General features: G+C 60.3%; 52 protein-coding genes and 1 tRNA gene (1 of these 53 cut by a window edge). 26 read left to right on the top strand and 27 right to left on the bottom strand.

Annotated features, from left to right (window positions below; genetic code table 11):
- Together HWE04_RS20420 and HWE04_RS20415 are read right to left on the bottom strand one after the other, a co-directional pair.
- Window positions 1-670, bottom strand: partial view of a DUF2461 domain-containing protein gene (locus tag HWE04_RS20420; protein WP_241813553.1) — the 5' portion only. It extends 20 nt beyond the left edge of the window; the window shows 670 of its 690 coding nt (coding positions 1-670); the start codon lies at window positions 668-670; the stop codon falls past the left edge of the window.
- 17 nt (window positions 671-687) lie between these two features.
- Window positions 688-1,869 carry a Do family serine endopeptidase gene (locus tag HWE04_RS20415; protein WP_006461585.1) on the bottom strand — a complete coding sequence of 394 codons (1,182 nt, stop codon included), beginning with the start codon at window positions 1,867-1,869 and terminating at the stop codon, window positions 688-690.
- 53 nt (window positions 1,870-1,922) lie between these two features.
- Between HWE04_RS20415 and HWE04_RS20410 the strand changes: the two genes are divergently transcribed.
- Window positions 1,923-2,675: a Nif3-like dinuclear metal center hexameric protein gene (locus HWE04_RS20410; protein WP_411910025.1), complete on the top strand. Its 753-nt coding sequence runs from the start codon at window positions 1,923-1,925 to the stop codon at window positions 2,673-2,675.
- A 39-nt stretch (window positions 2,676-2,714) separates the two neighbouring features.
- On the opposite strand, the gene mscL is transcribed toward HWE04_RS20410, so the two are convergent.
- Window positions 2,715-3,152 carry a large conductance mechanosensitive channel protein MscL gene (gene mscL / locus HWE04_RS20405; protein ID WP_077236045.1) on the bottom strand — a complete coding sequence of 146 codons (438 nt, stop codon included), beginning with the start codon at window positions 3,150-3,152 and terminating at the stop codon, window positions 2,715-2,717.
- A 292-nt stretch (window positions 3,153-3,444) separates the two neighbouring features.
- Here mscL and petA point away from each other — a divergent pair, with 292 nt between their 5' ends.
- The 6 genes from petA (at window position 3,445) to HWE04_RS20375 (ending at window position 7,689) form a co-directional block, all read left to right on the top strand.
- Window positions 3,445-4,053: a ubiquinol-cytochrome c reductase iron-sulfur subunit gene (gene petA / locus HWE04_RS20400; protein ID WP_006461588.1), complete on the top strand. Its 609-nt coding sequence runs from the start codon at window positions 3,445-3,447 to the stop codon at window positions 4,051-4,053.
- 2 nt (window positions 4,054-4,055) lie between these two features.
- Window positions 4,056-5,462, top strand: coding sequence for a cytochrome b (locus HWE04_RS20395; RefSeq protein WP_241813552.1), 1,407 nt, complete (start codon window positions 4,056-4,058; stop codon window positions 5,460-5,462).
- Between the two features lie 23 nt (window positions 5,463-5,485).
- On the top strand, window positions 5,486-6,250 hold the full coding sequence (locus tag HWE04_RS20390) for a cytochrome c1 (protein ID WP_241813551.1): 765 nt from the start codon (window positions 5,486-5,488) through the stop codon (window positions 6,248-6,250).
- A gap of 97 nt (window positions 6,251-6,347) precedes the next feature.
- Window positions 6,348-6,959 carry a glutathione S-transferase N-terminal domain-containing protein gene (locus HWE04_RS20385; protein WP_006461591.1) on the top strand — a complete coding sequence of 204 codons (612 nt, stop codon included), beginning with the start codon at window positions 6,348-6,350 and terminating at the stop codon, window positions 6,957-6,959.
- Window positions 6,960-7,094: 135 nt separating this feature from the next.
- Window positions 7,095-7,589: a ClpXP protease specificity-enhancing factor gene (locus HWE04_RS20380; protein WP_006461592.1), complete on the top strand. Its 495-nt coding sequence runs from the start codon at window positions 7,095-7,097 to the stop codon at window positions 7,587-7,589.
- Window positions 7,590-7,613: 24 nt separating this feature from the next.
- Window positions 7,614-7,689, top strand: a tRNA-Thr gene (locus HWE04_RS20375).
- A 100-nt stretch (window positions 7,690-7,789) separates the two neighbouring features.
- Here HWE04_RS20375 and HWE04_RS20370 read toward each other — a convergent pair.
- Both HWE04_RS20370 and HWE04_RS20365 read right to left on the bottom strand, forming a co-directional pair.
- Window positions 7,790-8,509 carry a hypothetical protein gene (locus HWE04_RS20370; protein ID WP_241813550.1) on the bottom strand — a complete coding sequence of 240 codons (720 nt, stop codon included), beginning with the start codon at window positions 8,507-8,509 and terminating at the stop codon, window positions 7,790-7,792.
- Between the two features lie 117 nt (window positions 8,510-8,626).
- On the bottom strand, window positions 8,627-10,150 hold the full coding sequence (locus tag HWE04_RS20365) for a methyl-accepting chemotaxis protein (protein WP_241813549.1): 1,524 nt from the start codon (window positions 10,148-10,150) through the stop codon (window positions 8,627-8,629).
- Between the two features lie 289 nt (window positions 10,151-10,439).
- Between HWE04_RS20365 and HWE04_RS20360 the strand changes: the two genes are divergently transcribed.
- Window positions 10,440-10,715, top strand: coding sequence for a hypothetical protein (locus tag HWE04_RS20360; protein WP_241813548.1), 276 nt, complete (start codon window positions 10,440-10,442; stop codon window positions 10,713-10,715).
- A gap of 132 nt (window positions 10,716-10,847) precedes the next feature.
- Here HWE04_RS20360 and icmH read toward each other — a convergent pair whose 3' ends face one another.
- The 3 genes from icmH to tssJ form a co-directional block, all read right to left on the bottom strand.
- Window positions 10,848-11,627, bottom strand: coding sequence for a type IVB secretion system protein IcmH/DotU (gene icmH / locus HWE04_RS20355; protein ID WP_241813547.1), 780 nt, complete (start codon window positions 11,625-11,627; stop codon window positions 10,848-10,850).
- A complete protein-coding gene (gene tssK / locus HWE04_RS20350) occupies window positions 11,624-12,970 on the bottom strand; it encodes a type VI secretion system baseplate subunit TssK (protein ID WP_241813546.1) in 1,347 nt (448 codons plus the stop codon). The genes icmH and tssK overlap by 4 nt, the downstream gene beginning before the upstream one ends.
- 62 nt (window positions 12,971-13,032) lie before the next feature.
- Window positions 13,033-13,662, bottom strand: a complete 630-nt coding sequence (tssJ, locus tag HWE04_RS20345; RefSeq protein ID WP_241813545.1) for a type VI secretion system lipoprotein TssJ — start codon at window positions 13,660-13,662, stop codon at window positions 13,033-13,035.
- Window positions 13,663-14,033: 371 nt separating this feature from the next.
- Here tssJ and HWE04_RS20340 point away from each other — a divergent pair, with 371 nt between their 5' ends.
- From HWE04_RS20340 to tssA, 9 genes are all read left to right on the top strand, one after another.
- The gene (locus HWE04_RS20340) at window positions 14,034-14,642 is read left to right on the top strand and encodes a tetratricopeptide repeat protein (protein WP_241813544.1); all 609 of its coding nucleotides are present in this window, start codon (window positions 14,034-14,036) and stop codon (window positions 14,640-14,642) included.
- Window positions 14,643-14,731: 89 nt separating this feature from the next.
- Complete coding sequence (gene tssB / locus HWE04_RS20335; protein ID WP_006461623.1) at window positions 14,732-15,232, top strand: type VI secretion system contractile sheath small subunit; 501 nt, start codon at window positions 14,732-14,734, stop codon at window positions 15,230-15,232.
- A gap of 11 nt (window positions 15,233-15,243) precedes the next feature.
- The gene (tssC, locus tag HWE04_RS20330; RefSeq protein WP_241813543.1) at window positions 15,244-16,737 is read left to right on the top strand and encodes a type VI secretion system contractile sheath large subunit; all 1,494 of its coding nucleotides are present in this window, start codon (window positions 15,244-15,246) and stop codon (window positions 16,735-16,737) included.
- A gap of 34 nt (window positions 16,738-16,771) precedes the next feature.
- Window positions 16,772-17,263, top strand: a complete 492-nt coding sequence (locus HWE04_RS20325; protein WP_241813542.1) for an Hcp family type VI secretion system effector — start codon at window positions 16,772-16,774, stop codon at window positions 17,261-17,263.
- Window positions 17,264-17,400: 137 nt separating this feature from the next.
- Window positions 17,401-17,889 carry a type VI secretion system baseplate subunit TssE gene (gene tssE, locus HWE04_RS20320; protein ID WP_241813541.1) on the top strand — a complete coding sequence of 163 codons (489 nt, stop codon included), beginning with the start codon at window positions 17,401-17,403 and terminating at the stop codon, window positions 17,887-17,889.
- The gene (gene tssF, locus HWE04_RS20315) at window positions 17,890-19,734 is read left to right on the top strand and encodes a type VI secretion system baseplate subunit TssF (RefSeq protein ID WP_241813540.1); all 1,845 of its coding nucleotides are present in this window, start codon (window positions 17,890-17,892) and stop codon (window positions 19,732-19,734) included.
- On the top strand, window positions 19,698-20,786 hold the full coding sequence (gene tssG, locus HWE04_RS20310; RefSeq protein WP_241813539.1) for a type VI secretion system baseplate subunit TssG: 1,089 nt from the start codon (window positions 19,698-19,700) through the stop codon (window positions 20,784-20,786). The genes tssF and tssG overlap by 37 nt, the downstream gene beginning before the upstream one ends.
- A gap of 63 nt (window positions 20,787-20,849) precedes the next feature.
- Window positions 20,850-23,525 carry a type VI secretion system ATPase TssH gene (gene tssH / locus HWE04_RS20305; RefSeq protein WP_241813538.1) on the top strand — a complete coding sequence of 892 codons (2,676 nt, stop codon included), beginning with the start codon at window positions 20,850-20,852 and terminating at the stop codon, window positions 23,523-23,525.
- 80 nt (window positions 23,526-23,605) lie between these two features.
- Window positions 23,606-24,733 (top strand): type VI secretion system protein TssA, encoded by a 1,128-nt coding sequence (tssA, locus tag HWE04_RS20300; protein ID WP_241813537.1) that lies wholly within the window; start codon window positions 23,606-23,608, stop codon window positions 24,731-24,733.
- Between the two features lie 81 nt (window positions 24,734-24,814).
- On the opposite strand, the gene HWE04_RS20295 is transcribed toward tssA, so the two are convergent.
- The 4 genes from HWE04_RS20295 to HWE04_RS20280 all read right to left on the bottom strand — a co-directional run bounded on the left by HWE04_RS20295 (window position 24,815) and on the right by HWE04_RS20280 (window position 32,091).
- Window positions 24,815-25,621: an OmpA family protein gene (locus tag HWE04_RS20295; RefSeq protein ID WP_241813536.1), complete on the bottom strand. Its 807-nt coding sequence runs from the start codon at window positions 25,619-25,621 to the stop codon at window positions 24,815-24,817.
- 3 nt (window positions 25,622-25,624) lie between these two features.
- On the bottom strand, window positions 25,625-26,611 hold the full coding sequence (gene tagF, locus HWE04_RS20290; protein ID WP_006461632.1) for a type VI secretion system-associated protein TagF: 987 nt from the start codon (window positions 26,609-26,611) through the stop codon (window positions 25,625-25,627).
- The gene (gene tssM, locus HWE04_RS20285) at window positions 26,611-30,489 is read right to left on the bottom strand and encodes a type VI secretion system membrane subunit TssM (RefSeq protein ID WP_241813535.1); all 3,879 of its coding nucleotides are present in this window, start codon (window positions 30,487-30,489) and stop codon (window positions 26,611-26,613) included. The genes tagF and tssM overlap by 1 nt, the downstream gene beginning before the upstream one ends.
- 762 nt (window positions 30,490-31,251) lie before the next feature.
- Complete coding sequence (locus tag HWE04_RS20280) at window positions 31,252-32,091, bottom strand: M15 family metallopeptidase (RefSeq protein ID WP_241813534.1); 840 nt, start codon at window positions 32,089-32,091, stop codon at window positions 31,252-31,254.
- A 234-nt stretch (window positions 32,092-32,325) separates the two neighbouring features.
- Between HWE04_RS20280 and HWE04_RS20275 the strand changes: the two genes are divergently transcribed.
- A complete protein-coding gene (locus tag HWE04_RS20275; protein WP_241813533.1) occupies window positions 32,326-32,724 on the top strand; it encodes a hypothetical protein in 399 nt (132 codons plus the stop codon).
- A gap of 166 nt (window positions 32,725-32,890) precedes the next feature.
- Here HWE04_RS20275 and HWE04_RS20270 read toward each other — a convergent pair whose 3' ends face one another.
- The 13 genes from HWE04_RS20270 to HWE04_RS20210 form a co-directional block, all read right to left on the bottom strand.
- Window positions 32,891-33,376 (bottom strand): MarR family winged helix-turn-helix transcriptional regulator, encoded by a 486-nt coding sequence (locus tag HWE04_RS20270; protein WP_241813532.1) that lies wholly within the window; start codon window positions 33,374-33,376, stop codon window positions 32,891-32,893.
- Window positions 33,354-35,129 (bottom strand): acyl-CoA dehydrogenase, encoded by a 1,776-nt coding sequence (locus HWE04_RS20265; RefSeq protein WP_241813531.1) that lies wholly within the window; start codon window positions 35,127-35,129, stop codon window positions 33,354-33,356. The genes HWE04_RS20270 and HWE04_RS20265 overlap by 23 nt, the downstream gene beginning before the upstream one ends.
- A gap of 14 nt (window positions 35,130-35,143) precedes the next feature.
- The gene (locus HWE04_RS20260; RefSeq protein ID WP_006461638.1) at window positions 35,144-35,695 is read right to left on the bottom strand and encodes a DUF3237 domain-containing protein; all 552 of its coding nucleotides are present in this window, start codon (window positions 35,693-35,695) and stop codon (window positions 35,144-35,146) included.
- A gap of 57 nt (window positions 35,696-35,752) precedes the next feature.
- On the bottom strand, window positions 35,753-36,508 hold the full coding sequence (locus HWE04_RS20255; RefSeq protein ID WP_241813530.1) for an ABC transporter ATP-binding protein: 756 nt from the start codon (window positions 36,506-36,508) through the stop codon (window positions 35,753-35,755).
- The gene (locus tag HWE04_RS20250) at window positions 36,505-38,301 is read right to left on the bottom strand and encodes a branched-chain amino acid ABC transporter ATP-binding protein/permease (RefSeq protein ID WP_241813529.1); all 1,797 of its coding nucleotides are present in this window, start codon (window positions 38,299-38,301) and stop codon (window positions 36,505-36,507) included. Before HWE04_RS20250 ends, HWE04_RS20255 begins: the two co-directional genes overlap by 4 nt.
- Window positions 38,298-39,338, bottom strand: coding sequence for a branched-chain amino acid ABC transporter permease (locus HWE04_RS20245; protein ID WP_241813528.1), 1,041 nt, complete (start codon window positions 39,336-39,338; stop codon window positions 38,298-38,300). Before HWE04_RS20245 ends, HWE04_RS20250 begins: the two co-directional genes overlap by 4 nt.
- Before the next feature lie 87 nt (window positions 39,339-39,425).
- Window positions 39,426-40,571: an ABC transporter substrate-binding protein gene (locus HWE04_RS20240; protein WP_241813527.1), complete on the bottom strand. Its 1,146-nt coding sequence runs from the start codon at window positions 40,569-40,571 to the stop codon at window positions 39,426-39,428.
- Window positions 40,572-40,666: 95 nt separating this feature from the next.
- Window positions 40,667-41,086 carry an acyl-CoA thioesterase gene (locus HWE04_RS20235; RefSeq protein WP_006461643.1) on the bottom strand — a complete coding sequence of 140 codons (420 nt, stop codon included), beginning with the start codon at window positions 41,084-41,086 and terminating at the stop codon, window positions 40,667-40,669.
- A 10-nt stretch (window positions 41,087-41,096) separates the two neighbouring features.
- Window positions 41,097-41,861, bottom strand: a complete 765-nt coding sequence (locus HWE04_RS20230; protein ID WP_077236005.1) for an SDR family NAD(P)-dependent oxidoreductase — start codon at window positions 41,859-41,861, stop codon at window positions 41,097-41,099.
- Window positions 41,862-41,880: 19 nt separating this feature from the next.
- Complete coding sequence (locus HWE04_RS20225; RefSeq protein WP_241813526.1) at window positions 41,881-43,134, bottom strand: thiolase family protein; 1,254 nt, start codon at window positions 43,132-43,134, stop codon at window positions 41,881-41,883.
- A gap of 13 nt (window positions 43,135-43,147) precedes the next feature.
- Window positions 43,148-45,010: a feruloyl-CoA synthase gene (locus HWE04_RS20220; protein ID WP_241813525.1), complete on the bottom strand. Its 1,863-nt coding sequence runs from the start codon at window positions 45,008-45,010 to the stop codon at window positions 43,148-43,150.
- Between the two features lie 110 nt (window positions 45,011-45,120).
- Window positions 45,121-45,900 (bottom strand): crotonase/enoyl-CoA hydratase family protein, encoded by a 780-nt coding sequence (locus tag HWE04_RS20215; protein ID WP_006461647.1) that lies wholly within the window; start codon window positions 45,898-45,900, stop codon window positions 45,121-45,123.
- Window positions 45,901-46,204: 304 nt separating this feature from the next.
- A complete protein-coding gene (locus HWE04_RS20210) occupies window positions 46,205-47,380 on the bottom strand; it encodes an ABC transporter substrate-binding protein (protein WP_241813524.1) in 1,176 nt (391 codons plus the stop codon).
- 563 nt (window positions 47,381-47,943) lie between these two features.
- Between HWE04_RS20210 and HWE04_RS20205 the strand changes: the two genes are divergently transcribed.
- Window positions 47,944-49,056 carry a porin gene (locus HWE04_RS20205; protein ID WP_241813523.1) on the top strand — a complete coding sequence of 371 codons (1,113 nt, stop codon included), beginning with the start codon at window positions 47,944-47,946 and terminating at the stop codon, window positions 49,054-49,056.
- 140 nt (window positions 49,057-49,196) lie between these two features.
- Here the strand turns inward: HWE04_RS20205 and HWE04_RS20200 are convergent, their stop codons facing one another.
- Window positions 49,197-50,135 carry an IclR family transcriptional regulator domain-containing protein gene (locus HWE04_RS20200; RefSeq protein ID WP_241813522.1) on the bottom strand — a complete coding sequence of 313 codons (939 nt, stop codon included), beginning with the start codon at window positions 50,133-50,135 and terminating at the stop codon, window positions 49,197-49,199.
- A gap of 362 nt (window positions 50,136-50,497) precedes the next feature.
- Between HWE04_RS20200 and HWE04_RS20195 the strand changes: the two genes are divergently transcribed.
- From HWE04_RS20195 to HWE04_RS20165, 7 genes are all read left to right on the top strand, one after another.
- On the top strand, window positions 50,498-51,172 hold the full coding sequence (locus tag HWE04_RS20195) for a 3-oxoacid CoA-transferase subunit A (RefSeq protein WP_006461651.1): 675 nt from the start codon (window positions 50,498-50,500) through the stop codon (window positions 51,170-51,172).
- Window positions 51,169-51,810, top strand: coding sequence for a CoA transferase subunit B (locus HWE04_RS20190; protein ID WP_006461652.1), 642 nt, complete (start codon window positions 51,169-51,171; stop codon window positions 51,808-51,810). Before HWE04_RS20195 ends, HWE04_RS20190 begins: the two co-directional genes overlap by 4 nt.
- 38 nt (window positions 51,811-51,848) lie before the next feature.
- Entirely contained in the window at window positions 51,849-53,051 is a 1,203-nt protein-coding gene (gene pcaF, locus HWE04_RS20185; protein WP_241813521.1) for a 3-oxoadipyl-CoA thiolase, read from the top strand.
- A gap of 266 nt (window positions 53,052-53,317) precedes the next feature.
- A complete protein-coding gene (locus HWE04_RS20180; RefSeq protein ID WP_077235997.1) occupies window positions 53,318-54,184 on the top strand; it encodes a branched-chain amino acid ABC transporter permease in 867 nt (288 codons plus the stop codon).
- Window positions 54,181-55,233 (top strand): branched-chain amino acid ABC transporter permease, encoded by a 1,053-nt coding sequence (locus HWE04_RS20175; RefSeq protein WP_241813520.1) that lies wholly within the window; start codon window positions 54,181-54,183, stop codon window positions 55,231-55,233. The genes HWE04_RS20180 and HWE04_RS20175 overlap by 4 nt, the downstream gene beginning before the upstream one ends.
- Window positions 55,230-56,003 (top strand): ABC transporter ATP-binding protein, encoded by a 774-nt coding sequence (locus HWE04_RS20170; protein ID WP_241813519.1) that lies wholly within the window; start codon window positions 55,230-55,232, stop codon window positions 56,001-56,003. Before HWE04_RS20175 ends, HWE04_RS20170 begins: the two co-directional genes overlap by 4 nt.
- Window positions 55,996-56,697 carry an ABC transporter ATP-binding protein gene (locus HWE04_RS20165; protein ID WP_180671184.1) on the top strand — a complete coding sequence of 234 codons (702 nt, stop codon included), beginning with the start codon at window positions 55,996-55,998 and terminating at the stop codon, window positions 56,695-56,697. Before HWE04_RS20170 ends, HWE04_RS20165 begins: the two co-directional genes overlap by 8 nt.
- 16 nt (window positions 56,698-56,713) lie before the next feature.
- Here HWE04_RS20165 and HWE04_RS20160 read toward each other — a convergent pair whose 3' ends face one another.
- Window positions 56,714-56,875, bottom strand: coding sequence for a hypothetical protein (locus HWE04_RS20160; RefSeq protein WP_174616828.1), 162 nt, complete (start codon window positions 56,873-56,875; stop codon window positions 56,714-56,716).
- Window positions 56,876-56,992: the final 117 nt, after the last annotated feature.

Below are 56,992 nucleotides of genomic sequence, written 5' to 3'. Positions count from 1 at the left end.
GCGGGATATCTCGCAGCCACTGCACGAGCGGATAGGCATTCTTGAAACCCTCCAGCACGTGCTTGCCCAGGTCGGTCGGAATCTTCTTGCGGATATCTTCTTCGGACCAGACGATGAAGCTCTTCAGCTTCACATATTCGATATTGGGACTGTCCGGATCGAAGCCCTTGGGTGGACGTTGCAGTTTCCCTTCCTCCTGCAGGTCACCATAGGCGGTCGTCAGCTTCTTGTTCTTGCGCATCTTCGTAAAGCCGGCCGCATCTTCCACGACGCGGTTGCGGATGGCGCGCAGGCGCGGTGTCGGCGGCATGTACTCGCCCCCGGCGATGAGCAACTGCCCGGCTTCGTTGATGTGGAAGTAGTAGGCCGGGCCGCCGCCCTGGCTGGGCTTCTTCAGCCCGCTGGCCGTGATGGCCGCCGAAAAATGTGTCTTGTAGGGACGCTTGTCGTGCGAGAAGCGCATGTCACGATTGATACGGAACAGCGCTTTCTTCGGATTGCAACCGGCGATGGCCGGATCGAACTTGCTGATCTCGGCGATCAGCTTGATGGTCAGCGCCAGGAATTCCTCACGCAGGATGTCGTAACGCGGCTTGTTCATCACGAACCAGGCGCGGTTGTTGTTCTCGGACAGTTCACCCAGGAACTGGATCAGGTCACGCACATGCATGGATGGCTTCTCCTCGCTTATTCTTCGTCGCTGTCATCGCTCTTGGGCGGCGGCGGCCGCTTGCCCACGGTGATGTTCAGCTTGGTTTCCTGCGACTTGCGCAGGACCGTCATGGCAATCTCCTGGCCCGGCGTCAGCTGGGCGATGACGTTGAGCATCTCGGTGGTATCGGCCACGACCTTGCCGTCGATGCTCACCAGGATGTCGCCCGGACGCATGCCGGCGCGATCAGCAGGACCGCCCTTGAGTACGCCGGCGATGATGGCGCCGGTCTTCTTGCCCAGGCCGAAGCTCTCGGCCAGTTCCGGCGTGATGTCCTGTGGCTCCACGCCGATCCAGCCGCGCACCACCTGGCCATGGCTGATGATGGCTTCCATCACCGTCTTGGCAGTCGACATCGGGATGGCGAAACCGATACCCAGATTGCCGCCGGTGCGCGAGTAGATCGCCGTATTGATGCCCAGCAGGTTGCCATTGGTATCGACCAGTGCACCGCCGGAGTTGCCGGGGTTGATGGCGGCATCGGTCTGGATGAAATTCTCGAAGGTATTGATGCCCAGGTGGTTGCGGCCCAGCGCCGAGACGATGCCCATGGTGACCGTCTGCCCCACGCCGAAGGGATTGCCGATGGCCAGTACCACATCGCCCACCGAGCTGTTCTCCGGATGGCCCAGGGTGATGGCCGGCAGGTTGGGCAGATCGATCTTGATGACGGCCAGGTCGGTCTCGGGATCGATACCGACCACCTTGGCGCTGGCCTTGCGACCGTCGGCCAGGGCCACTTCGATCTTGTCCGCCGCTTCCACCACGTGGTTGTTGGTGAGGATGTAGCCCTGTGGGCTCACGATCACGCCAGAACCGAGGCTGGACTGCTTGTCGTCCTGCTGCTGCTCATCGAACTGGTCACCGAAGAACTTGCGGAAGAACGGATCATTCTGGAACGGACTCTTCTGAGGGCGTGCCTCGGTGGTGGTGAAGATGTTCACCACCGATGGCATGGCCTGGCGCGCGGCGTTGCGATAGGAGTCGAGGGCCGGTGCATTGGGCGTGGCTTCCTGCATCTGGACCGTGGACTGGGCGGGCCTTGCACGCGAACTGAAGGAACCGGACAGCCAGTCCGGCTTCAAGGTCGCTACAATGAACCACACGGCCAGACCCACTGTCACGGTCTGTGCAAACAACAGCCATAAACGTCGCATAAAGAATTCTTGGTATTGATTTGAAATCGGATGAGGAAGAGATGACCCGCCACATTAACAGAGATGAGTTCTCGGCATATCTGGGACAGACGCTTAACGCGGCGCAATACCGCGATTATTGCCCAAACGGCTTACAGGTGGAAGGGCGCACCACGATTGCCCGCGTGGTCAGTGGCGTCACCGCCAGCCTGGCCTTGATCGAAGCAGCCAGGGACTGGCAGGCTGATGCCATCCTGGTCCATCATGGCTATTTCTGGCGCGGTGAAGATATGCGCGTGATCGGTCAGAAACAGCGTCGCCTCAAGCTCTTGCTGGCGCATGACATCAATCTCTTCGGCTATCACCTGCCCCTGGATTCACATCCGGAGCTGGGCAACAACGCGCAACTGGCCAAGCGACTCGACTTTGAAGCCACCGGCCGCTTCGGCGAGAACGATATCGGCTGGATCGGACGTTGCCATGCGTCGTCGGTGAAGACGGCTGCCGATCTGGTGATGTTGATCGAAAAGCGCCTGGGCCGCATGCCACTGCTGATCGGTGATCCGCAGCAGCCGGTGGGCAAGGTGGCGTGGTGCACCGGCGCAGCGCAGGGCATGCTGGGCGAGGCGATCGACGCCGGTGCTTCGGTCTACATCAGCGGGGAAATATCCGAACCGACCGTGCATCTGGCACGCGAGACCGGCACCCTCTATCTCGCCGCCGGCCACCATGCCACCGAGCGTTACGGCATCCAGGCTCTGGGTGAACATGTGGCGGCACACTTTGGCATCGAGCACCGTTTCATCGACATCGACAATCCGGTGTAGGCTGCCTGCCCTGCGCGGCGGCTTGTCCCGGCGCGGCGCTTAGCCCTGCTTCTTCAGCGAATCGCGAATTTCGCGCAGCAGCAGCACATCTTCGGGTGTCGGTGCGGGGGCCGCCGGTGCGGCTTCCTCATGCTTGCTGGCCAGGTCGCGGGCCTTGTTGATGGCGCGGACCATCTGGAAGATGATGAACGCCAGGATCAGGAAGTTGATCAGGATGGTCAGGAAGTTGCCATAGGCAAAGACGGCGCCGGCCTTCTTGGCTTCGGCCAGCGGCATGCCGTAGGCCTGGCCGTTGAGGGGCAGGTAGTAGTTCGCGAAATCCAGGCCGCCGAAGATCTTGCCGACAAGGGGCATGATGATATCCTCCACCAGCGAACTGACGATCTTGCCGAAGGCCCCGCCGATGATGACACCGACGGCCAGGTCGACCACGTTTCCCTTGATCGCGAAGGCGCGAAAATCCTTGAGCATGCTCATCCCTGGTTTCTCCTTTGAAAGTTGCTGTTTAAACATGAGGCGGGCTTACAACGGGTTATATCCTGCCCGCCGTCAAAAGTAAATCGGACAAGCGCTGACGCCGCACTGCAAGAAAACCGATAAAAAGAGCAGATTGACAATGGGTTGCGCTGCGTCAAATGTCGATTTTTGCCAGCCTGTACCATACCGGCCGTTAGCTACAAAACCCTATTCAGCTTATATATAATCGAAAAGTTGCATGAGGGTCACTTAGAAGGTCCACGCTAACTTACATTTGGAGATTGGGGTCTTTATGACTGACGAGAATCAGGTCGACGCAAGTCGACGAGGTTTGCTTGTTGCGACTTGTGCGGCCGGCGGTGTAGCGGGTTTGGCCACCGCTGGAGCGTTTGTCTCCACCCTGCAACCTTCTGAACGTGCCAAGGCTGCGGGTGCACCGGTGGAAGTGGATATTTCTTCACTTGTTCCCGGTGAGATGCGCACCGTCGAGTGGCGCGGCAAGCCAGTCTGGATTCTCAAGCGTACACCCGAAATGATCGAGTCCCTCAAGAAGACCGATGGCGAGGTGGCCGATCCCAATTCCAAGCGCACCGATTTCTCCGAAACTCCCGACTACGCCCTCAACGAGTGGCGTTCCCTGCGCAAGGACATCCTGGTCGTGGTGGGTATCTGCCCGCACCTGGGTTGCTCGCCCAGTTCGCGCTTCCAGAGCGGCCCCCAGCCCTCGCTTCCGGACGACTGGCACGGCGGTTTCCTGTGCCCGTGCCACGGCTCGACCTTCGACCTGGCTGGACGCGTGTACAAGAACAAGCCGGCGCCGGACAACCTGCAGGTCCCGCGCTACATGTTTGAAGGCGAAAACAAGCTCGTCATCGGCAAGGACGAGAAAGGGGAGGCCTGATCATGGGAGCATTTCACGAAAAGAAGCTGCCGGATGACGCGCCGGTCGCAGCCAAGGCCCTGAACTGGGTCGATTCCCGCTTTCCACTGACCGCTACCTGGAAAGCCCATCTGTCCGAATACTACGCACCGAAGAATTTCAACTTCTGGTACATCTTCGGTTCGCTCGCCCTGCTGGTGCTGGTGATCCAGATCGTCACCGGCATTTTCCTGGTGATGCACTACAAGCCGGATGCCACCCTGGCATTCGCCTCGGTCGAGTACATCATGCGCGATGTACCCTGGGGCTGGCTGGTGCGCTACATGCACTCCACCGGCGCCTCCGCCTTCTTCATCGTGGTCTACCTGCACATGGTGCGGGGCCTGTTGTACGGCTCCTACCGCAAGCCGCGTGAACTGGTGTGGCTGTTCGGAGTGGGGATCTTCCTGTGCCTGATGGGTGAAGCATTCTTCGGTTACTTGCTGCCCTGGGGGCAGATGTCCTACTGGGGCGCGCAGGTGATCGTGAACCTGTTTGGTGCAATTCCCTTCATCGGCCCTGACCTGTCGCTGCTGATTCGCGGCGACTACGTCGTTTCCGACGCCACCCTGAACCGCTTCTTCTCCTTCCACGTGATCGCCATTCCGCTGGTGCTGATCGGGTTGGTGGTCGCCCACATCATCGCGCTGCACGAAGTGGGATCGAACAACCCGGACGGCGTGGAAATCAAGGAAAAGACCGATGCCAATGGCGTGCCGCTGGACGGCGTGCCGTTTCATCCCTACTACACGGTGCATGACATCTTCGGCGTGTCGATCTTCCTGATGGTGTTCTCGGCGGTGGTGTTCTTCGCACCTGAAATGGGCGGCTACTTCCTGGAATACAACAACTTCATCCCGGCAGACTCGCTCAAGACCCCGCCGCACATCGCCCCGGTGTGGTACTTCACGCCGTTCTACTCGATCCTGCGCGCGACCACGGCGGACTTCATGGGCTGGCTCATCGCTGGCGTGGCAGCCTACGTGGCACTGCTGGCCATCAAGTCGGGCCTGAGCGCAAAACTGAAGATCGCTGCCATCGTCATCGGTCTGGTAATCATTGCCGGCATGCTGGTGTTCGACGCCAAGTTCTGGGGCGTGGTCCTGATGGGCCTGTCGGTGGTCATCCTGGGCGGCCTGCCGTGGCTGGACAAGTCACAGGTCAAGTCCATCCGCTACCGCCCGAGCTGGCACAAGTACGTCTACCTGGTCTTTGGCATCGCCTTCGTCATCCTTGGCTACCTCGGCGTGCAACCGCCGACGGCCATCGGCACCACCGTCTCGCAGGTGTGCAGCTTCATCTACCTCGGCTTCTTCCTGCTGATGCCCTGGTGGAGTGCTGCCGGTACCTTCAAGACGGTTCCCGAGCGCGTCGTCTACCACCCGCACTAAGCCAGCCGCCAAAGGACAAGAACATGACATTGCTCAAGAAAGTGATTGCCGCGCTGGCCTTGCTGCCAGTGCTGGCCTGCGCCAACGAAGGGGGCTTTCCGCTGGATCACGCCCCGGACCGGACCAAGGACGTGTCGTCGTTGCAAAACGGTGCCAAGTTGTTCGTGAATTATTGTCTGAATTGCCATTCGGCCTCCGCGATGCGCTACAACCGCCTGCGTGATATCGGCCTGACTGAGGACCAGATCAAGAACAACCTGATGTTTACCGGGGAAAAAGTCGGCGACCTGATGAAGATTTCGATGTCGCCGCAGGATGCCAAGGCCTGGTTTGGCGCCGCACCACCGGACCTGTCGGTGATTGCGCGTGCCAAGGCATCGGAGGCAGGCAGCGGTCCGGACTGGATTTATACCTACCTGCGCAGTTATTATACGGACGACAGTCGTCCCACCGGCTGGAACAACATGCTCTTCCCCAACGTCGGGATGCCTCATGTGTTGTGGGAATTGCAAGGAATCCGCAAGGCCAAGTTCGTCGAGGAGAAGGACCCCCACGACGCCAACAAGACCACCCACAAGTTTGCCGGCTTCGAGCAGGTCAAGCCCGGCAAGATGAGCACGGCGGAGTATGACAACAACGTCGCCGATCTCGTTGCCTATTTGCAATGGATGGGTGAGCCGGCGCAGAATACGCGCAAGCGACTCGGGGTCTGGGTTCTGTTGTTCCTGGGCATCTTCTCGGTATTGGCGTGGCGTTTGAACGCGTCCTATTGGAAGAACATCAAGTAAAAACGTACAATCACGTATCCGCGCGGTTTTGCGGAATTGCGTACCGGGGTGAGCGTTATGCGTCTCGCCCCCCTTTTGTTTTTAGGGCTCTGAAAAAATGATGGTTCTCTACTCGGGCACGACCTGCCCATTTTCGCAACGTTGCCGTCTCGTCCTGTTCGAAAAGGGCATGGATTTCGAGATCCGCGACGTGGACCTGTTCAACAAGCCGGAAGACATTTCGGTCATGAACCCCTACGGCCAAGTGCCGATCCTGGTCGAACGTGACCTGGTGCTGTACGAATCGAACATCATCAACGAATACATCGATGAACGTTTCCCGCATCCGCAACTGATGCCGGCCGACCCGCTGATGCGCGCCCGTGCCCGCCTGATGCTGTTCAATTTCGAAAAGGAACTGTTCGTCCACGTGCACACGCTGGAAAACGAAAAGTCCAAAGCGGCCGAAAAGAACCAGGAGAAGGCGCGCAACGAAATTCGCGACCGCCTGACCCAACTGGCACCGCTGTTCCTGAAGAACAAGTACATGCTGGGTGACGAGTTCTCCATGCTGGACGTGGCACTGGCACCGCTGTTGTGGCGCCTGGATCATTACGGTATCGAGCTGTCCAAGACTGCTGCCCCGCTGATGAAGTATGCCGAGCGCATCTTCTCGCGTCCGGCCTACATCGAGGCGCTGACCCCGTCCGAGAAGGTGATGCGTCGTTAAGCCGCATTCCGGAGTATCCGCTGCGCGTCTGCCGTTCATGGGCGCGCAGCGTGTTCCACCTGCAGTCCGATTTGCAGTTTCACCCCGGCTCAGCCGGCAGATGCGGGCATGCCGCGCATCGCACACCACATAGTCATGCAAGAAGTCTCCACCAAGCCCTACCTGCTGCGCGCCATCTACGAGTGGTGCACCGACAACGGTTATACGCCACACATTGCAGTGGTCGTCGACAGCCGCACGCGCGTGCCGATGCAGTTCGTCAAGAATGGCGAGATCGTACTGAACATCAGCTTTGAGGCCACCAGCGGCTTGAAGATGGAGAACGACAGCATCCATTTCAGCGCCCGCTTTGGCGGTGTCTCGCGCGACATCATGATCCCGGTAGAAAACGTCATCGCCATCTATGCCCGTGAAAACGGCCAGGGCATGGCCTTTGAAGCGCCGGTTGCCGTTGGTGAGGATAACGCCCAGGACTCACCTGTGTCTGAAAGCGTCGCGCCGGCCCCGGCACTGTCCTCGGTTCCCGTTTCCGAACCCGAGAAGAAGCCTGCAGATACTGGCTCAAAGGACGATGACGATCCGGAACCACCGAAAAAAGGTGGCCGACCTGTACTGACCCGGATCAAGTAGGCTATAATCGCGGGCTCAAGTTTTGCTGGCTTAGCTCATCTGGTAGAGCACCTGACTTGTAATCAGGGGGTGGCGGGTTCAAGTCCTGCAGCCAGCACCAGTATTTAAAAGGCTCTCCGTTCGGAGAGCCTTTTCTATTTGTTCTGGACATCCTGGAGTCCATCTCTGGCCGGCGGCATTCAAGATTCCGATGATGATGCTTATCGCTTCCAGAACATCCATTTCGATTTTTTCACTGCTCTTATCGAGACGCCTTCCTGTTCAGTCGGGGCAGGAGGCAAGCATTGCGGCCATCGTTGTGCGGCGTTGGCCCAGCCTGCGAGTTCGCTGGATTCACATTCGCTCAGAACGCTACCTTCCGACAGTCCCATCATATTGATCATCTCTCTGCTTGTTGCCAGGACGCCCGTCCGGATGGCCGCCTCCAGATCCCGGATGGCGCTGCGTAACAGTATCTCCAGTTCGCCATCATTTCCCATCCCGTCGATCTCTTCGGTCTTGACCAGTATGTTGCGGAAAGGCTCCGCCTCAATCCGGGCAATCCATTCGACGTACAACTGGTGACGGTCGGCACCGATGGCGGCACGCAATATCTCGGACCGCTGCTTGAGTTGATCGATGCCAACCGCTTTCTGGCAAGAGATATAGGCATATGGACGATAGCTGTCATCGTCTTCAAGCGCGGACAGGCTTGCCTCATCAAAATCTTCATCGATTGCGTCATCATCCGAATCAGGAGCGTAATTCTCGCTCCCGGGAGCGATCTTGATATCTGTGCCGGTGAAAAGGCACATCCAGAAAAGTGGGATACCGGCGTTCGCCTCGTACTCGGTACCTGAGATAGCGAAGAACTGGTCTGCCTCCGCGTCCAATGGCATGCCTTCAAAATTCGTACAGTAAAGATAGACGCGACAAGACATCAATTACCTCAATCCGCTTGCTCAGAGAATCGATCAGTTACCGCGCAACGGTAGCTGATCGATTCAACGAATCGCTGCGGTCAGCTTCATTACACCGCGTGCGTCCCGGTTCCTCTGTCACGCAAGCTTACCCCCGCCCAGCCGAAATACGCTTACCGACTGTGCCAGTCGTCGCGCCTGTTCCTTCAATGCTTCGGTGGCGGCAGCGGCTTCTTCCACCAGGGCGGCGTTCTGTTGCGTCACAGTGTCCATTTGCGCAATGGCTTGGTTGACCTGTTCGATCCCGGCTTCCTGCTCGCCGCTGGCGGCCGAGATTTCACTCATGATCTGGGTGACATTGCGTACGCTTGTTACCAGTTCCTCGATGGTCGCCCCGGCGCTTCTGACCAGCCTGCTGCCGTCTTCCACCTTCTCGACCGAGTTGCCGATCAGCGCCTTGATTTCCTTCGCCGCTGTAGCCGAGCGTTGGGCCAAGGTGCGTACCTCCGAGGCCACCACCGCAAAGCCACGTCCCTGCTCACCGGCACGGGCTGCTTCCACCGCTGCATTGAGCGCGAGGATGTTGGTCTGGAACGCGATGCCGTCGATGACAGAAATGATTTCCTCGATTTCGCGGGCAGAGGCCTGGATTTCGTCCATGGTGCTGACTACGTCGGAAACCACCAGTCCGCTGCGCGACGCCACCTCGGAGACCGAGCCTGCCATCGCATTTGCCTGGCGCGCATGATCAGCGTTGCGTCTCACGGTCGAAGTGATCTGTTCCATCGCCGCCGCCGTCTCTTCCAGCGAACTGGCCTGTTGCTCGGTGCGTGCGGAGAGATCGAGATTGCCACCAGCGATCTGCGTCGAGGCCGTGACGATGGTATCGCTGCCAGTGCGCACGCCACCGACCACGCGTTGCAAGCTGCTGTTCATATCCTTGAGTGCTTGCAGCAGTTCACCGGTCTCATCCTTGCGAGTGACTTCGATCCGGCTCCCAAGGTCACCTGCTGCGACGGTCTTGGCGATTCTTACTGCCTCGTGCATCGGTCGTGTGATCGAACGCGTTGCCAGCACGGCCAATAAGGCGGCTAGTGCCATCACCAGCGCACCGACGGCCAGGTCGATGGACTTGCCGGTACTGATGGCTTTGGAGATATCCCGGCCCGTACCGTTGGCATTCTCGCGCGCGATCGCCAGCAGACCGGAAAAACCGGCCGCCAATACCTTGTCAGCGCCACTGATGGAAGCATCGATTTCCGTCACGGACGCAGCCGCTGACTTCATGCCTTGCGCCTTCGCCAATGCCTCGCGGTAATTTCTTTCGCCTGTAGCGATCTTCTGTAGAAGATCATTTTCCTTGGGATTGTCTACGCCAAGCTTGCGGTATTCGATCATCAGGCGGTTGATGGCATCCATATCGGCCAGGAAGTGCTTGTCATAGTCCTTGCCGCGGACGACGTAGTTCTTGAAGTTCTGTACACCATCGCCCAGTTTGATGTAACCCTGGGTGGCATAGTCCTGCTTGCTCAGCACAGTGCCGGAAAAGTCGTCCCAATGTCGTCCGATCTGGTTCAGGATCAGAATTGAAGCGACGATCAGGCTGCAGGCAAGCAGCGTGACCAGCATGAATGAACCACCGAGCCGCGTGCCGATTCTCATACCTGTTCCTTGAATAGTATTTATAGGATTACCAGATTCTGACCGCGATTAGCGACATGGAAAGGTAAGTGGAAGCGGTAAAAACCGGTTCAGCTCGCAATTTGATGATCTAACTGCTGCAAGACAGACAAGATTCGCGTGCACATTCTTTCAAGTGCCGCAATACAGCATTACCCGTTCACCGGTTTTTCTCTCCTGGCCGGACCGATAAACTTCTCGCATGAGAATGCAGCATTGATAAAGGATAAGCATAGGGCTGGGTCCGCTTGCATTCACCGAGGAGTAGATCATGAGCAACATCACCATTCGTCATTGCGCGGTCGCCATTAGCATGGCCTTGACCGCCTTGACCGCCTTGGCTGCCCATGCAGCCTACGCAGCCGACACCCCATCAGGTACATCTACCGAGCAGTCGGCGGTCAAGCAGGTTGCCAGCGTTACCGGCTCGCAAATTGCTGAAAAGGGACATACAGGGCTCACCCGCGAACAGGTCTGGGAAGACCTCAAGCGTTATCAGCGTGAGCACGCCAATCCTAGCTATGCAGAGTTGGTTTTCCTGCGCTGACCCAGCCTCGCCCGGGCTGATCTAGGCTTGTGTCAGAGATCCTGAGCGTGCTGCCGATGATCCGTTGGTGATCGAAAAATCGGCAGCCATGGAGGCCTCTGGTATTCCCCACAGAAATCTGGCTCTTCAAGCTCAGGGCAAGGTGATAGTCAGGTTGGCTGCCCGCGGGGCAAGTTTGACGATATCGGCATAGCCGGCCAGCTGATTTTCGGTGCCCTTGGTCAGGGTCCAGTTCAGTCCTATGTAGGCAAACATAGCGGTCAATGCAAATAGGGAAGCGACTACCCACAACGGCACATCGTTGCGCAACTTGTTGACGATGGCATCAGGTCGCTCGCCATTCGGTGCGAACCCGGCAGTCTTGCCCTTCAGGTGAGCAATCTCATCGCCCAGTCGAGCAGTCAGGTAATTGAGTTTTTCCGGCCCTTCCAGCGCATATTTTCCCTGGAATCCCAGCAGCAGGCACATATGAAAGACTTCCAATGGCTGGAGTCGGGCGGTACCGCGAACGCGCAGATCTTCTAGCCGATTGAAGAAATTTTCACCTGCCAATTGATCACCAAACATCGCCAACTGAAGGGGGCGGCGTTGCCACGTATCGCGGATGCTGAAATTAGAGCGCAGGACAATCTCATCCACGGAAGCACAGAAGGCATATTTGGCTGCGTGGACATCCTCGGGCGACACTTCCAGTTTCTTGGCGCCGCGTTCGACATCTCCCAGAAACTTTCGTATTTTTGCCATGAATGACACCTCGTCCACCGGCGTGCCACCGTTCTTGAGCATGAACAACGCATAAAAGCCGTCGTACATCAGGTCCAAGAGCGAACTGGCGTTAATCGGCGCGCCGGCTTCATAAGTGGGCAAAGAATCCGCAGGATCCAGCAGGGAAGGGATGGTTGTCGTGTTCATTGGGTCACCGCCAGAAGTTCAATATTGAGGTCACGAATGCCCGATGGCACATAGATGCAGATCGACTGTGCCTGAAGCATGCGCTCGTACATCGCACCCTTGCTCTCGAGCGTGAAGTAATAGGTGTCGGGCCGAACCGGTAGTGCAGCTGGCACCTGGGGCGAGTGCACAAGCTTGACGCCGGGCAGCGCCGCCAGCACGAATTTTTCAACATCGTCAGGTGCGCCGATCTTGAAGCGCAACGGCACGATATCGACCAGTTCGATTGCCGGCAGGTCTGCATGGACCGCGAGGTAGAAGTTGGTCTTCTCGTCGATCTTGCCTGAGTCCAGCATGCCCATATGGTAGGACGGCTTGCTCTCGTTCAAGGCAATCGCAAAATAGCGAGAAGAGATCACGGTATCGAGTAACTCGCGAATGATCGCGTCCAGCTTTGCGAAAGCCGGCCCCGGATCGCGGTGATCGTAAGGGGGGAGGTCGGACAGGGCCAGGCTGCGCGAGAAGGTCATGAGCGATCCGGCCAGTGACAATAACTGTTCAAAAAGGCGCTCCGGGTGATGCATCGGATGATTCAGGTAGTGCGACAGATTGGCATAAGCGGTACTGGCGGTATGCAACAACCAGAACGATGTGATGTCGCCAGAACGGAATTCGACCACACTCTTGCTAGGCTCGCGATGATGCCCGTACAGGGCGCTGACCTTGGCTTGCAGCGCGTCCATGAGGCGACGCAGGCGCTGGAACAGCAAGGTAGACGCATGCACTGACAGGCTGGGCGGAACGAAGTCGGGGTCCAACTCGAAGCCAGGCCCGCTCGCGCGACGCAGGCGCGCCACAGGAATGCAGACCAATGAATCTCGGGGCTCGTTTTCTGACACCAGGCGTACTGCCTTTTTCAGGTAGCTTACTTCTGCTTTGGCAGCTTGCGTGAACAGGTCCGGCGTCTGGACGCCATCCTGAATATAGCGGGTGGATTGCTGATTTCCGGTGCCAACGGAGAAATTGCTACCGAAGCTTTTCAGCATCGGTAACCCCGCATAAAAGGTGATGGAGTTTTGGGACAGCGGAATTTCTGTCAGTTCGATGGGGGCCGGGAGGTCATCCCCGTCTGGCGCCCTGAAGATTTCTCCGTCGTGGAAGATTGCCGACAGCTCCAGCAGACGAAGGGTACTGTTGTTAAGTGCATCTCCATCGATCTTCAGGGATAAAACACCCCAGCAATAGGGATTGAGAGCGAGCGCAGTCTGATGCAGACGCGTTTCATGGTAATGATCCTGACGCTGAAAGTGCTGAGGTCGAAGGAAAAGGCCCTCGCCCCAGAGTACCTTGTTGGGATGGTTCAATTGGTTAGCTCCGTAATTGATGATTGTCGCATCGTGATCTGCAGTTAAGAGATTGTTGATTTCTAATGACACTCGACTGGCGCGAGCATCAGGTTCCTGTCCATTGGCTTACCTAGGGTATCCACGGCAATAGCCCCCGTACCTACGGTGACCGAACAGGATTGCAAGCCTGCCGTAATGCCGTTCTTTTCGGATTCGTCGGCCCTGAAGGTGGCCCGCCAACGTTGCTGATCTGGATTGATGAACAGCGCCACCAGACCGATATATCCCGCCTCGTAGCTCACCTTTTCATCGACTTCGTAGCGTTGTCCTGGCACTAGCGTGACTTCCTTTACCTCCAGCAGATCGGCTCCCAGAACCTCCTTCTCCCTTTGCGGATTCAGAAAGGCGTCATATGACGCCTGCTGGAAACTAACGTTCTGCTTCAATTTATAAATTCTGACGACCAATGCCAGGGGACGCTGTTGCGAATCCATGTTGAGCGCCTTGGATGCATGCAGCTTGATGAGTACTTTGCGTGGCTGCTTCATCGCATCCGCTACTTCAGGCGCGTCAGGCTTCTTAAGGCCCAGTGCCTCCAGTGTCGACTTGGCAACCTGCCCCACCTTGGAAGCCGCGCCCACTGCGGCGCAGCCGGTGATGCAAGAGATGATCAATCCCAGTGCCACAGCATTTCTCTGTCGTTTATTCAACTTTACCCCGCATGTTTTATCTGATTTCTGATTGGCGTGAATTTCCCGCGTGCCGAAAAACTTTTAGGAAGCGTTCACATATGGAGTGGCTCCATTTTGTAAAAGGGGTCTATGGGATACATTCGAGTGATCCTCAGTTGCCTTACTTAAAAACTAAGTCTTAGCAGCAAGCCGATGGCGGAAATTGAAACGTGGCGTGACTGAAGAGCAGGAATGAATGAAGCGCCAATTTTCACCAGAAATTCATCGCCGCGTTTCATTCCAAGTTTAAAAGTCGTGACAAGCCGAATATCTTCCGGTCTTCTCCATTCGAATGCATGTGAGAGATCGGATAGGTTCTCCAGAATTAAAAAACTAAGGATTAAATCCCCATGAATGCAAGAAAGAGACGAATAGATCTGTTGATTCCAGCTCTGCTGACGCTGGCATTGATGATGACGGGGTGCGCCAACAGCGACTCCAAGCAGGGGGCGGAGGCAGAGGCCAAGAGCAGCCTGGAAAGCAGCGTGGAAAAGGCTGAGGCGGCACTGGTCGAGGGTCGGACCGATGATGCCGTGAAGATGCTAAGAACCCTGGCGTCGCGTTTCCCTGCAGACAAGACGCCCTGGCTGCGCATTGCGCAGATTCGCTTCGATGCAGGTGACTACAGCGACGCCATCATCAACGCTCAGGAGGCAATAAAGCGGGACCCTTCCGAAAAGGGTGCCAACAGCATCCTGACCCTTTCCAGCCTACGCCTGGCCACCAAGTCGCTCGCGGACTTGCGCTCGCAGAATGCACTCAATGGATCAATCAAGAGCGACGCCCAGGATCTGACCAGGACGCTGCGCGAGATCACGGGGGAGGCGCCGGTATCGGTGCCGGGAAAGCCGGTCGCTGCGACGCCTCCGCGCGGCAAGATGGTTCGCAAGACGGCGCCAGCACCTGCCAGCGACGTCGGCAGCGGAAGCGGACCCAATCCGTTCATCAACCTGAAGTAAGAGGTCAGGCGGGAACAGGTTGAGCGTCTCCCATTGATCAGTAGCCTCAGAAAATGAGGCGCGTGGACCAAACCAGAAACGGAGAAGAAATGTCGAAAAAGGAAAGTATTCAGAAGAAGCTGCAAAGGGTGCGACCTCCGCGTGTGCAGATGACATATGACGTCGAAATTGGCGACGCCATCGAGAAGAAAGAGCTTGCCTTCGTCACTGGCGTGATCGGCGACTTCAGTGGCAATTCGGAAGTGCCCCAGCCTCGACTGAAAGACCGCAAGTTCGTCAATATCGATTCGGATAACTTCGATGAGGTAATGAAGGGTCTGGAGCCGCGCGCTGTCTATCGTGTCGCTAACGAGCTCTCCGACGCCGGTGGGGAGTTTGCCGTGGAACTGAAGTTTCGTTCGATGGAGGACTTCCGGCCGGAATCGGTGGTGCAGCAGGTCGAACCCTTGCGCAAGCTGCTCGAGGCGCGTACCAAACTGGCGGATCTACGTAACAAGATCGCTGGTAACGACAAGCTCGAAGATATCCTCAACGATGTGCTCAGCAGTACCGAAAAGCTCGCAGAGCTCAGCAAGCAAACCACCAAATAATCGAGATCTGCATGTCTGCTCAAATCAATAACGAAGTCGCTCAAGGCGCTTTGCCCACTGTCGCCGGCGGTACCCTGCTGGATGATATCGTCGAACAAAGCAAGGTCGCGAAATCCGCTTCCGAGCACGATCGTGCCAAAGACCTGATCGCTGAACTGGTCAGTCAGGTGATGGAAGGTACCGTGGTCGTATCGCCGAATCTCTCCGTCACCCTGGATGCGCGTATCGCAGAAGTGGATCGACTGATCTCCAATCAGGTAAGTGCCATCATGCATGCTCCGGCATTCCAGAAACTGGAAGGAAGCTGGACCGGCCTGAATTACCTGGTGCGTAACACAACTGTGGGGGAGGGACAGAAGATCAAGCTCCTTAACGCAACCAAGAAGGAATTGGTCAAGGATTTCAATTCGGCACTGGAGTTCGATCAGAGCGCGATGTTCAAGAAGGTCTACGAGGAAGAATTTGGTACTTTTGGCGGAGCTCCTTTTGGCTCGCTGATCGGTGATTTCGAGATCACCCGTCAGCCGGAAGACATGTACTTCATCGAGCAGATGTCGCGTATCGCAGCAGCATCTCATGCACCTTTCATTACGGCAGCCTCGCCCGAGTTATTCGGTCTTGAAAGCTATGCCGATATGGGCAAGCCCCGTGATCTGTCCAAGGTGTTCGACACCATCGAGTATGCGAAGTGGAAGTCCTTCCGCGAATCCGAGGACTCGCGCTATGTTGGGCTGACGCTACCACGCTTCCTTGGACGCCTGCCCTTCAATCCAAAGGACGGAACGACGGTAGAGGGCTTCAATTTCGTCGAGGATGTCGATGGCACCGACCATTCCAAATATCTGTGGTGTAACGCTGCCTACGCGTTCGGAACCAAGCTCACCAAGGCGTTCGAGGATTTCGGCTGGTGCGCCGCCATTCGCGGTGTGGAGGGTGGTGGCCTGGTCGAGGACCTGCCGACGCACACCTTCAAGACCGATGAAGGAGAGGTGGCATTGAAGTGTCCTACCGAGATCGCGATCACTGACCGCCGCGAGAAAGAGCTTTCCGATCTTGGGTTCATTTCTTTGGTCCACTGCAAGAACTCTGATTATGCAGCTTTCTTTGGCGCCCAGTCCGCGCAGAAACCCAAGAAGTACAACACGGACGCAGCGAACGCCAATGCCGTTCTATCCTCGCAACTGCAATATATCTTCGCAGTTTCCCGCATCGCTCACTACATGAAATCGATGATGCGCGACAAGATCGGTAGCTTCGCTGCCGCCTCAAATGTCGAAGACTTCCTCAACCGCTGGATCGCGCAATACGTGCTGTTGGATGACAACGCCACGCAAGAGGCCAAAGCGCAATTCCCGCTGCGCGAAGCTTCGGTACAGGTGTCGGAAGTGCCGGGACGACCGGGTGTTTATCGCGCCGTGTCGTTCTTGCGTCCGCATTTTCAGTTAGATGAACTGTCTGTTTCGCTTCGGTTGGTTGCGGAGTTGCCGCAGGCAGGGAAATCCTAACTATTTTTCCTCCCTCATATTTACAGGATGAGTTATGGCAATTGACGTTTATCTGCAAATCGATGGCATCAAGGGTGAATCCACTGATGACCTGCACAAGGACTGGATCGAATGCAAGACCGTAGACTGGGAAGTTCTGCAGCCGAAGTCTGCGACGGCATCGACCGGCGGCGGCCATACTGCGGAGCGCTGCGAGCACAAGGACATCGTGCTCACCAAGGTCGCCGATCTCGCGTCGCCGCTGCTGCTGCAAAATTCTTCGTCGGGCAAGACCATTGCAAAGGCCAAGTTCGAATTCATGCGCGCCGATGGCAAGGGCGAGCGCGTGCGCTACTTCGAAATCGAGCTGGCCAACGTCATGATCAGCAGCGTGAAGCCCTCCATCGAGGCGGGTGAGATCCTTGGCGAAAGGGTTGGTCTGAAGTATTCCTCCGTGAAGTGGAAGTACACGCAACAGAAAAAGGATGGTGGTGCTGCTGGTAACACCTCGGGCGGTTGGGACCTCGCGACCAACAAGGTCATCTGATTCCGTCCAGACGAAATGAACTGTAGGTAAAAAGAACAGGATTTCGCCTGTCCCTATGACATCCGCCTGACTTTCAGGCGGATGTCCCTTTTGGAGCACATGGCGTTCGACGACCTCTTTAAATTGGGTAAGCGCAAATGAAGGGTTTTGCACCGAGTCTGTTCGACAAACTGATGAATGACGGGTCCAGGTCTACGATCAGTCCAGTAGTCATCCGATTTTCGATGGAAGAACTCAAGGATGCCGTTGCGCGCGATCTTGAAGCCATGCTCAATACGCGTTCGGTTATTTCTGAAGAGCTATTGGATAGCTATCCAGAATGCAGCCAGTCCATTCTTGCCTATGGTCTAGGTGATTTCGCCGGCTTGAGCCTGGCCAGCATGGACGATCGCATGGCTATCTGCCAGGCCCTGCAGCAATCCATATCACGGCACGAACCCAGATTGCAAAATGTACTCGCCAATCTGGAAATACAGGAGGGATCTATCAATCGGCTCAACTTCGCCATCAGCGCTTTATTGGTCGTCAATGCTGCGCGAGAGGCGGTCAATTTCGACGCAGTGCTGCAGCCATCTACGCTGCAATACTCGATCAGCAAGGCGCGGCCAAGCCGCATTGGAGTGTAAGTGCAGGATTTGCTTCCCTATTACGAACGAGAACTGAGCTTCCTGAGACGCTATTCGCGTGATTTTTCAGAGCGCTATCCCAAGATCGCCGGCGGGCTGCTGATGGCCGGCGAGGTATGTGAAGACCCGCATATCGAGCGCATGATACAGTCCTACGCACTGCTCAACGCGCGCGTGTCAAAGCGTCTCGACGATGACTATCCGGAGTTTACCGAGGCACTGTTCGAGGTCCTGTATCCTCACTACTTGCGCCCGTTTCCGTCCTGCTCGATTGCGCGCATGGACTATCTCGCCTCGGCAGATCAGCTCACCGCGACCACACAAATCCCCCGGGGCAGCTTGTTGGCGAGCGGCCAGGTCAAGGGGATCGTCTGCAGATTCAGGACTGCCTATGATGTGTCGATAGCGCCGATCCGTCTGTCTCAGGTGACCTTCGCGCCCATTATCGACGCGCCGGAGGCCGTGATGTTGCAGCCCGGGATCAGCTCCTCGCTGTCGCTCACCTTCGAAACCATCGCAGATAACGTGGCCTTTACGTCCCTCGGATTGGCCTCGTTAAGATTGTTCATAGATGGAGAGGCTTCATTCTGCGCGGCATTACGCGACAGCCTTTTCATGCGTACCGAGGCTGCCTGGGTCGAAGCATCCGGGAACGGTCGGTGGATCGCGCTGCGCCAGCCGCCGCTGGCAGAGGTAGGTTTTGCCGAGGAGGATGCGCTCATCGATTTCCCCGCCCAATCGCACCCCGCATATCGACTGCTGACGGAGTATTTCGCCCTTCCTGAGAAATTCAACTTCTTCGATCTCGATCTCAATCCCGTTTTTGCGGTACTTCCCTCCGATGTCAGGCGATTTACCATACATTTCGGGCTGTCGGGCTTGCGCGCAGACTCGCACATCGCGCGACAACTGGGTAGCATCAGCAATTCCAACATCTTGCTGGGTTGTACGCCGGTGATCAATCTGTTCCCCCAGGCCGGCGACCCGATCAGATTGACACATGCCGGTGCCTATCATCCTGTACTGGTCGACGGACGCCACTCGTTCGGATACCAGGTACATTCAATCAATTCGGTACAGCTCATCAGGCAAACTCCGCAGGGTGAATCGTTCACGCGATTCCGGCCTTTCTATTCCTTGCGTCATGGGCAATCTCCTGAGCACGATGGGCATTACTGGGTAATGCGACGGGACGAATTGGTGGCGCTGAAAAGTCCGGGCCACGAAACCGAGATTTCCATCGTCGATATCGACTTCGATCCCGCCAAGGTCGAGACCGATACGATCAGTCTTGAGCTGACCTGTTCCAATCGGGATCTTCCTGCCTCGTTGACCTATGGTCTCCCCGGTGGGGACTTGAGCATGGAAGGGGGAGGCGTAATACGAAAGGTCGCTCTGCTGCGTAAGCCGACCCATCCCTTACGGTTCAAACGTGGCAGAGGCGCCCAGTGGCGGCTCATTTCCCATCTGTCGCTCAATCATCTCTCCTTGATGCAGGGCGGGCTGGAAGCTTTTCAGGAAATGTTGATGCTCTATGACCAATCCAATTCACCTATTTCACAACGCCAGATCAGCGCCATTTCAGCGATTGAACACAAGGCTGCCGCGGCATGGCTGCCAGGCAACCCGTTTGCAAGTCTGGTGCGTGGTATCGAGATCAGGTTGACGGTGGATGAGGATGGCTTCGTCGGTAGCGGCTTACATGCATTTGCAGGCCTCATCGATCGCTTCATGGGGCTATATGTCCAGGCCAACAGCTTTTCCCAATTGACCGTGCTATCAAAAAGAACAGGGGAGGAATTGCTGAGATGCAGCCCACGCAGCGGAGATTTGAACCTAGCGTGATCGAGAGGATATTTTTCACTCCTCATCGCTTTCAGTTTTTTCAGGCAGTGCGCATGATCGAACTCTGGTTCAAGCGCAATGGCGTGCCACATGAACGAGCAGTATGCGACTTTCTGCGGTTCGCCAATCGTACCTTGCTCGCGTTTCCTGCCAGTGAGATAGAGCATATCGAGACCTATCCGCCACGAAATGGCGTGCCGTGCTCGGCGGATGAATTGAGGAAGTCCTTTCTCAATGGCGAGCTGAAGTATGTCCAGATCACGCCGACATTCATGGGTTTCCTGGGCGGAAATGGGTCTCTGCCAGCACATTACACGGAGCGCGTCGCACGACATCTGCTGGAGCAGCGCGACGAAGGACCGCGCGCCTTTCTCGATACGTTTTCCTCGCGATCACTAGCCTTGTTCTATCAGGCGTGGTGCAAGTACCGGGTGGCCTTCCAGTATGAGGCCGGGCGCCGCGATACCTTCCTGCCATTATTGCTGTCGGTGGCGGGGCTGGGCTTCCGCTCACTGCACCATCGGCTGTATGGCAGCGATGGTAAAGGGGTGCGAGACGAATCGTTGGCACACTTCGCTGGGGCCCTGCGGCATCGTCCGGCATCGGCGTTCTATATGCAGCGGGTACTGGCCGACTATTTCTCGGTTCCTTTGGAAGTCATGCAATTTGCGGGAGACTGGTACCACGTTCCGCGAGAGCACCAGACCATCCTCGGATCGACCAACTCCTTGCTCGGCAAGGCAATGGCAGGCGAGCGGGTCTGGCAACGCGACTTGCGCATGCGGCTTTCTATCGGACCGTTACAGATAGAGAAATTTGAACAGTTCCTACCCGGAGGCGGGGGCGCGCTGGCGCTATCACGGCTGCTTGGTCTGTTTACCGGCGCTGCGCTGGAATACGAGATCCAACTGATCCTGCTTGCGCGGGATGTACGTGGCGTCACCCTAGGTAGCACTGGCAATGGCGGTCGCCTAGGCTGGGATGCATTCATTTCCACAGAACCGGAAACACAGGATCGCGCCGATATCCAGTACGAGGTCACCTTGCATTGACCGTGTGGGTGAGAAGAAAAAATTCAGGCCGCACCGCGGTCAACATGACAAGGAAAAAGCAGAATGGGCATCAATCTGAAATCGCTGATCGGCAAACTGAACGAAACCAGCCGCATGGCTACTGAGCGTGCTGCCACGCTGTGCATGTCACGCGGGCAGTACGAAGTCGACCTGGAGCACTTGTTCCTCGCCTTGCTGGAACAGCCGCAATCCGACTTCAGTCTGATTGCTCACCACAGCGGGGTCAGTAGCGATAGCCTGCAGACTGATCTTGAGCATGAGATCGCCAGCTTCAAGAACGGCAATACGCGCACGCCAGTCCTGTCCCCCCACTTGCAGACGCTGTTCGAGCATGGGTGGCTGATCGCCTCGCTGGAAGGCAGCAATCCGCAGATCCGCAGCGGACATCTCTTGCTTGCCCTGCTGACCCATAGCGAGCTATCACAGCTAGCCTATCGAGGCTCACGGCTATTCGCCCATTTCAAGGTAGAACAGATCAAGCATGACCTGCGCAAGCTGACGGTGGGGTCGGTTGAGTCTACTGTAGGTATTGAGTATAGCGCAGCGCCTGAAGATAGTGGACTCTCACAGGGTGATCCTGTCGGTGAAATGCAGGTGGGGTCCAGTGGAAAGACGGCAGTGCTCGATCAATACACCATCAATCTGACGCAGCTTGCCCGTCTTGGAAATATTGATCCGGTGGTGGGGCGCGATGCCGAGATCCGGCAGGCAGTTGACATCCTGCTGCGTCGCAGACAGAACAACCCGATTCTCACCGGGGAAGCCGGTGTCGGCAAGACTGCGGTGGTCGAGGGGCTGGCCCTGAGCATTGTCCATGGCGACGTACCGCAGGCTCTTCAAGGTGTTGAGATCCACACTCTGGACATGGGATTGCTGCAGGCCGGTGCCAGCGTCAAAGGCGAATTCGAGAGCCGCCTCAAGAACGTGATCGATGCAGTAAAGAGAAGCCCGCATCCCATTATTCTCTTCATCGACGAGGCCCATACCATGATCGGAGCGGGTGGACAGGCTGGCCAGAACGATGCCGCCAATCTCCTCAAGCCGGCCCTGGCACGTGGCGAGTTGCGTACCATCGCCGCGACGACCTGGAGTGAGTACAAGAAGTATTTCGAGAAGGACGCCGCCCTGGCGCGGCGCTTCCAGGTGATCAAGGTCGAAGAGCCCAATGAGGAAACAGCCTGTGCCATGCTGCGGGCGATGGTGCCCTTGATGGAGAAGCATTTCGGTGTACGCATTTATGACGAGGCAGTCAAGGAGGCCGTGCGACTTTCTCACCGTTACATCACCGGTCGGCAACTCCCGGACAAGGCGGTGAGCGTGCTTGATACGGCCTGTGCCAGGGTTGCGCTGGGACAGAACGCCACACCGCCATTGCTGGGGGGGATGAAGCGACGACTGGAAGAGATCGACGCCGAAGTGCTCGCCCTGGAACGCGAGGCGGCCATTAACATCGCCCATGAGGCGAGGTTGACCCAGTTGAATCGACAGCGGGTGGAAACGCTGGCCCATCTGGAGGTGTTGAAGGCCCGTTGGCAGCGGGAACGTGAGCTCAATGAACGCATACAGAGTCTTCGCGCCACGCTGGAGACACAGGCACAGGCAGATAGTCCGGACCAGGATCCCGCCCAGGCGCGCGCCGAGCTGCGACAGTTAATGGATGAACTCAGGCTGTATCAGGGTGAGACGCCGTTGCTGCCCGTGCAGGTCGACGGCCAGATCGTGGCGGAGATCGTCGCCGGCTGGACTGGCATCCCGCTGGGCAAGATGGTCAAGGACGAGATCAAGACCGTACTCGGTCTGGATGCCTTGCTTCAGGAGCGCGTGCTTGGTCAGCGACATGCGACCGACGCCGTGGCTCAGCGGGTCCGCACCTCCCGGGCCAATCTGGATGATCCTGGCAAGCCGAAGGGCGTCTTTCTCTTTGTTGGTCCTTCCGGGGTAGGCAAGACCGAGACCGCCCTGACGCTGGCTGACGTGCTGTATGGCGGCGAGCGCAAGCTCATCACCATCAACATGAGCGAGTATCAGGAGGCGCATACGGTCTCGGGACTCAAAGGATCGCCTCCAGGCTATGTGGGTTACGGAGAGGGGGGCGTGCTGACCGAAGCGGTACGTCGCAACCCTTACAGCGTGGTCTTGCTTGATGAAGTGGAGAAGGCCCATCCGGACGTCCTGGAACTCTTCTTCCAGGTCTTCGATAAGGGTGTATTGGACGACGGTGAGGGGCGTCAGATCGACTTCAGGAACTGCATCATCATTCTGACCAGCAATGTCGCCTCTGCGCAGATGATGCAGGCTTGCCTGAACAAGGTTAGCGACGAGCTGCCCACCCCTGATGAACTTGACGCCCTGATCCGGCCGCAGTTGGTCACGGCCTTCAAGCCAGCCTTCCTCGGGCGGCTGAAGGTGATTCCGTATTACCCGATCGCTGATGACATATTGGTGAAGATCATCGAGCTCAAGCTCTCGCGCATCGCCAAGCGCATTGAAGCGAATCACAAGGCTGAATTCGTCTACGACAAGACCCTTGTGGATGCCGTGCTGGCCCGTTGTACGGAGGTCGATTCCGGCGCGCGCAATGTGGACAATATCCTTAACGGCAGCCTGCTGCCCGAGATCGCTGGGAGCGTGCTGGCACGCATGGCCGAAGCGCAGGGCATCAGTCGTATCAAGGTGTCGGCCAGCAAGAAAGGCGTTTTCAAGTACGTCATCCAGTAAGCGCTACGGGACACGCACCAGCGCGGTTCAGGCGTCCCCGATCAGAAACCAAGCAGATACCGACCATCAACCTGGCCCTCATGAAAATGCCGATTCTCAACTCCTTAGGGGGAGACACCCCTGCCACTGTCGCCATCGCCCATTTGCTCAAGCCCATCAATGACAAGCAACCAGGCGGGGAGGACCTTTCCTTCAGTGCCGATCTGGACGTCATCGTTGAGGCGCGGCGCTTCGATGATCCCACCCTTGACCAAGGTGAATGGGTTACCGATATCAAGGAAGCGGACTGGGCGTTTGTCGAACAGCGATGCGCGCAGTTGATCGAAACGCGCAGCAAGGATCTGCGTCTGGTGGTGTGGTACTGCGAGGCGGCTTGCAAGACGCGGGCAATGCGTGGACTTGGTGATGGCTTCCTTCTGCTGGCCGGGCTCTTCGATCAGTACTGGGATCATCTCTATCCTCCCTCGGAGGATGGAGATCATGACCTGCGCATCGGTAACCTGACGTGGCTCCTCTCGCGTACGGTCCAGATGGCACGCGAGATCCCGCTGACGGAGGGTCGGGGAACAGCTTTCTCCCTGCTGGACTTCGAAGCAGCACGCTCTCGCGCCGCCAACGCGGAACGGGTTGCAACAGAGGGCGGAAGGCCGGAAGAGGGCGTCAAGCTGGCTACGATGGATGCGGCCCGTAAGCGCAGTTCGCATGCATTCTACGAAGCCATGATGGCCGATGGCCTGTATTGTCTGCAATCTCTTGCTCAGCTGGAGAAGTCTGTGGATGAGCGCCTGGGCCTGGATGGTCCCGGTTTTTCAGCGGCGCGCGAGGCATTGACTCAGGTACATGAAACCCTGGTCCGCTTTGCCGCCGATACCGGTTTCCGCTCGGCAGCATCCAGTGAGACGCGACTTAAGGAGGAAGCCGTCACGCCGATGCTTGCGTCACGACAGGAAACTAACGTCCATGCCAATGCGCAGCCGGGCCACAGTGGTCCCCTACGCAACCGGGCAGAGGCGATTGCGCAGTTGCGTGCCGTAGCGGAATTTTTCCGGCGCACGGAACCTCACAGTCCCGTCACGCATCTAGCCGACAAGGCGGCACAGTGGGGAGAGATGCCCCTGCATGCGTGGCTCAAGACCGTCATCAAGGACAATGCGGCGCTGTCACATGTGGAAGAACTGCTGGGACTGCAGGCGCCCCCGGCCGAATGATTTGTGCGTCACGGGTAGCGGCGAAATGAATAGCGGAACTGGTTCACCAGTTCCGCTTTTTTACGGTCACCGAGAGCTGCGCTACTTTGCAATACGGAATTCGATGCGGCGATTCCTGGCGCGACCTTCGGCGGTGAGATTGGACGCGACCGGGCGATCCGGACCTTGTCCCGATGTGCTCAGCAGACGTTCGTCCACGCCCTTGCCGCTGAGGTAACTCTTGACAGTCTCTGCGCGCGCCATCGAGAGCGATATGTTGCTGGCGCGCAGGCCTTCGTTGTCGGTATTTCCGACAATTTCTACTCGGCGTCCCTTGAGCGTGAGCAGCGTGGCAGCGATCTCATCCAGAATGCGCTTGCCTTCTGGCGTCAAGGCAGCCTGCCCGCTTTCGAAGGAGACCACGCGATTGCCCAAAGATGTATCCAATACCCCCTGTTCGGAGACTGGCACGCGTAGCGCGTTATTGATCGTATAGGTCGAGTTGAGGCTGGTGGTCATGGCGCTGGCGATATTCTGGCGCTGGGCTTCGTTGACGACTTCGCCGGAAATGCTCACCGTAGTGCCGTCGATCTTCAGTTGCCCCCGACTGACCGACGTGAGATTGAAGGAAATCAGTCGTTGTACGTGAGTGTTCCAGTTGGCCGGCAATACGACCTGTCCGATGGCGATCTGGTCTACCACGCGTTCCGCACCGTAGATTTCCCGCAGCCGTGCCAGGGCTGCGGACTTGCTGGCCTCATCCGGGACCGTGCCGGTGACCAGAACCTGCCCGGGAGCGGGTGTGGCAACCGGTGGCGCGATGTTCTGGGCCTGACCCCAACCGGTGATCAGGAATGCTGCCCCCAGCAGCGCGATGCGTGGGGCGAATTGCGGAAGAGAAGTTTTCATGATTCAGGCACCAATGAAGGCTTGATGGAAAGAGCCCATGACCGACTTCAACGACAGGTCGGGATGAGTCAGGTAGCTGGACAGTTTCTGGATGCCGGGGCCGCTGTACACATGCTCTTCGACCCAGTCTGCCTTGTCGAAGGCAATGTTGTGCTCCGCGCCTGACCCGCTGTCGATGACCGCGTGCAGTGTGCGCGGGGAGGCTCCGGAAAATCCCAGAAACATGCATGGTTTCCCACGCAGACTGGTCTGAAATAGCAGCAATTCGAAATCGGCGCGCGACAGAAAGGGTGTCAGCAGATGCATCCAGAAACTGGTCACCAGACCACGATAGAGCGGGTCGTGCGGTAGTGGCAGGATGAGGCTCTTGTCCAGGCGGCTTGAAGTACTCGTCATCACAGGATGTAACAGCAGACCCAGAGCCAGGAGCAGGTGGCGCAGGTCGCCCTGGAATCCTGCGTGCTGCAACAGCTGCCCCAGCGACGCCAAGGTCTGTAGTTCCAGGAAATCCGTAAAGATGGCGCTATACCCCGTGCGGTCGATATCCAGCTCAAGTTCGGCCGCAGTAAGCGCCTGCAGCGGTGGGCCCGGGTCGGACGCATCCAGTACGTCGTCGGTCAGCATTTCCAGGCGTGACCAGAGCCGTGACAGGATCATCGCACTGTGATTGACAAAGGCAATCGGGTCGTCCACATCGAAGGTACTCATCGAGATAAACGGGAAGCGACGTTGCGACTGGTCCCCGCTGGCGCGCAGGTGGCCGGCGACGGCCCTGCGACTGCGAGGACCCATTACGACGAAATGCAGTGGCTTGAGCGCGTCATAGATATCCTTCCAGCGTGGATCGTTGGAAAGCAGCTCCATGGCTTGCGCCAGCCAGTTGTCGAGGAGCGTGATCAGTGCGGCATTGTCGGTGGCCTTGATGAAGTCTCCGCGCGCAGGGATCTTGCCGAAATAGCCGACCCGGATCGGTGTGCTGGTGCGGCTCATTATTTCATCCCCATGTCGATCTGCGAACGCTGCAGAAGTGTCGCCGGATCGCCCGTCATTGCGCCGTCCTGCTTGACCGGTGAGGAGGCAGAGGTCGCGCCGGAGTGAACGTCGGAACTGGATGGCGCGCTACCGACGATGATTTCCGGTAGTTTCAAACCACGCAGCGCTGCTGTTCCACGGGCAGCTCCATTGCCGCTGCCGGTGACCGCAGCGCTGCTGATGATCTTCAGATTGACCGCGACCGTCACTCCTTCACTGGTCCACGACAATTCAAAGATCCCGTTGTCCCTGCGCTTGCGCTGTGCGCTGTTGATCAGCCGTTCCAGCCCGAAGCGGCCAGGCTGATTCGCCAGTTCCACCGTACGGCCGTCATAGGTGACGGCCGTCACGCGTGCGCCGGGCGCGCCTTGCGGATTGGGCCAGATGAAGTTGGTCCATTGCGACTGGGTATTGCGGTAGCGCAGTTGCTGACCGTCGATCTCGATGGAGTATTCGAGCGCCCCCGGTGCTGGTTGCGCCTGGATCTGGAATACCGTCTGGCCATCGCCGGCGCCGCCAGCAGCGCCCCCGCCGCCGGCGCTACCTGAGGTATTGATCCAGTCAGCGAAGCTGCCCGTGATGGTCGGCGAGAGGTTGATGCCCATGTCGGCCCACCTGCGTGGGGACAAGGCGTCGCCGCGTCGTACCACCAAAGGGCCCATCGCCGTGTTCACGAACTTTGCGATCGCGCCGTTCTCACCGAAGACCGTACCGATCTCGCCGCTATTGGCCTCGATCTTGGATGCGGGGGAGAACGGATATTTGGCGGCCAGATTGTTCTGGAACGGTTCGTAGACCTGGGCACGCCAGATCTTGTTGACTTCTCCTTCGGTCGGAAGGATCAGCGCGTTGAAGCCCTGGATCAACGGGCGGACCAACAGGGGGCGCAGCACGGCCTTCTGCTGGTCGTTCAGGCCGGGCAGCATTTCTTCATCAACAAACTTGAGCGAATCGGACAGCTCGGAACCTGTACCTTCCAGCGTCTGCTGCATCAGCTGCTTGGCCCCCGGGCCGGTATCACCCTGGTTCTTGATGGTATTGAGGCGGGTGCGCAGCTTGGAGAGGTTCTCCATGTAGCCGCTCATGTATGAGCCTCCCTTGTCCTTGCTGGCCACCAGTCGCGCCACCCCGGCAAATTCCTGGCCGACTGTCCCCATTGCGCCTGTGCCGTCACCATTGAGCTGGTTCGGCGTCGGCACGGCGATCGGCGTCGGTGAGCGACGCAGGATGTTTTCCTTGATCCACCCCGTCAAACCATTGCTGACGGTGGCCACGCCTGCCGACACCATGGAAGGGTTATCCCAGGAGGTTTCCTCGTAGACGGTTTTGATCACCTTGTTGATCGGTGAGGTGACGGGGTCACCAAGGCGGTTCATGGCGTTGGTGGCGTCGTCCATGTTGCGCAGTTCTAGAATGCTCACGCCTTGCAGGAATTTCTGCCATTCACGCGCATACTCGGCCTTGTACTGCGTTACCAGGGCTTTCTGGATCTGTTCGGGACTGCCTTCCAATGTCAGGTCGTCCTTGGAGGATGTCTTCAATACCCAGTCGGCACTTTGCAATTCCCGGTTGGCGGCATCCTTGAACGCATCGCCGACGAATTTGCTCCAGGCGTCGCGGGTAAAGGTGCCGGGGACTGCGTAGCTGCCCATCACCAGCTCTCTGTCCTTGTCGCCCACGATACGCGCCACCGTCACAGAAGCGAAGCGGGTGGCGGCTCGGGCCTTCACGTCCGCGTAGACACGCTCGCGCGCCGGCATGCCGCGCACCACGCGACGCAGGTTTTCTCTCGTCTGGTCGACCAGGGTGAGCTTGTTTTCGACCGTCGGCCAAGAAGGATCGTTGATCTGCTCCAGCGAGAAACTGATGAGCCGTTCGGCATTGCGTATCATCTGCTCGCGCGGCATGGTCCCGCGATTGGCCTCCAGCCAGCCACGCCAGAAACGGGTGATCTGGTCGCTCAGGTGGCCGGATTCCGCACGTGGCTTGTCGGCCAGCATCAGATAGGTCTTCAGGGCGTTGTAGGCATCCTCCACGTTGGTGGCCGAGCTATCCTTGTAGGTGCGCAACGCCGGGGCGGACTGTGCGCTGGCGTCCGCGACTGCAGTCACGGCGCTTGCCTGCGCCGGACGCGACATGGGCTCCAGCTTTCCGGCGTTGGCATTCACTTCCATCAGGTAGGTTTCGATGTTGGAAGCGACCGGCTTGAGCATGATCTCCCTGATGCCGGCGAAATACTCTTCGCGTAGCTTGCGCTCCAGCAGATCGCCCTGGTATAGCCCCAATCCGACCGAAATCGGACGGCTGCTGCGGTAATGTTCAAGCTGTTCGATGCGATCCTGCAGCAGTTCCAGTGCCTCGAAGCGTGACTGCAGGTCAAGCCGGTTGTCCTGGAGCTTGATGGCCTTGTCCATATCGGCCTGGACATTGATGAGCAGTTGTCGATTGCCCATATACGACCAGCTCCAGCCACCCAGCAGGGCACCCAGCAGGGTGACGGCACCGAAGAAGGTCACATAGCGCAGCCGGATCTTGTTGCGGCTGGTGTACTGCGACACCAGCTGCTTGTCAGCAAAGATCACCTGCTTGAACAGGTTATGAAGGAAAAAGCCATGCTTGGAGATGATCGCGCGCTCCGGCTTCTTCTCCAGCGTCAGTCCGAAACGTTCCGCGATGCGTTCGGATGATGAGCTTACCGTCTCCCCTTCCTGCAAGGCACTGGTGAAGTAGAAGCCACGGAAGACCGGTTTGAACTGGAAAGGATTGTCTTCGAACAGTGTCGAGACGAAGGAGCGCAGCGTGCCCTTGATGGCAGAGAATTCCAGCGGGAACGTCAATACGCCAGGCGCTAGATTTTCGCCGCGCCTGACGGACATGTTGGCCAGGCTCATTTCCTTGAGTCCGGCATACAGTTCATCAAAGCGCTCCGAGAAGAAGCTGGTGACATCCTGGCCACCGCGCTGGCGGTCATAGGTGAGGGTAGCGCCCCACACCCGATCACGCTCGCTGCGTTCGGTATCGAGGAAGAATTCATTGAATCCGGTGATCAGGTCGGCCTTGGTGAAGACCACGTAGACCGGGGCGAAGACTTCCAGCTTCTCGGTCAGTTCCTGCACGCGCTGGCGCAGGTTCTTGGCCAGCGTGACCGAGAACTGCGGGTCATTGCCGGTCAGATCGGCGATGCTGACGGCGATGATGATCCCATTGATCGGGGCCTGCTTGCGATACTGCTTGAGCAAACCGAGGAAACTGAACCACTCTTTGCGGTCATCGTCGTAGACCGCGTAGCGGCCGGCCGTGTCCAACAGGATGCCATCGGTAGTAAAAAACCAGTCGCAATTACGCGTCCCGCCTACGCCCTGAACAATTTTTCCGGCCGTGTCGGCAAACGGGAACTGGAGACCGGAGTTGGCGATGGCCGTACTCTTGCCGGCCGCCGGATTGCCGATCACCATGTACCAGGGCAGTTCATATAGCGCCGCCGTACCCGATTTCTGGCCCAGCTTGGAAGTCTTGATGGTATTGATGGCCTCCAGCATGCGCTGGCGCAGGGCCGCGACATCGTCGCGCTGAACCTCGTCGCTGCTGGCCGGAGGTGACTGGGTCGCCTGCTTCTCCAGCGCGTCCTCCAGCTTGTTTGCCGCACGACGCGCCTTTGCCCGTTTGAGCAGCCAGAAGGCCAGCCATACCAGCAGGCACACGCCGAGGATGAGAAGAACCCAGGCCAGATCGATCTCCAACTGATCGGCGGCTAGGAGGAGAAAGATGGCGAAGGCGACGAACCCAAGTATGAAGAGGGTGCGTTTATCGGTGAGGAAATGCCAGATTCGTTTCATGATGTTGGGGATTTCTGCTAGAGGTTTTTTGTCATGTGATCGCAGCGTTGAGCATCATCGGCTCGGCCCTCGTGGGAAGGCGTAAGACGGCGCGTACGTAGACGGCGGAGGCTGGCCCAGTTGCCTTTCGGTCCAATGGTCTGAGGAGATCTGGCAATCAGAACGCATCTCACACCCATTGATGAAGCGAGTTACGGAAACGTTGTTCAGTTCTCTGGCGGATGACCTGCAGCTATCCCGCGCGTGCGGATTCCGCGGAAATTCATCCGTGTCGGCGCGGCCAGGCGAGCGGCGGGTGCAGGGCGTAGCCGATCGGTCCCGGAATTGCGCCGGAAGCAAGCTGATATCAATGAATGATGGAGTCGGCTGGAGCCGGTACAGGACGAGGTCTGCACCGGGCCCGGTGGCAAGGTAGCGGGTGGCGGACATCATCCCGGTGTCGGGAAAGCTTGCGCGGTTCAGGAGGGCGCATCTTGACCATGTAGGCATCAGTGTTCACGTTCTTGTTCTCTTATTGTTGTTATTGATCCCAGCCCCTGATGTGGGCGGTCTGTCCGCCCGATATGTGGTGTCTGCGCTAGCTGGCGCCGCGCAGTTCGTCGCAGCAGGAGGGCGGACGACCGCACTTGCCGGCGCGCGCGCTGATGCCGCGGCTGTGTGCAGCCTGGTATCGTGTATGAATGATTGGCGTGTTCATGGTGTATCCCCCGTATTTCTTGCGATCTTTCATCGGGCTGCCTGGCACGTGACGATGGCAGCGGTCTACCTTTTCATCACGCCCGGCATCCGGTATTCGGTATGGCCGAAATCCATCATTTTCCAGTTTCCTCCCCAGGTCAGCCCCACCGACCCGGCCACCTCGCCGTAGAGACGATAGCCTTCCATCGCCCACGGGTCCTTCTCGCTGATCACCAGCTTGCCGTTCCGAACGAAGGCACAGTCACCGGCGAGTCCGTACTGGTGATAACTCTGGAAGGCCGCCGCATTGGTGACGCTGCTTCCGAACCCCGCCAGCATGTTCTGTCGCTCGGGACTGCGATATCCCTCGATGAGCACCATCTCATAGCCATGCCTTTCCTTCATGATCTTGAAGACCAGTAGCAGGCGCTGCGCGTATTCGGCGTTAAGCAATTGCCAGTTGCGGCTGGCGTAGACCAGCATGGGTCGAACCTTGACGACTTCCGCGGTGGTAAACATGTCCGGCGGAAGCGGTGGAGGTGGTACGAGTTGCTCGCCTTTTAAAAGTTCCGCAATCTTGGAATTCGATGTCCGGTTGCTATCTTCAAAGCTTTCCAGCATAGGCTTGCCACTCAAGAGATATGCAATGACTGCTGGAGCGGTCAATAAGGCAACCATAGCGGATAGTAATTTGTAGTTTCTACTCGCATAGTTTATGCCCGCGTTGAGGGAGCTGCGCACGCCGATTTTGGTTCCTGAAACCACTTCTTCTCTCTTTGATTTCCAACGCCTGCATATCGTGGAGAAGCTGGCGAGGCAGCCCTGGATAATTCGTAAAGTCCGCATGCGGCCGGATGGAAAAAGTAGCAGCCACATCACGAATCCGGTGATGAGCAGATAGACAGTAATGAGGAAAAACAGCACGACGACGTCCCCTTTTTGTTGTGGTCAACGCATTGTCCTAGCGGTCGTGCGAAGCCAGCACACTTCTGGAATTGATCTGTTCTGGTACAGAGCAGAAAATCAATAAACCCAGAAATCTTATTGAATTGAATTATCAGGAGAACGGCCTTGCAGTCCCCGAATCAAGAAAAATCATCCCCCCGAAGGCCGAGCCTGATGCCAGCATCGGACACTCCCATCACTGATGAAGTTCGCATGCTCGATTCGATTTCCAAAGGGCAAATGGAGACCGGCGATCTGGTCGGTGGCAGCAAGCCAAAGCGCCGTCGCACGATAGTGGTGCTGGCCTTGTTGACGTCAGTGGCTGTCTTCGCTGTAGCAGCCATTGCGGCCATGGCAGCAGGCATGACGCTGCCATTCAACTGGTTTGATAGCAGCCCGTTGAAAGCCATGGCAACAGCCGAGTCGGAACGGGCCCGGACGGTATCTGAAGCCACCCATGCAGCGAGCGTGAAAAAACCGGCGGATGACGTAGATCATCCTCTGCCCGAAGGGGAGGGGACGCGTGATTCAGGGCCTTTGGCCAAGGCTCTGGAGGAGGGACTCGCTCCACCGCCAACTGTATCGAAGAAGGCGCCTGACGCGAAGCGTTGACGCCGGGGCAAGGTGAGCCGGACATACGCAGGTAATAACACGGCCGCAGCTCATGGACAAAACGCAGCGGCGGCGGGGAGAGAGTCAGGAGCATTGACCGTGCTCCTGACAGAAAATGCAGACTGGCGCATTAGCTTCTGAAGCCGAACACCTTCATCCGTCGTCGTTACTGCGGCAAGAACATCTTCTGCAGCAAGCCAATCAATTGTGCCCGCTCCTCATCGGACAGCATCTCGGTCGCCTTCATTTCCAGCTCGACGGCGGTCTGTTCGGCCTTGGTACACATGCGCGTGCCGGCCGTGGTCAGAGCCAGGACCTGTGAGCGGCGATCCTGCGGGTTGCGCTGGCGCAGCACCAGGCCGCGCTGCTCCAGTTTGTCCAGCAAGGTGGCGAGATTGGGTGGGGAGACGTTGATCGCCTTGGACAGGCGCTTCTGGTTGATATCGGGATTGGCCTTCAGCAGGCTCAGTACCGTGAAATCCACCGGCCGCAATGCGAACTTGGCCATGCGCTTTTCAAACAGCGGCATGATCGTGATATAGGCGCGCCGGCAGTTGTAGCCGACCAGGCTCAATAGCAGTTGCTGGTCCAGCGCCGCATTCTCGGCAGCGCCGTCGTCGGAATCGAAATCAGCCGGCTTCTTGGGCAGCATGGTGGTCCAGGTCGGTTGGAAGGGGCGGAAGGCCGGTTGTCAGGCAGCCTTCGATCACGCTGGACAACTGCTGGACTTCCGCAAATGCAAAGGCGAAATGATAGCACGCGGCATCCCGCTTGCCGCCGTACCAGACCGGGTCCGAGTCCAGCGCCGACAACGCCCGGTGCCCCGCCCGCAGCCACATCCAGCCCAGCGCCACATGTCCGGTCAGGCGCAGCATCTCGTCAGCCACGTAATAGGGAAAGGCGGGCATCTCCCGGGACGCGTTCGCAATCCCGGTGGCGAACCTCCTTGAATTATCCACAGCGGTTTTCAGCAACCGGCCTTGCTCGACAAGTCCTGCCGCACCATCGATATCAGCCTCCACCAGCGCCAGGAAATCGTGCAGCCGTCGGCCGTCGTCGGCCAGCACCTTGCGCATCAGGAAGTCGATGGCCTGGATTTCATTGGTCCCCTCATAGATCATCGTGATGCGGGCATCGCGCATGAACTGTTCTATCCCGGTCTCGACCACGTAGCCATGTCCGCCGAATACCTGCAAGGCACGGCTTGCGCACTGGAAGCCCTGGTCGGTCAGGAAGGCCTTGATCACCGGTGTGATGAATTCCAGCCGTTCGTGATGCCGACGTCGTAGCGCGGCATCGGCATCGTGCTCCGCCAGGTCCAGCAGCAGACCCGCCCAGCAGGTCAACAGGCGCGCGCCCTCGATGCGGCAACGCTGTTCCATCAACAGTTTCTGCACTGCCGGATGGCGGAGGATGACATCGGTGCCGGCGGCGCCCGGCGCGCGTGATTGCCGGCGCTCCTTCGCATAGGCGGTAGCGCGCTGCCAGGCCGCTTCGGCGAGACCCACGCCTTGCGCACCCACATGCAGGCGCGCCGCATTCATCATCACGAACATCGCCGCCAGTCCACGTCCGGGCTCGCCGACCATCCACGCCTGCGCGTTCTCGAAATGCAGGCTGCAGGTGGCGCTGCCGTGAATGCCCATCTTGTGTTCGATGCCGGTGCACTGCACGCCGTTACGGCTGCCATCGGGCAGCACGCGGGGCGCCAGCAACAGCGACAGCCCTTTGCTGCCCGGCAGTGCATCGGGCAGGCGTGCCAGGACCAGATGGACGATGTTGTCGGTCAGGTCGTGCTCGCCACCGGAAATGAAGATCTTGTCCCCGGTCAGGCGATAACTGCCATCGGCCTGTGGCAGCGCACGCGTGCGCAACTGGCCCAGGTCGCTGCCGGCCTGGGCTTCGGTCAGGCACATGGTGGCCAGCCACTGGCCGCTGGCGATCTTCTCCAGATAGCGCGCCTGCAGTTCGGGCGCGCCATGTGCAGCCAGGCAGGCATAGGCGCCATGCAACAGGCCGGGATACATGGTCCAGCCATGATTGGCGGCGCTGAGCATTTCATAGAGTGCGCAGTCCAGCACGTGCGGCAGACCCTGGCCGCCGTGTTCGGGCGCGCAGGCCAGCGCCGGCCAGCCGGCTTCGCAGAATTGCGCATAGGCCTGCGCAAATCCGGGCGGTGTGCTCACCGTTCCGCGCTCGAAGCGGCAGCCCTTGCGGTCACCGATGGCGTTGAGCGGTGCGACGACATGGGCGGCGAAGCGGCCCGCTTCTTCCAGTACCTGCCGCATCAGCTCGCCATCGATCTCCGCATGCGCAGGCAAGGCGCGCAAGACCTGTGGCGCCTGCAATACTTCATCGAGCACGAAGGCGAAGTCGCGCAGGGGCGGCGTATAGTGCATCGTCATTCTTTCCGCTTCGTTCAGTTCAGCAGGTAGGCGTCATACACCACCGCATTGCCCAGCCGCATGGCGTAGCCCACACCCATGGCGCGATTGAGCCAGTCGTATTTCCTGGAAGCGGTTTCAAAGTTCATGAACAGGCGGAAGGTATAGCGCGAGGGATCGACCGGCTTGCCCTTGGCCACCTCGGCCATCACTTCCGGCGGGCCGTAACGCACACCCCGCGTCTGCAGATAGACCAGTTCGCCATCGTCCAGCTTCAACAGATAGCGGGTGTCGATGATGGCCAGCCCATCGGCGGTGACGGTCTGCCAGTCGGCACCGTTGTTGAGGATTTCACCGTTGATCAGCGGTCCCTTGAAGCTGCCGCCGGTGATCGGAATGATGCGACGCTTGCCCAGATCCGAGGTCTTGCCCAGTTCCCAGATCGGCGCCACCAGGTCCACCGAAAAGCGCGCCAGGAAGGCCAGCTTGGGTTGCGGTGGGGTGAGCGCGGTATTGTCGGCATCGCTCGCCGCATGGGCCTGGAAGGATAGCGTCAGTGCGGCCAGCAGCAGGAACAGCTTCTTCATCGTGGTCTCCTTTTTCTATGTTGTTTTGTCATGCGGTGGTGCAGAAAGCGTCAAGGCTCAGGAAGCGGCCACCACCTCGGCCTCAGCCTTCTTGCCAAAGCCCAGGTAGGCCTGGATCACCTGCGGATCGCCGGCCAGCCGTGCCGATTCTCCCTGCATGCTGACCTTGCCCAGTTCCAGCACGTAACCGTAATCGGCGGTCTGCAGCGCGGCGCGCGCGTTCTGCTCCACCAGCAGCACCGAGATGCCTGCGGTGCGCAGTTCGGAGACGATCTGCAGGATTTCCTTGACGATGCGCGGCGCCAGTCCGAGGCTGGGTTCGTCCAGCATCAGTAGTTCCGGCTTGGCCATCATTGCGCGTCCGATGGCCAGCATCTGGCGCTCGCCACCCGAGAGCGTGCCGGCCAGCTGGCTGCGCCGCTCCTTCAGGCGCGGGAATAATTCGAAGACCGTGGCGAGCTGGTCCATCGGCTGTGCCTGCCGCAAGCGCAGGCGGCGAAAGCCGCCCAGCAGCAGATTGTCTTCTACGCTCATGCTGGAAAAGAGTTCGCGTCGCTCCGGCACCAGCGCGATACCGGCCATGACACGCTGCTCCAGCGTCCAGCGCTCCACCGCCCGACCGTGATAGCGCACCGTTCCCTGCGCCGGCAGCACTCCCATGATGGCGTTGAGCAAGGTCGACTTGCCCGCACCATTGGGGCCGATCACGGTGGCGATGCTGCCGTGTTCGAGTCTGAGATCAATGTCGTGCAGCGCCTGCACCTTGCCATAGCTTGCGCGCAGTTGCGCGACTTCGAGGACCAGTTCGCTCATTCGATTCCACCCAGGTAGGCTTCGATCACCGCCGGATGCCGCTGGATTTCCTGCGGCGTGCCTTCGGCGATCTTGGCGCCGAATTCCATCACCACGATGTGGTCGGTCAGTTCCATGACGAATTCCATGTCGTGTTCCACCAGCAGGATGCTCATGCCGTCGCTGCGCAGCTCCTGCAATACCCGGGACAGCGCCTGCTTTTCCAGGTGACGCAGGCCTGCCGCCGGCTCGTCCAGCAACAGCAGCAACGGGTCGCAGCAGAGAGCGCGGGCAATTTCCAGGATGCGTTGCTGACCAAGCGCCAGATTGCCAGCCTGCTCGTGCATCAGGTGTTGCAGGCCCACGCGATGCAGGGCGCGTGCGGCCTCATCCAGCAAGGCCTTCTCCTCAACCCGCTCCAGATGCAGCATGGCATTGACCGTATTGCGCAGGAAGCCCTGCTGGCTACGCATGTGTGCGCCCAGCGCCACATTCTCCAGCACCGACATGCCCGGCAGCAGGCGCACGTGCTGGAAGGTGCGTGCAATCCCCAGGCGGGCGATGGCACGGGCCGGCAGACCGGCGATGTCGCGTCCGTTGAAGCTTACGCGTCCACCGCTGGCATGCAGCAGTCCGGTCACCAGATTGAAGGTGGTCGACTTGCCCGCGCCATTGGGGCCGATCAGCCCGACGATCTCGCCGGCCTTGACGTTGAAGGACACATCGTTGACCGCCACCAGCCCGCCGAAGCGCTTGTTGATCTGGTCCACCTGCAACAGCGGCGCGCCGCGTGTCGGTCCCGACCGCCTGTCCATGGGGGCGGCGCTGGCCTCGCGCAGCGGCTGCGGCGCCGGCGGGAAGGCGCGCAGCCACAGGGCGCGCACCCAGGGCCACAAGCCGCCACGGGCGTACTTCAGCAGCACGATCAGGATCAGCCCGAAGACAATGGTTTCATAACTGCCGGCGTCGCCCAGCAGCGCGGGCAGCAACACCTGCAACTGGTCCGACAGCAGCTTGAGCACACCCGCACCCAGCAGCGCACCCCAGATATGGGCGATGCCACCGACCACCACGATGAACAGGTATTCGATGCCCATCGCCAGGCTGAACGGCGAGGGATTGACCGTGCGCTGCATGTGTGCGAACAGCCAACCCGAGACCGACGCCAGCAGCGCCGCGAAGACGAAGACCAGGATCTTGTAGCGTCCGGTATCCACGCCCATGGCCTCGGCCATCGAGCGGCCACCCTTGAGGGCACGGATGGCGCGGCCAGCGCGTGAATCCAGCAGGTTCAGCGAGACCCAGGCTGCCGCCAGCACGATGATCCAGATCAGGTAGTAGAGGTGGCGTTCGCCAGCCAGATCCACACCCGCCAGTTGCAGAGGTGGAATGCCGGAGATGCCGTCGTACTTGCCCAGCCAATCCACCTTGCCGAACAGGAAGTACAGGCTGATCCCCCAGGCAATGGTCGCCAGTGGGAGATAGTGGCCGGACATGCGCAAGGTGATGCGCCCAAGCACATAGGCCGATACGCCGGTGATCAGTAGACCCAGCGGCAGCGTCAGCCAGGGCGAAACACCATGGGCCGTGGTGAGATAGGAGGTGGTGTAGGCCCCCATGCCGACGAAAGCCGCCTGGCCGAAGGACGTCATGCCTCCGATACCGGTCAGCAGCACCAGACCGATGGCCACCAGGGCGTACAGCCCGATGTAGTTGGCCTGGATCACCCAGAACTGCGGCGTGGGCAGCAGCGGGAACAGTGCCAGCACGATCAGCAGCACGTAGAGCGGGAGTCGTTTGTTGATCATGCTCATTCCTCGTCCTCGTCATGCGCCGGTGTCACCAGCGAGCGCCACAGCAGGATGGGCAGCAGCGCCATGAAGACGATCACTTCCTTGAAATCGCTGGCCCAGAAGGAACTGAAGGATTCCAGCAACCCCACCAGCAGCGCGCCTCCTGCGGCCGCCGGGAAACTGGCCAGCGCACCGATGGTGGCGGCGACGAATCCCTTCAGCCCGATCAGGAAGCCCGAGTCATAAAAGATGGTGCTCATCGGGCCGATCAACACACCCGACAGAGCACCGATAAACGCTGCCACGGCAAAGGACAGTTTGCCGGCCAGCGTCGTGGAGATTCCCATGAGCCGCGCACCCAGGCGGTTCACCGCCGTGGCGCGCAGCGCCTTGCCATACAGCGTGCGCCCCGAGAATAGCCACAATGCCAGCAGCAGTGCCACGGCGGCAATCACCACCACTACCGCCTGTGCGCTCAGCGTAAGCTGCGCCAGGTTCCAGCGCGCATCCCAGAAGGCCGGCGTGCGGAAGCCCTCGGCCCCGAAGAACACCAGGCCCAGGCCGGTCATCGCCAGGTGGATGCCGACCGAGACGATCAGCAGTTGCAGCACACTGGCATCGGCCAGCGACTCGAACACCACCTGGTACATCAGTGGCCCCAGCGCGGTAATGAGCAGCAGCGTCAGCAGCACCTGCACCGGCAGCGGAAACTGCTGCGGCGCAGCCCACCAGACTAGCGCGGCCACCGCCAGCGGCAAGCCCAGTGTGCCCAGCAGCACACGCGGCAGCAGTGCCGCCTGCCCCGAGCGCAGCAGCGCAAGGGCCTGCATGACCGCCGCGCAGACCGCCAGCACCAGCAGCAGCCACAGTGGCCCGGGGCGCTGGCCTTGCTGCAGCATGGCCAGGGTCAAGGCGCCATAGGCGACGAATTCACCCTGGGGAATGAAGAGAATGCGGGTGACCGTAAACACCAGCACCAGCGCAATGGCGATGAGGCCATAGACGATGCCGTTGGTCAGGCCATCCAGGGTGAGGATGGCGGCAATCGAAGAATCCATGAGTAGTCAGCGAAACAGGCAAATTCCACGGAACAACGGCGACACGGTCTGCAATCAAGCCGTGCCGCCGCAACGGTTGGCGCAGCGTCAGGGGTTGACTGCCTTCCAGTTGCCATTCTGGATGGTCAGCATGATGCGGGCATCGTCACCCAGACCGAAGTGATCCTTCGGCGAGTAGTTCAGCGTGCCTTGCGAAATCTGGATCGGGCCGGCGCTCTCCAGCGCTTCCTTCAGCGCAGTGCGGAAGGCTGGGGTGCCGGGTTTGGCCTTCTTCAATGCCTCCGGGACCACCTTCTGCAACACCAGCTGGGCATCGTAGGTATGGGCCGCGAACAGGTTGCGGGTGCCGGCGCCGAATTGCTTCTCGTAGCGCGTGACGAAGTCCATGGCCAGCTTCTTGGAAGGATTGCTGTCCGGCAGGGCCTCCGGCACCACGGCCGGGCCGGAGATGACGTAGGAACCTTCCACATCCTTGCCACCCAGGCGGATCAGGTCGCGCGAGGCGGCGCTATGGGTCTGGAAGATCCTGCCCTTGTAGCCGCGCTCGATGAGCGCCTTGTGCGGCATGGCCGCGCCGCTGCCGGAGGCCACCACCAGCACCGCATCCGGGTTGGAGCTGACCACTCGCAAGGCCTGCGCCGTCACGCTGGTGTCAGCCCGGGAGAAGCGCTCCACCGTGCCCATCTTGATGCCGGCGGCGCTTGTGAGGCGCTGCACTTCCTTCAACCAGTTCTCGCCATAGGAGTCCGAGTAGCCGAGGAAGCCCACGGTCTTCACCCCCAGCTTCTTCATCTGCTCCACCACGCCACCGGCCATCACGGCGGTCGATTGCGGCAGGCGGAAGGTCCAGGCGTCCTTGCCCTCGGCTGTTTCGATGGGGGAGATGGCCAACTGCACGGTCTGGGTTTCCAGCGCGACATCGGCGATGGCCAGCGTGGGCGGCACGGCGGCCGAGCCGATGATCAGGTCGACCTTGTCTTCGGCCACCAGGCGGCGCGCATTCTTGCTGGCCTGGGTGGGATCGGTGGCGTCATCGAGGATGATGAGCTTGACCTTTTCCCCGCCGATGGTCTCCGGCCACAGGGCGAAACCGTTCTTGGCCGGAATGCCCAGTCCCGATCCCGGGCCGGTCAGCGACATCACCACGCCGATGGTCAGTTCGGCATGTGCCATTGCGGAACAGGCCAGCATGGAAGCCAGTACCCCTGCCTTGATTGCCAGTTTCATCTTCATCTCCGTCTCCTTGTATTTGTCATCGAGTGATCGATTTATGACGGGCAGGGCATGGACGCTCCGCCTCGTTTGTTGCCTGGTCTGCTGATTCCTGTCTAGCTGCACATTTCCCTGATGTCCTGCGGAATGGCGATGGCCTTGATGCGGTTTGGATCGTCCGGATGGCGGATCGCAAACACCCGGGTGTCGCGTCCTTCGCACAGCAGTTCGCCATCACGTTTCAATTCGTGGCGCATCACGAAGGTCTTGTCGTTCCATTCGATGATGGTGGAATGCACCTCCACCTGGTCGCCGTAGGTGGCCGGGCGCACGAAGCGTGAACTGATGTCCACCACGGGCGTGCCGATGATGCCGCGGGTCTTTTCGGTCTCGCGCCAGGGCGGCACCCCACACTGGTGGAAGAAATTGCGCGAGGCTGCGTCATACCAGCGGAAGAAATTGGGAAAGAACACGATGCCGGCCGGATCGCAATCGCCGAATTCCACGCGCACCGGATAGATGATGGTCTTGCTCATGTCGCTCTCCTCAACGCGGCGCCAGCCGCAGTGCGCCATCCAGGCGGATGACCTCGCCGTTGAGCGACAGGTTGGTGGCGATATGCAGCGCCAGTTGCGCATATTCTTCGGCCTTGCCCAGACGTTTCGGGAAGGGGATGCTGGAGGCCAGCGACTGCTGTACTTCGTCCGGCAGCTTGTAGAGCAGGGGCGTCAGGAACAGACCCGGTGCAATGGTGACCACGCGGATGCCGTATTGCGCCAGGTCGCGTGCCAGTGGCAGCGTCATGGCGGTGATGCCGCCCTTGGAGGCCGCATAGCCGGCCTGTCCGACCTGGCCGTCGAAAGCCGCCACCGAGGCGGTGGCCACGATCACGCCGCGTTCGCCGTCTTCCAGCGCGTCGGTTGCGGCCATGCGGGCGGCCGCCAGGCGGATCACGTTGAAGGTGCCGATCAGGTTGACGTTGACGATGCGGCTGAAGTCCTCCAGCGGCATGGCGCTGCCGTCCTTGCCGACCATGCGTTTGGCACCGCCGATGCCGGCACAGTTGATGAGAATGCGTGGTACGCCATTGGCTTGCTGCGCGGCGTCCAGCGCAGCCTCGACCGAGGCGCTGTCGGTGATGTCGCAGCGTGCGGCGTGGCAATTCAATTCGGCCGCCAGCGCCTGTGCCGCTTCGACGTTCACGTCGAGGATGGAAACGCGGGCGCCGGCGTGCACCAGCTGGCGCACGGTCTCGGCCCCGAGGCCGGAGGCGCCGCCGGTGACCAGTGCGGCTTGTCCTTGCAGTTGCATGGTAAGAGTCCTTCTCGATTCAGTGGGAAGCCGCCGGGTTTTCCAGCAGCAGGGCGATGCCCTGGCCACCGCCGATGCAGGCCGAGGCGATGCTGTAGCGGGCTTCCCGACGATTCATTTCGCGTGCCGCCGTGATCGAGAGGCGCACACCGGTGGCTGCCAGCGGGTGACCCAGGGCGATGGCGCCGCCATTGACGTTGAGGCGTTCGCGATCGATGCCCAGTTCGCGCTCCACCGCCACGATCTGCGCGCCCTGCGCTTCGTTGATCTCGAAGCAGCCGATGTCGGCCACCGTCAGGCCATTGCGTTCCAGCAGCGTGCGGATGGCCGGCACCGGGCCGATGCCCATGATCTCCGGCGGCACGCCGGCCACGGCGGCGGCGACCACGCGGGCCAGCGGTGCCTTGTCATGGCGCCGCAGATAGTCACCGGAGGCGACGATGGTGGCTGCCGCCGCATCGACCAGCGCCGAGCTGTTGCCGCCGGTCTGCACGCCATCCGGGTAGAGCGTACGCAGCTTACCCAGCACGTCCACCGGCGACGGGCGCGGATGGGTATCGCTGGCTGCTTCGGTGAGCTTGCCTTGCAGCTTGATGTGACGGTCGTTGTAGCCCTCCAGGTGGAAGGTCTCATTGACCACCGGCACGATCTCGCCCGCATGGAAACCGGCGGCCTGCGCCTTCAATGCGCGCTCGAAGGAATAGGCGGCGTAGGTATCGACCTCGGCGCGGGTGATGCCGTATTTCCTGGCCAGGTTTTCGGCGGTCTGCGGCATGGTGATGCCGGGTGCCGGATCAACCAGCGCTTCCCACATGTAGTCCTGGAATTCCACCGGCGCGCCCAGCCTGAAGCCGCTGCGATGCGAGAAGGCGACGATGGGATTGCGGGTCATCGACTCGCTGCCCACGATCAGGGCGGTTTCGGTGTAGCCGCGTTCGATCTGGTCGCCGGCCTGGCGGATCAGTTCAAAGCCGGTACCGCAGATGCGCTGGACCATGATGGCCGGGGTAGTGATCGGCACGCCGGCGTACAGGCCGATATGACGCGGCAGCATGTACTGGTAGGCGTCGCCCGGGGCCATGTTGCCAGCGATGACCGAGCCGATGTCGGCGGCCGCCACGCCGGTGCGTGCCAGTACCTCGCGGGCCACCTTGATCCCCATGTCGGTGGGCGAAAGCTGGCTGAAGCTGGTGCAGTAGTCGACCATGGGCGTGCGTACGCCGCCGATGAGCCAGATATCCTTGAAGCTTGAATAGAACGCTGCCTGTGCCATGTGCAATGCTTCCTCAGTGAGCGGTTGTGAGCGCGGCCTGTGCCGTCAGCAGGTCCGGGTCGGTGCCGGCGTACAGCGCCTCGACCAGCGCGGCGCGGTGCGTCAGTACCGAACGCTGGTTGATGGATCCCTTGTCGGTAATCTCGCCACGGTCGAATGAAGGCGGGTCAATCAGCACCAGCGCCCGCATCACGCGATTGGAACTGCCCGTGGCATGTGTCTGCAGACGATCCAGCACACCCTGGAAGAAGCCGCGTACGGCCGGTGCCGACAGGACCTCGGCCCGCGACGCTTGTGCCGGCAGGCGCGCCAGTTGGCGGCAGCGCTCGATGTTGGGGACGATCAGCATGCCGACCTCGTTGCGGTCCTGGCCGGTGATGACGGCATCCTGCAGGTAGGGCGCGCCCTCATGGGCGATCAATGCACGCAGCGGACCGACGCTGACCCAGGTGCCGGTGTAGAGCTTGAAGTCCTCCGCCACCCGACCATCGAACATGAAGCCGCGATCCGGATGGGCCGCATCGAGCCAGCGCACCGCGTCGCCGGAGCGGAAGTAACCCTCCTCGTCGAAGGCCTCGGCGGTCTGTTCCGGCGCCCGCCAGTAGCCGGGCGTGACATTGGGACCGCGATAGCGGATCTCGATCTTGTCGCCATTGGGGACCAGCTTGATCTCCATGCCCGGCGTGGGGATGCCGATCTGGCCCGCCTTGACCTGGTGATCTACCACGAACAGGGCCGAGGGCGAGGTCTCCGTCATGCCCAGCCCGCAGGACATCACGATGCGCTCGCCGCAGGTGGCCTCGGCGGTGGCATGCAGCTTGTCCCATACCGGCTGCGCCAGGGCCGCGCCGGCGTAGAACTGCATGCGCAGGCGGCTGTAGAAGGTACGGCGCAGGGCCTCGTCCTTTTCCAGCGCATGGGCAATGCCTTCCCAACCCACCGGTACGTTGAAGTAGACCGTGGGCGCGATCTCGCGCAGGTTGGCCAGGGTGGTGGCCAGTCCCTGCGGGGTCGGCTTGCCTTCGTCGATGTACATGGTGCCGCCGTTGTAGAGCACGATGCCCACGTTATGGTTGGCGCCGAAGGTATGGTTCCAGGGTAGCCAGTCGATCAGGATCGGCGGCTCCTCGGCCAGGAAGGGGAAGGTCTGCACGATCATCTGCAGGTTGCTGCACATCATGCGCTGGGTGTTGATCACCGCCTTGGGCATCTTGGTCGAGCCCGAGGTGAAGAGGAACTTGACGATGGTGTCCGGCCCGGTGGCGGCATAGGCACGTTCGACCTCGTCGCCGGCACGGGTGGCATCAAGTTCTGCGAAGAGCGTGCATGCGCGCCCTGGTGGCGGCGCTTCGGTGACCACGAATTCGATCTCCGGCGCCACTGCCGCGACGGCAGCCGCGAACTTCTCGCCATGGGCGGCGAAGATCAGGCCGGGAGTGAGCAACTGCACCGCGTGGCGCAGCTTGGCGTAATCCCTGGAGAGCAGCGAATACGCCGACGACACCGGTGCATAAGGTACGCCCGCGTAATGGCAACCCAGCACCAGCATGGCATGTTCCAGGTCATTCTCGGACAGGATCAGCAGAGGACGTTCGGCCGACAATCCCCGCTGCAGCAGCGCCTGGCCGATACGGCGCGCACTCTGCAGGGCCTGGCCGTAGCTGATGCGGCGCCATTGGCCGTCCTGGTCGCGGCGGGCCATGTAGGTGCGCTCGGGATCGACCGTGGCCCAGTGGATCAGCTTGTCGGTCAGGCGCGCCGGATAGTCCTGCAGTGGCTGGCGCGTCCTGACGATGGAGGTGCCGTCAGCGCCGGCGACGACGTCAACGCCGCCGATGCCGAACCTGACGCTGCGATAGCGAGGTGGAGTGTTCATACATGTCTCTGTTGTCTGACTGCCCGATCGTGGTCGGGCAGTGGTGTTGTTATGTATTGCGCTGTATTACTGACTTTCTGGTCCTGTCCTGGCCCCTGTGCCGGACGTACTCAGCCCGGCCTGACCTTGTTCTGCTTGTGATCGAGGAAGGCTGCCAGCCGTCCCTTGGTATCGGGATCGCTGCCGGCCACCGCCGCCATCAGGGATTCGGTCATCAATCCATCCTGGATCGATTGATCGTGGATGCGCGGCAGCACGTGCATGACACCGTAGTTGGTCATCGGTGCGTTGCCGGCGATGCGTTCTGCCAGCTCGCGCGCCTTGTCCAGTCCCGCACCAGCGGCCACGCTGTATTGCGAGATGCCGGCCTGGTGACCTTCTTCGGCGTTCAGCACGCGCCCGGTCAGCATCATGTCGGCCATGCGCGCCACGCCGATCAGGCGCGAGATACGCACCGAACCGCCGCCGCCGACGAAGAGACCGCGTTGCCCTTCCGGCAGGCCATAAAAGGCGCTCGGCTCGGCCACCCGGATGTGGGCAGCCGCTGCCAGTTCCAGGCCACCGCCGATGACTGCGCCGTGCAGCACCGCGATCACCGGTACCCGGCCGAAGCCGATCTGTTCGAAGGCGGCATGCCACATGCGCGAGTGGTGCATGGATTCGCTGGTGTCGCGTGCGCGCAGTTCGGACAGGTCCAGTCCGGCGCAGAAGTGCTCGCCCTTGCCGTGGACGATGGCGACCTTCACGCCCGCCGGCAGGTTCTCGAAGCAATCGCGGATGGCGCGTACCAGTGGGTCGTTGAGGGCATTGCGTTTGGCGGCGCGGTTGAGTGCGATCTCGGCGATGGCGCCGTGCACTTGGATGTCGAGAAGGTCGCTGTGCTGGTTCATGCTGTCTCTGGTCATGCCCGTAGGTTTTTTGAAATTAGTTATAAGTTATAACGTTTATTTAGTATAAGTAAGATGTGCGCAAAAGCAAGCGCCATCAGTGTGGCGTGTTGTGCGTTATTCCCAAAAGCGGGCGGTAGCCGAACATATTTTTGTGGGTGTCACCGATACGTCGATGCTGCGTTGCGCTGCCCTGGCTTGCTTTTTTTCCGGACGTGCAGCGCCAGCCCGCATGCCATGCGCACACGCAAAGAAAAAACGCCGGTGTGCAGTGCATCACCGGCGTTTCCCGTGGGCATGGCAAGGACTACTTGCCGGTGTCCTTCATGTTCTCGAACTTGTCGAACTCGACGTTGTAGGCTTCGTTACCGATCTTCTCCACCTTGCGCACATAGACCGTCTGCACGATGTCGCGGGTGGCCGGGTCGATGGCAATGGGTCCGCGCGGGCTCATGAACTTCATGGTCTTGAGGATGGCCATGGCCTTGTCGCCGTCGATCTTGCCATTGAGTTTCTTGCTGACCTCGTAGATCGCATTCATGCCGTCATAGGCTGCCACGGCCATGAAGTTGGGACGTCCCGCACCGGGATTGGCGGCGGCGAAGCTTTTCAGGAAAGCCTTGTTCTCCGGCGAATCATGGGCGGCCGAATAGTGGAAGGTGGTGATCACGCCCAGCGTGGCGTCGCCCATGGCGGGCATGACGTGATCGTCGGTCAGGTCACCGGTGGCAATCACCTTGATGCCAGCCTCGGCCAGGCCGCGCTCACGATACCCCTTCATGAACGCAATGCTCTGCTCACCGGCCGGCACGAAGATAAACACCGCCTCCGGCTTGGCATCCTTGATGCGCTGGATGTAGGGCGCGAACTCCGGATTGCGCAGTGGTACCCGGATCGATTCCAGCACCTGGCCACCGCCACCCAGCAGGTTGGTCTTGAAGGCGGTCTCGGCATCGATGCCCGGGCCGTAATCTGCCACCAGCGTGACTACCCGCTTGATGCCGTTCTTCAACGCCCAGGTCGCCATGGGGCCGGAGACCTGCGGCAGCGTCATCGAGAAGCGGGCGATGTAGTTGGACTTGGTGGTGATGATCGAGGTGGCGGCATTCATGATGATCATCGGTTTCTTGGCCTGCTCCGCAATCGGCGCCACGGCCAGCGCTTCCGGCGTGAGGCCGAAGCCGGCCAGGAAGTCCACCTTGTCGCGCACCACCAGCTCCTGCGCCAGGCGCTTGGCGATCTCCGGCGCCGGACCGGTGGTGTCCTTGATGATGATTTGCACCTTCTTGCCCGCGACCTGATCGCCATGCTGCGCCATCCATGCCTTGATGCCGCCCTCCATCTGCTTGCCGTAGTCGGCGAAGGGCCCGGAGAAGGCTGCGACCAGACCGACCTTGATGGTTTCCTCGGCCCGTGCGGACGCAACTGTCATGAGCTGGGAAGTCGCCAGCAGAGCCAGCAACGCGATTTTCTTGAACGTCATTTTTCAGTCTCCTTTGTGATTGTGGTGAGGGGCGATGGGCAGGCGGTTCTGGTGCCGTCGTGATTGTCTCATCGCCGGTCCGACTGTTGCACTCGGACGACGCATCGATTTCCCTTCCTCGGCTCGCCTTGTTGACAAAGCTTCGGTGCCGACAATAGTATCGCACCATCCGTTCGGTAAACAAACCGATGTGCGGTAACCGAACGGCTAATAAAAGTTATAAAAAATAAGCAACGAGACGAATCTTTCTGCGACACCCGCCTGGTGGTGTCGACCAACTCGTATTTGGTGAGGCGACACAAATTGTGTCCGCCAGTAAATATGCCGATGGCCTGGAGCATGGGGCAGGGGCCTTTTTACGCCCGCGCCTGGCCAGCTTGTCGTAGAGGCATCGAAGAATTCGCAAGAGCAACACCCGCAATATCGGCAACACCGGAGGGACTGACGGTATTGGAAGTGACCCGGCCCGGCGAGCGGCGAATCGTCGGAGAGCGTGAGGAGGGCAACGCTCTACGGCAGCAGACCGGCCAATCATCATTCATAGAAATCAGGAGGAGATGGCAATGACAAAGAAAATGACCTTGCGCGCAGTGGCCCTGGCCGCGGCAGCATGTGCTTGTGCAGGTACGGCCGGTTCGGCGCTGGCCCAGAGTTCGGTAACCATCTACGGTATCGTCGATACCGGCGTGGTCTACACCACCAATGCCAACGCCAATGGCAATTCGGTGTTCAAGATGCCGTCGCTGACCGGCAGCTTCCCCTCACGCATCGGCTTCAAGGGTACGGAAGACCTGGGCGGCGGCCTGCAGGCGATGTTCGTGCTGGAAAGCGGCTTCGCGCCTGACACGGGTTCGATGGGGCAGGGCAACCGCATCTTCGGGCGCCAATCCTACGTTGGCCTGAAAGGCGACTGGGGCCAGATCATGCTGGGACGCCAGGTCAACATGACCTATCTGTCGCAGTTGAAGACCGACGTCATGGGACCCAACATCTTCGCCATCGGTAGCATCGATGCCTACCTGCCCAATGCCCGTAGCGACAACGCCATCGGCTACCTTGGCAGCTTCAGTGGCTTCACCGTCGGCGCGACCTACAGCTTCGGTCGCGACACGTCGGCCACCGGCGGACCGGCAGCGACCAACTGCCCCGGTGAAGTGGCCGGCAACAGCAAGGCCTGCCGCCAGGTCACGGGTCTGCTGGGATATGACGGCAAGGGCTGGGGCGTGACCAGTTCCTACGACATCCTGTATGGCAATACCGGTGCCAGCGGCGGTCTCACCAGCAGCAGCAACAGCGATCAGCGCATCACGCTCAACGGCTACTTCATGATCGGTGACGTCAAGCTGGGTGGCGGTGTGGTGGATCGCCGCACCCGCGCGGCTGCCAACGTCAATACCGACTCCGATCTCTACTACCTGGGCGTGAGCTATCCGCTGTCCGTGGCCCTGGTGCTGGATGCACAGGTGTCGCGCCTGTCGGTGAAGAACAGCCCCAACGATGTCACGCTGTCGGTGGCACGTCTGACCTACAACCTGTCCAAGCGCACCGCGCTGTATACCTCGCTGGGTTACATCAAGAACGGCGGCACTGCAGCGGTGGCCATCGATGCGGGTGGCACCGTGGGGGCGGGCAAGAACCAGCTGGGGGTGATGTCGGGCATCCGTCACACCTTCTGAGTGAGGTCGCTGGAACGCTCTTGAGGAGGATGGCGCGCCCGCAGGCAGAGAGGGCGCGCCGACATCCGCGGCACGACAAAGACAGGGTCTGTTTTTGTCTTCGGTCCGGCTCCCCGCAAGAGGGGCCGGGCCGGTTTTTTTCAGGGCAGCAGGACCGACAGTTCCTGCGCACCGCGCAGCAGCACCGGCAGGATCTCTTCTTCCATCTGCTGGCGCGATACACGTGCGGCCTGGGCGCCCACGTTCAGGGCCGCCAGCACGTTGCCGGAGGCGCCTCGCACCGGAACCGCAATGGAACGCAGACCCACTTCCAGCTCTTCATCGATGACCGCGTAGCCGTTTTCGCGCACGCCGGCCAGGATGTCACGCAGGCGTTTTTGCGAGACCACCGTTTTCTCGGTGAGGGCGCGCAGCTTGACCTTGTCGAAATAGGCCTTCAACTGGTCGTCCGGCAGGTGCGCCAGCATGGCACGACCGAGCGAGGTGCAGTAGGCCGGCAGCCGGCTGCCGGTATTGAGTGCTACCGACATCACGCGCGAGGTGGCCGAGCGGGCCACGTAGAGCACTTCGTTGTCGTCCAGCACGGCCAGCGAGCAGGATTCGCCGAGGGTACGGCTGATGTTGTTCAGATAGGGCTGTGCAGAAACGGTCAGCGGCGTGGACGACAGATAGGAATAGCCCAGCGTCAATATCTTGGGGCGCAGCGAGAAATTGTTGACGTCCGAATCGGCATAGCCCAGTTGCTTCAAGGTGTGCAGGCAGCGTCGCACTGCCGCACGCGGGATCCCGGTCTTCTGGCTGATCTGGGCGATGGTCAGGCTGCGGCGCGAATCGCTGAAGGCGCGGATCACCGCCAGGCCACGCGCCAGGGAGGTCATGAAGCTGGGGTCGGTGAGGGCGTCGATTTCCTCGGCGATGGTCAGCTCGCGTTCCGCCTCGGTCGCGGCAGTGGGTGCGACAGCGACTTCCTTGCTCTTGGACCGGCTGCTCTTGCCGGCCTTGGCATCTGCAGTGGAGGCAGCAGTGGCGCTGCTTTTGGCAGCAGTCTTGCGGGTCTTGGCGGCGGGTGCGGTGGACATGGACTCGGATGGGCTCTCTGGGCGGATGGTTCAGGACGGCTCGGGTTTTGGACGGCGCCGATTGCGTCCGGATTTTAACGTTTTGTGCGGCAAGCGAACACATCCTGCCGGTTTTTCTTGACGGCCGTCAAGCCGGATCGCTAAACTCTTTTTGTGCGAAAATCAAACATTAGTTCGGTGATCGAACATTGAGTGCCGGGAAAAGTCAGTCTGAAGTCAGTCCGGCAGCAAGCCTCAAATGTCCGCAGACACCGACCGAGACGAGCCCGTGCAACACGCCCGCCCGGCTGCAACGTGGCAAACCAGATGGCGGGATATCCAGCAGGCGCAGCCCCAGGCGCCGCATCTAAAGTGAGAGCAACGTGATCAATAAAATTTCTGACTCCCTGGAGCAGGCGGTGGCCGACATCCATGATGGCGCCACCATCATGATCGGCGGCTTCGGCAATGCCGGCATGCCATCGGCCCTGATCGATGCGCTGATCGCCCAGGGCGCGCGCGACCTGACCATCGTCAACAACAATGCCGGCAACGGCGACACCGGCCTGGCGGCGCTGCTCAAGACCAAGCGGGTGAAGAAGATCATCTGTTCCTTCCCGCGCCAGACCGATTCCCATGTCTTCGATGCACTCTACCGTGCCGGCGAGATCGAACTGGAACTGACCCCACAAGGCAACCTGGCCGAGCGCATCCGCGCCGCCGGTGCCGGCATCGGCGGTTTCTTCAGCCCCACCGGCTACGGCACCATGCTGGCAGAAGGCAAGGAGACCCGCGAGATCAACGGCCGCCACTATGTGCTGGAGTCGCCGATCCACGCCGACTTCGCGCTCATCAAGGCGCTGCGTGGCGACCGCTGGGGCAACCTGGTGTATCGCAAGACCGCCCGCAACTTCGGTCCCATCATGGCCATGGCCGCCAAATGCACCATCGCCCAGGTCAGCGAGGTGGTAGAACTGGGTCAGCTTGATCCGGAAAACATCATCACCCCCGGCATCTTCGTGCAGCGGATCGTGCAAACCAAGGAGGCACAGCAATGAATCGCTTTACCCGTGAACAGATCGCCGCGCGCGTGGCCCAGGACATTCCCGAAGGCGCCTACGTGAACCTGGGTATCGGCCTGCCCACCAAGGTCGCCAACTACCTGCCGGCCGACAAGGAAATCTTCCTGCACAGCGAAAACGGCGTGCTCGGCATGGGCCCGGCCCCGGCGCCCGGCGAGGAAGACGAAGACCTCATCAATGCCGGCAAGCAGCCAGTGACGCTGCTGACCGGTGGTGCCTATTTCCACCATGCCGATTCGTTTGCCATGATGCGTGGCGGCCACCTCGACATCTGCGTGCTGGGTGCTTTCCAGGTGTCGGCCACGGGTGACCTGGCCAACTGGCATACCGGCGCGCCGGACGCCATCCCTGCCGTGGGCGGAGCGATGGACCTGGCCATCGGCGCCAAGCAGGTGTTCGTGATGATGGATCACCAGACCAAGACCGGCGAAAGCAAGCTGGTCCAGGCCTGCGCCTATCCGCTCACCGGCATCGGCTGCGTCAACCGCATCTACACCGACCTGGCCGTCATCGACGTCACCCCGCAGGGACTACAGGTGCGCGAGATCGTCGAGGGCCTGTCCTTCGAACAACTGCAGGAGCTGACCGGTGCACCGCTGCGCCCGGCTGCCTGAGTCCGTTCGAATCAACCAATTTTCGCTGCGAGGAATGCATGAAAGACGTATTTATCTGTGACGCCATCCGTACCCCCATCGGTCGCTACGGCGGCGCGCTCAAGGACGTGCGCGCCGACGATCTGGGCGCGGTACCGCTGCGCGCGCTGATGGAGCGCAATCCGCAGGTGGACTGGAGCGCGATCGATGACGTCATCTTCGGCTGCGCCAACCAGGCCGGCGAAGACAACCGCAACGTCGCCCGCATGTCGCTGCTGCTGGCCGGTCTGCCGCAGGAAGTGCCGGGCAGCACCATCAACCGTCTGTGCGGTTCGGGCATGGACGCCCTGGGGACCGCCGCGCGCGCCATCAAGTCCGGCGAGACCGGGTTGATGATCGCCGGCGGGGTCGAGTCGATGACTCGCGCTCCCTTCGTGATGGGCAAGGCCGATAGCGCCTTCTCGCGCCAGGCCGCGATCCAGGACACCACCATCGGATGGCGCTTCGTCAATGCCTTGATGAAGCAGAAATATGGTGTGGATGCCATGCCCGAGACGGCGGAGAACGTCGCCGTCGACTACAAGGTCAGCCGCGAGGACCAGGACCAGTTCGCCGTGCGCAGCCAGGCCAAGGCCGCCGCCGCGCAGGCCAATGGCAACCTGGCGCAGGAGATCGTACCGGTGGTGATCCCGCAGAAGAAGGGTGACCCCGTCACCGTCACGCAGGATGAGCATCCGCGTGCTACCAGCATGGAAGCGCTGGCCCGTCTGAAGGGTGTGGTCAAGCCCGATGGCACGGTCACCGCCGGCAATGCATCGGGTGTCAACGATGGCGCCTGCGCCTTGCTGCTGGCCAGTGCCGAGGCGGCCGAGCAACACCGGCTCAAGCCACGTGCCCGCATCCTGGGTATGGCCACGGCCGGCGTCGCGCCGCGCATCATGGGCATGGGTCCGGCCCCGGCCAGCAAGAAGCTGCTGGCGCAACTCGGCATGCGCATCGAACAGATGGATGTGATCGAACTGAACGAAGCCTTTGCCTCGCAAGGTCTGGCCGTGCTGCGCGAACTGGGCGTGTCTGACGACGATGCGCGGGTCAACCCCAATGGCGGCGCGATTGCGCTGGGTCATCCGCTGGGCATGAGTGGCGCCCGCCTGGTGACCACCGCCCTCTACCAGCTGGAACGCACCGGTGGCCGCTACGCGCTGTGCACCATGTGCATCGGCGTGGGGCAGGGCATCGCCATGGTGATCGAACGCGTGTGATGACAGCGGGATGGCGCGGCGATGCACCTGGCTGCACCATCCCCATCGCTCGATCAACCATGAAGATGGTTGATGTGATCCTGAAAATTGATCAGGCAGGCATAGAGGAAAAAGCAGCACAATAGAAAAAAGCACCATCCCATCACCAAGCGGCCACCAATACAGAGCCGCAGGCCAGAATAGGAGACACAACGCATCATGCATCGACATCATGATTGCGCGCCGCGTGCGGCCGCACCCACGCACCGTCATCGGGGAGCTGCGCCATGCTAGGCAACTTCCTCGGTGTGCTCTTCGACGGCATCGCCTACGGCAGCCTGCTATTCCTGATCAGCGTCGGCCTGTCGGTGACGATGGGCATGATGAACTTTATCAACCTGGCGCACGGCGCCTTTGCCATGCTGGGCGGCTACGTCTGCGTCAGCCTGCTCAATCGCATGGGTGTCCCCTTCCTCGCGACCCTGCCGCTGGCCTTCCTGGCGGCTGCCGTGGTCGGACTGGTGCTGGAACGTTCCCTGTATCGCCGTCTCTACAAGGCCAGCCACCTGGATCAGGTGCTGTTCTCCATCGGCCTGACCTTCATGGCCGTGGCCGGCGCCACCTGGCAGTGGGGGCCGACCCAGCAACCGGTGGTGCTGCCGGACTGGTTGCGGGGCCAGGTCTCCCTGCTGGGACTGGATGTGGGCGCCTATCGCGTCTTCCTGATTGGCGTGGTGGTGATTGTCACGCTGGCCCTGGGCCTGCTGATCGAACGCACGCGCTTCGGCGCACAGATCCGGGCCTCGGTGGATAACCAGGTGGCTGCCGCCGGACTGGGCATCAACGTCAGCCGCGTGTTCAGCCTGACCTTCGCGCTTGGTTCTGGCCTGGCCGGTCTCGGCGGTGGTCTGGGCATCGACGTGCTGGGGCTGGACCCGACCTTCCCGGTCAAGTACATGGTCTATTTCCTGCTGGTGGTGGCCGTGGGTGGTGCCGGTACCATCAAAGGGCCGCTGCTGGCGGCCATCATCCTGGGCGTGTTCGACGTGGCCGGTAAATACTATGTGCCGGAGATCGGTGCCTTCGTCATCTATGGTCTGATGGTGGTGCTGCTGATCCTGTTCCCGGCCGGACTGATGCGGAGGCGCGGATGAGCATCGTGAATTCCGCCTCGACTTCTACCTCGACCACCTCCACCACCTCCGCCGTCAGTCCGGGAAAGCCGACCATGAAGCCTGCCCTGCACCTGCCCAATGACCGCTGGACGCCGCTGGAGATCTTGTTCTGGCTCTTGCCGGTAGCCGCCTATTTCGTCTTCCCCGATTACCTGGTGCTGATCAGCCAGATCATGATCGTGGGCCTGTTCGCAATCTCGCTGGACCTGATCCTGGGCTATGCCGGCATCGTTTCGCTGGGTCATGCGGCCTTCTTCGGGCTGGGCGCCTACACGGCAGGTCTGCTGGCCGTGCATGGGTGGGGCGAGCCGATCACCGGCCTGCTGCTGGCTGCCGTGGTGGCCGCCATCGCTGGTTTCCTGGTGAGCTTCCTGGTGGTGCGCGGGGCTGACCTGACTCGCCTGATGGTGACGTTGGGCATCGGCCTGATGCTGTTCGAAGCGGCCAACAAGGCGGCCTTCATCACTGGCGGTGTCGATGGGCTCTCGGGCATGGTGATGAGCAAGATCTTCGGTGTCTTCGAGTTCGACCTCAACGGGCGCGTGGCCTATGTGTACAGCTTCGCGGTGCTGCTGGTCCTGTTCGTGGTACTGCGGCGGCTGGTCAATTCACCGTTCGGTCTGGGGCTCAGAGGCATCCGCGAAGGTGGTCGCCGCATGCCTGCCATCGGTGCCGACGTCAGCCGCCGACTGGTCGTGATCTTCACCGTGGCCGCTGCGGTGGCCGGTGTGGCCGGTGCGCTGCTGGCGCAGACCACGCAGTTCGTGGGCCTGGACGTGCTGGGTTTTCCGCGCTCGGCCGAGTTGCTGATCATCCTGGTGCTGGGCGGTACCGGTCGCCTGTATGGCGGCCTGGTCGGTGCGCTGGTCTACATGCTGGCGCAGGATTATCTGTCCGGGCTCAATCCGGCCTACTGGCAATTCTGGATCGGCCTGCTGCTGATCGTGATCGTGCTGTTCGCCCGTGGGGGTTTGCTGGGAGGCCTGGCCGTGCTGCGTGACAAATTCTTCAAGGGAGGCCGTGCATGAGCCCGCATCCATCCATCGGTGACACCACGCTGCGCACCGAAGGCCTGACCAAGCGCTGGGGCAGTTTCGTTGCCAACAGCGATGTCTCGCTCAGTTTCGCTCCCGGGGCGCGCCATGCCCTGATCGGCCCCAACGGCGCCGGCAAGACCACCTTCATCAACCTGCTTACCGGCGGCTTTGCCCCCAGCAGCGGCAAGGTCTGGTTCGGCGGCGAAGACATCACGGCCCTGCCGCAGCATGAACGCGTCAAGCGCGGCATGACCCGCACCTTCCAGATCAATACCCTGTTCGCCGGCCTGACCGTGCTGGAGTCGGTGGTATTGGCGATCCAGGAACGGCGCGGCATGCAATACAAGTGGTACCAGACCGTGGCCAGCCAGACCGAGGTGGTGGAGGAAGCCATGTCTCTGCTGGCTTCGCTCAAGCTGGAGCAGGACGCCAACACCCTGACCCGCAGTCTGGCCTACGGCAGGCAGCGGCTGGTCGAGATTGCGCTGGCCCTGGCCACCCGGCCCAAGGTATTGCTGCTGGATGAGCCGGCGGCCGGCATCCCCTCGGCCGAAAGTCGTGAACTCTTCGAAGTCATCGCGCAATTGCCGCGCGAGGTCACCATCGTCTTCATCGAGCATGACATGGGACTGGTGTTCCGCTTCGCCGAGCGCATCACCGTGCTGGTGGGCGGCAAGGTACTGGTGGAGGGAACGCCGGCCGAGATCGCCGCCGACCAGCGGGTCAGGGAAGTCTATCTGGGGGAGGCCGAACATGCGTGAACTGCTGACGCTGGAGAAAGTGACCGCCGGGTATGGCGAATCCATCGTACTGGAAGACGTGTCCTTCGCGATGAACGAAGGTGAGAGCCTGGCCCTGCTGGGCCGCAACGGGGTGGGCAAGACCAGCCTGCTGATCACCCTGATGGGCTTGACCCGCATGCATGGCGGCAGCATCCGCTGGCGCGGTGGCGACATCGTGCGGGTGCCCACGCACAAGCGCGCCCATGCGGGCCTGGGGTGGGTGCCGCAGGAACGTTTCATGTTCCCCTCACTGTCGGTGGAAGAACATCTCACCGTGGTCGAACGCGGCGGCCAGTGGGACCTGAAAAAGATCTACCAGATCTTCCCGCGCCTGCATGAACGCCGCAACAACATGGGCAACCAGCTCTCCGGTGGCGAGCAGCAGATGCTGGCCATCGCCCGCGCTCTCATGGTCAGCCCCAGCATCCTGTTGCTGGATGAACCGATGGAAGGCCTGGCCCCGATCATCGTGCAGGAACTGCTCAAGGTGATCCGTCGCCTGGTCAGCGAGGAGGGCATGTCGGTGATCGTGGTGGAGCAGCACGCCCGCATGGCGCTCTCGCTCACGCAGCGTGCCATCGTGCTGGATCGTGGGCGTATCGTGCATGCCTCCGACAGCCAGAGCCTGCTCGACGATGGCGAGAAACTGGACCGCCTGGTGGCAGTGGCCTGAACTGAGTCCCCGGATATCAGCTGGCAGGGTTCGCATCCTGGCCGCGTTGTACGATGCCATCCGTCCGTGGCCAGGCCATCAGGTCGAGCACGCCGTTGCTGCCGATGTCATGTTCGTCCCGGGCATGCAAGACCTGCACGACCGGGCGAGTCAGGTCGGCAGGGTTCTGGCGGATCACCCGCCCCGCCAGTCCCGACTCAAGTCGGACTAGGGCCTGTTCACATTTAATCTACGAGTGCGAGAGGTCGCCAAGCGTTGTCTGCCTAGGCGCAGCGACGCGCCGTAGTGGTGCTAC

It is taken from the genome of Herbaspirillum sp. C7C2 (assembly GCF_022627865.1).
Taxonomy (GTDB): domain Bacteria; phylum Pseudomonadota; class Gammaproteobacteria; order Burkholderiales; family Burkholderiaceae_D; genus Herbaspirillum; species Herbaspirillum frisingense.
The sequence above is the reverse complement of the archived record's forward strand: the minus strand, read 5'-3'. Positions and strand labels throughout refer to the sequence as shown.

What these genes read in the sequence shown, in the direction of transcription:
- HWE04_RS20415 (WP_006461585.1), bottom strand. Translation starts at nt 1,869, where the DNA reads ATGCGACGTTTATGGCTGTTGTTTGCACAGACCGTGACAGTGGGTCTG.
- mscL (WP_077236045.1), bottom strand. Translation starts at nt 3,152, where the DNA reads ATGAGCATGCTCAAGGATTTTCGCGCCTTCGCGATCAAGGGAAACGTG.
- petA (WP_006461588.1), top strand. Translation starts at nt 3,445, where the DNA reads ATGACTGACGAGAATCAGGTCGACGCAAGTCGACGAGGTTTGCTTGTT.
- HWE04_RS20395 (WP_241813552.1), top strand. Translation starts at nt 4,056, where the DNA reads ATGGGAGCATTTCACGAAAAGAAGCTGCCGGATGACGCGCCGGTCGCA.
- HWE04_RS20390 (WP_241813551.1), top strand. Translation starts at nt 5,486, where the DNA reads ATGACATTGCTCAAGAAAGTGATTGCCGCGCTGGCCTTGCTGCCAGTG.
- HWE04_RS20385 (WP_006461591.1), top strand. Translation starts at nt 6,348, where the DNA reads ATGATGGTTCTCTACTCGGGCACGACCTGCCCATTTTCGCAACGTTGC.
- HWE04_RS20380 (WP_006461592.1), top strand. Translation starts at nt 7,095, where the DNA reads ATGCAAGAAGTCTCCACCAAGCCCTACCTGCTGCGCGCCATCTACGAG.
- HWE04_RS20370 (WP_241813550.1), bottom strand. Translation starts at nt 8,509, where the DNA reads ATGTCTTGTCGCGTCTATCTTTACTGTACGAATTTTGAAGGCATGCCA.
- HWE04_RS20365 (WP_241813549.1), bottom strand. Translation starts at nt 10,150, where the DNA reads ATGAGAATCGGCACGCGGCTCGGTGGTTCATTCATGCTGGTCACGCTG.
- HWE04_RS20360 (WP_241813548.1), top strand. Translation starts at nt 10,440, where the DNA reads ATGAGCAACATCACCATTCGTCATTGCGCGGTCGCCATTAGCATGGCC.
- icmH (WP_241813547.1), bottom strand. Translation starts at nt 11,627, where the DNA reads ATGAACACGACAACCATCCCTTCCCTGCTGGATCCTGCGGATTCTTTG.
- HWE04_RS20340 (WP_241813544.1), top strand. Translation starts at nt 14,034, where the DNA reads ATGAATGCAAGAAAGAGACGAATAGATCTGTTGATTCCAGCTCTGCTG.
- tssB (WP_006461623.1), top strand. Translation starts at nt 14,732, where the DNA reads ATGTCGAAAAAGGAAAGTATTCAGAAGAAGCTGCAAAGGGTGCGACCT.
- tssC (WP_241813543.1), top strand. Translation starts at nt 15,244, where the DNA reads ATGTCTGCTCAAATCAATAACGAAGTCGCTCAAGGCGCTTTGCCCACT.
- HWE04_RS20325 (WP_241813542.1), top strand. Translation starts at nt 16,772, where the DNA reads ATGGCAATTGACGTTTATCTGCAAATCGATGGCATCAAGGGTGAATCC.
- tssE (WP_241813541.1), top strand. Translation starts at nt 17,401, where the DNA reads ATGAAGGGTTTTGCACCGAGTCTGTTCGACAAACTGATGAATGACGGG.
- tssG (WP_241813539.1), top strand. Translation starts at nt 19,698, where the DNA reads ATGCAGCCCACGCAGCGGAGATTTGAACCTAGCGTGATCGAGAGGATA.
- tssH (WP_241813538.1), top strand. Translation starts at nt 20,850, where the DNA reads ATGGGCATCAATCTGAAATCGCTGATCGGCAAACTGAACGAAACCAGC.
- tssA (WP_241813537.1), top strand. Translation starts at nt 23,606, where the DNA reads ATGAAAATGCCGATTCTCAACTCCTTAGGGGGAGACACCCCTGCCACT.
- HWE04_RS20295 (WP_241813536.1), bottom strand. Translation starts at nt 25,621, where the DNA reads ATGAAAACTTCTCTTCCGCAATTCGCCCCACGCATCGCGCTGCTGGGG.
- tagF (WP_006461632.1), bottom strand. Translation starts at nt 26,611, where the DNA reads ATGAGCCGCACCAGCACACCGATCCGGGTCGGCTATTTCGGCAAGATC.
- tssM (WP_241813535.1), bottom strand. Translation starts at nt 30,489, where the DNA reads ATGAAACGAATCTGGCATTTCCTCACCGATAAACGCACCCTCTTCATA.
- HWE04_RS20275 (WP_241813533.1), top strand. Translation starts at nt 32,326, where the DNA reads ATGCTCGATTCGATTTCCAAAGGGCAAATGGAGACCGGCGATCTGGTC.
- HWE04_RS20270 (WP_241813532.1), bottom strand. Translation starts at nt 33,376, where the DNA reads ATGCTGCCCAAGAAGCCGGCTGATTTCGATTCCGACGACGGCGCTGCC.
- HWE04_RS20265 (WP_241813531.1), bottom strand. Translation starts at nt 35,129, where the DNA reads ATGACGATGCACTATACGCCGCCCCTGCGCGACTTCGCCTTCGTGCTC.
- HWE04_RS20260 (WP_006461638.1), bottom strand. Translation starts at nt 35,695, where the DNA reads ATGAAGAAGCTGTTCCTGCTGCTGGCCGCACTGACGCTATCCTTCCAG.
- HWE04_RS20255 (WP_241813530.1), bottom strand. Translation starts at nt 36,508, where the DNA reads ATGAGCGAACTGGTCCTCGAAGTCGCGCAACTGCGCGCAAGCTATGGC.
- HWE04_RS20250 (WP_241813529.1), bottom strand. Translation starts at nt 38,301, where the DNA reads ATGAGCATGATCAACAAACGACTCCCGCTCTACGTGCTGCTGATCGTG.
- HWE04_RS20245 (WP_241813528.1), bottom strand. Translation starts at nt 39,338, where the DNA reads ATGGATTCTTCGATTGCCGCCATCCTCACCCTGGATGGCCTGACCAAC.
- HWE04_RS20240 (WP_241813527.1), bottom strand. Translation starts at nt 40,571, where the DNA reads ATGAAGATGAAACTGGCAATCAAGGCAGGGGTACTGGCTTCCATGCTG.
- HWE04_RS20235 (WP_006461643.1), bottom strand. Translation starts at nt 41,086, where the DNA reads ATGAGCAAGACCATCATCTATCCGGTGCGCGTGGAATTCGGCGATTGC.
- HWE04_RS20230 (WP_077236005.1), bottom strand. Translation starts at nt 41,861, where the DNA reads ATGCAACTGCAAGGACAAGCCGCACTGGTCACCGGCGGCGCCTCCGGC.
- HWE04_RS20225 (WP_241813526.1), bottom strand. Translation starts at nt 43,134, where the DNA reads ATGGCACAGGCAGCGTTCTATTCAAGCTTCAAGGATATCTGGCTCATC.
- HWE04_RS20220 (WP_241813525.1), bottom strand. Translation starts at nt 45,010, where the DNA reads ATGAACACTCCACCTCGCTATCGCAGCGTCAGGTTCGGCATCGGCGGC.
- HWE04_RS20215 (WP_006461647.1), bottom strand. Translation starts at nt 45,900, where the DNA reads ATGAACCAGCACAGCGACCTTCTCGACATCCAAGTGCACGGCGCCATC.
- HWE04_RS20210 (WP_241813524.1), bottom strand. Translation starts at nt 47,380, where the DNA reads ATGACGTTCAAGAAAATCGCGTTGCTGGCTCTGCTGGCGACTTCCCAG.
- HWE04_RS20205 (WP_241813523.1), top strand. Translation starts at nt 47,944, where the DNA reads ATGACAAAGAAAATGACCTTGCGCGCAGTGGCCCTGGCCGCGGCAGCA.
- HWE04_RS20200 (WP_241813522.1), bottom strand. Translation starts at nt 50,135, where the DNA reads ATGTCCACCGCACCCGCCGCCAAGACCCGCAAGACTGCTGCCAAAAGC.
- HWE04_RS20190 (WP_006461652.1), top strand. Translation starts at nt 51,169, where the DNA reads ATGAATCGCTTTACCCGTGAACAGATCGCCGCGCGCGTGGCCCAGGAC.
- pcaF (WP_241813521.1), top strand. Translation starts at nt 51,849, where the DNA reads ATGAAAGACGTATTTATCTGTGACGCCATCCGTACCCCCATCGGTCGC.
- HWE04_RS20180 (WP_077235997.1), top strand. Translation starts at nt 53,318, where the DNA reads ATGCTAGGCAACTTCCTCGGTGTGCTCTTCGACGGCATCGCCTACGGC.
- HWE04_RS20175 (WP_241813520.1), top strand. Translation starts at nt 54,181, where the DNA reads ATGAGCATCGTGAATTCCGCCTCGACTTCTACCTCGACCACCTCCACC.
- HWE04_RS20170 (WP_241813519.1), top strand. Translation starts at nt 55,230, where the DNA reads ATGAGCCCGCATCCATCCATCGGTGACACCACGCTGCGCACCGAAGGC.
- HWE04_RS20165 (WP_180671184.1), top strand. Translation starts at nt 55,996, where the DNA reads ATGCGTGAACTGCTGACGCTGGAGAAAGTGACCGCCGGGTATGGCGAA.